This window comes from Novosphingobium sp. (assembly GCF_036820275.1).
GTDB lineage: Bacteria > Pseudomonadota > Alphaproteobacteria > Sphingomonadales > Sphingomonadaceae > Novosphingobium.
In genome coordinates this window covers 113680-171350 of record NZ_DAISLT010000005.1, presented here as the reverse complement: position 1 = coordinate 171350, position 57671 = coordinate 113680, and the positions used below count along the sequence as shown (strand labels likewise).

At 61.9% G+C, this 57671-nt stretch carries 55 protein-coding genes and 2 pseudogenes (2 of these 57 only partly in view); 44 read left to right on the top strand and 13 right to left on the bottom strand.

All coding sequences use genetic code 11. From position 1 onward, the window contains the following. The 12 genes from V7066_RS06215 to V7066_RS06160 form a co-directional block, all read left to right on the top strand. Positions 1-857, top strand: partial view of a copper resistance protein B gene (locus V7066_RS06215; protein ID WP_017502279.1) — the 3' portion only. 409 nt of this gene lie to the left of the window's left edge; 857 of the gene's 1266 nt are visible here — the last part of the coding sequence; its start codon lies beyond the left edge, outside the window; it ends in the stop codon at positions 855-857. Next, positions 848-1573 (top strand): PepSY domain-containing protein, encoded by a 726-nt coding sequence (locus V7066_RS06210; RefSeq protein WP_031290469.1) that lies wholly within the window; start codon positions 848-850, stop codon positions 1571-1573. The genes V7066_RS06215 and V7066_RS06210 overlap by 10 nt, the downstream gene beginning before the upstream one ends. 42 nt (positions 1574-1615) lie before the next feature. Continuing rightward, complete coding sequence (locus V7066_RS06205; RefSeq protein ID WP_017502281.1) at positions 1616-2062, top strand: DUF305 domain-containing protein; 447 nt, start codon at positions 1616-1618, stop codon at positions 2060-2062. A 71-nt stretch (positions 2063-2133) separates the two neighbouring features. Further along, the gene (locus V7066_RS06200) at positions 2134-2529 is read left to right on the top strand and encodes a DUF305 domain-containing protein (RefSeq protein ID WP_017502282.1); all 396 of its coding nucleotides are present in this window, start codon (positions 2134-2136) and stop codon (positions 2527-2529) included. 46 nt (positions 2530-2575) lie between these two features. Further along, positions 2576-3019 (top strand): DUF411 domain-containing protein, encoded by a 444-nt coding sequence (locus V7066_RS06195; protein ID WP_021243446.1) that lies wholly within the window; start codon positions 2576-2578, stop codon positions 3017-3019. A gap of 193 nt (positions 3020-3212) precedes the next feature. Continuing rightward, positions 3213-3440, top strand: a complete 228-nt coding sequence (locus V7066_RS06190) for a hypothetical protein (protein ID WP_231635644.1) — start codon at positions 3213-3215, stop codon at positions 3438-3440. Between the two features lie 103 nt (positions 3441-3543). Then, positions 3544-3828, top strand: coding sequence for a hypothetical protein (locus V7066_RS06185; RefSeq protein WP_021243444.1), 285 nt, complete (start codon positions 3544-3546; stop codon positions 3826-3828). A 135-nt stretch (positions 3829-3963) separates the two neighbouring features. Beyond that, positions 3964-5193, top strand: coding sequence for a TolC family protein (locus tag V7066_RS06180; protein WP_017502287.1), 1230 nt, complete (start codon positions 3964-3966; stop codon positions 5191-5193). Beyond that, positions 5190-6683, top strand: coding sequence for an efflux RND transporter periplasmic adaptor subunit (locus V7066_RS06175; RefSeq protein WP_017502288.1), 1494 nt, complete (start codon positions 5190-5192; stop codon positions 6681-6683). Before V7066_RS06180 ends, V7066_RS06175 begins: the two co-directional genes overlap by 4 nt. Next, a complete protein-coding gene (locus V7066_RS06170) occupies positions 6680-9823 on the top strand; it encodes an efflux RND transporter permease subunit (RefSeq protein WP_132470093.1) in 3144 nt (1047 codons plus the stop codon). Before V7066_RS06175 ends, V7066_RS06170 begins: the two co-directional genes overlap by 4 nt. An 11-nt stretch (positions 9824-9834) precedes the next feature. Further along, a complete protein-coding gene (locus V7066_RS06165) occupies positions 9835-10227 on the top strand; it encodes a copper-binding protein (protein ID WP_017502290.1) in 393 nt (130 codons plus the stop codon). A 125-nt stretch (positions 10228-10352) separates the two neighbouring features. After that, the gene (locus V7066_RS06160; RefSeq protein WP_082370183.1) at positions 10353-10886 is read left to right on the top strand and encodes a YgjV family protein; all 534 of its coding nucleotides are present in this window, start codon (positions 10353-10355) and stop codon (positions 10884-10886) included. A 239-nt stretch (positions 10887-11125) separates the two neighbouring features. Here V7066_RS06160 and V7066_RS06155 read toward each other — a convergent pair whose 3' ends face one another. The 3 genes from V7066_RS06155 to V7066_RS06145 form a co-directional block, all read right to left on the bottom strand. Next, on the bottom strand, positions 11126-12361 hold the full coding sequence (locus V7066_RS06155; protein ID WP_231635645.1) for an aspartyl protease family protein: 1236 nt from the start codon (positions 12359-12361) through the stop codon (positions 11126-11128). 96 nt (positions 12362-12457) lie between these two features. Continuing rightward, positions 12458-13330, bottom strand: a complete 873-nt coding sequence (locus tag V7066_RS06150) for an undecaprenyl-diphosphate phosphatase (RefSeq protein WP_054435805.1) — start codon at positions 13328-13330, stop codon at positions 12458-12460. A 66-nt stretch (positions 13331-13396) separates the two neighbouring features. Continuing rightward, the gene (locus V7066_RS06145; RefSeq protein WP_334182258.1) at positions 13397-15919 is read right to left on the bottom strand and encodes a heavy metal translocating P-type ATPase; all 2523 of its coding nucleotides are present in this window, start codon (positions 15917-15919) and stop codon (positions 13397-13399) included. A gap of 67 nt (positions 15920-15986) precedes the next feature. On the opposite strand from V7066_RS06145, the gene V7066_RS06140 reads away from it, so the two are divergent. From V7066_RS06140 to V7066_RS06035, 22 genes and pseudogenes are all read left to right on the top strand, one after another. Then, positions 15987-16406 (top strand): MerR family transcriptional regulator, encoded by a 420-nt coding sequence (locus V7066_RS06140; RefSeq protein ID WP_054435807.1) that lies wholly within the window; start codon positions 15987-15989, stop codon positions 16404-16406. A gap of 107 nt (positions 16407-16513) precedes the next feature. Beyond that, positions 16514-18505 (top strand): cytochrome c/FTR1 family iron permease, encoded by a 1992-nt coding sequence (locus tag V7066_RS06135; protein ID WP_369818185.1) that lies wholly within the window; start codon positions 16514-16516, stop codon positions 18503-18505. A gap of 349 nt (positions 18506-18854) precedes the next feature. Further along, positions 18855-19088 carry a hypothetical protein gene (locus V7066_RS06130; protein WP_054435809.1) on the top strand — a complete coding sequence of 78 codons (234 nt, stop codon included), beginning with the start codon at positions 18855-18857 and terminating at the stop codon, positions 19086-19088. Between the two features lie 65 nt (positions 19089-19153). After that, positions 19154-20512 carry a TolC family protein gene (locus V7066_RS06125; RefSeq protein ID WP_031290466.1) on the top strand — a complete coding sequence of 453 codons (1359 nt, stop codon included), beginning with the start codon at positions 19154-19156 and terminating at the stop codon, positions 20510-20512. Continuing rightward, complete coding sequence (locus tag V7066_RS06120) at positions 20512-21675, top strand: efflux RND transporter periplasmic adaptor subunit (RefSeq protein WP_021243425.1); 1164 nt, start codon at positions 20512-20514, stop codon at positions 21673-21675. Before V7066_RS06125 ends, V7066_RS06120 begins: the two co-directional genes overlap by 1 nt. A 3-nt stretch (positions 21676-21678) precedes the next feature. Next, positions 21679-24933, top strand: coding sequence for an efflux RND transporter permease subunit (locus tag V7066_RS06115; RefSeq protein ID WP_008828957.1), 3255 nt, complete (start codon positions 21679-21681; stop codon positions 24931-24933). Continuing rightward, the gene (locus tag V7066_RS06110) at positions 24933-25280 is read left to right on the top strand and encodes a DUF190 domain-containing protein (RefSeq protein WP_054435813.1); all 348 of its coding nucleotides are present in this window, start codon (positions 24933-24935) and stop codon (positions 25278-25280) included. The genes V7066_RS06115 and V7066_RS06110 overlap by 1 nt, the downstream gene beginning before the upstream one ends. Before the next feature lie 147 nt (positions 25281-25427). Next, entirely contained in the window at positions 25428-25928 is a 501-nt protein-coding gene (locus V7066_RS06105) for an SRPBCC family protein (RefSeq protein WP_008828955.1), read from the top strand. A gap of 31 nt (positions 25929-25959) precedes the next feature. Next, entirely contained in the window at positions 25960-26262 is a 303-nt protein-coding gene (locus tag V7066_RS06100) for a TFIIB-type zinc ribbon-containing protein (protein WP_082370184.1), read from the top strand. 5 nt (positions 26263-26267) lie between these two features. After that, positions 26268-26819, top strand: coding sequence for a hypothetical protein (locus V7066_RS06095; protein ID WP_291552501.1), 552 nt, complete (start codon positions 26268-26270; stop codon positions 26817-26819). Then, entirely contained in the window at positions 26819-27274 is a 456-nt protein-coding gene (locus V7066_RS06090) for an MgtC/SapB family protein (protein WP_132470109.1), read from the top strand. The genes V7066_RS06095 and V7066_RS06090 overlap by 1 nt, the downstream gene beginning before the upstream one ends. Next, a complete protein-coding gene (locus V7066_RS06085) occupies positions 27271-27756 on the top strand; it encodes a hypothetical protein (RefSeq protein ID WP_334182257.1) in 486 nt (161 codons plus the stop codon). The genes V7066_RS06090 and V7066_RS06085 overlap by 4 nt, the downstream gene beginning before the upstream one ends. Positions 27757-27779: 23 nt before the next feature. Further along, positions 27780-28154 carry a hypothetical protein gene (locus V7066_RS06080; protein WP_037518299.1) on the top strand — a complete coding sequence of 125 codons (375 nt, stop codon included), beginning with the start codon at positions 27780-27782 and terminating at the stop codon, positions 28152-28154. Positions 28155-28185: 31 nt separating this feature from the next. Then, positions 28186-28869: a ZIP family metal transporter gene (locus tag V7066_RS06075; protein WP_008828949.1), complete on the top strand. Its 684-nt coding sequence runs from the start codon at positions 28186-28188 to the stop codon at positions 28867-28869. After that, positions 28866-29471, top strand: coding sequence for a cation transporter (locus V7066_RS06070; RefSeq protein ID WP_008828948.1), 606 nt, complete (start codon positions 28866-28868; stop codon positions 29469-29471). The genes V7066_RS06075 and V7066_RS06070 overlap by 4 nt, the downstream gene beginning before the upstream one ends. After that, the gene (locus tag V7066_RS06065; RefSeq protein ID WP_334182256.1) at positions 29471-32011 is read left to right on the top strand and encodes a heavy metal translocating P-type ATPase; all 2541 of its coding nucleotides are present in this window, start codon (positions 29471-29473) and stop codon (positions 32009-32011) included. The genes V7066_RS06070 and V7066_RS06065 overlap by 1 nt, the downstream gene beginning before the upstream one ends. A 534-nt stretch (positions 32012-32545) precedes the next feature. Then, on the top strand, positions 32546-32947 hold the full coding sequence (locus tag V7066_RS06060) for a hypothetical protein (RefSeq protein WP_334182255.1): 402 nt from the start codon (positions 32546-32548) through the stop codon (positions 32945-32947). A gap of 87 nt (positions 32948-33034) precedes the next feature. Continuing rightward, entirely contained in the window at positions 33035-33307 is a 273-nt protein-coding gene (locus tag V7066_RS06055) for a hypothetical protein (protein WP_334182254.1), read from the top strand. Between the two features lie 132 nt (positions 33308-33439). After that, positions 33440-34669: a TolC family protein gene (locus V7066_RS06050; protein WP_334182253.1), complete on the top strand. Its 1230-nt coding sequence runs from the start codon at positions 33440-33442 to the stop codon at positions 34667-34669. Beyond that, positions 34666-36159, top strand: coding sequence for an efflux RND transporter periplasmic adaptor subunit (locus tag V7066_RS06045; RefSeq protein WP_334182252.1), 1494 nt, complete (start codon positions 34666-34668; stop codon positions 36157-36159). Before V7066_RS06050 ends, V7066_RS06045 begins: the two co-directional genes overlap by 4 nt. Then, positions 36156-39316: pseudogene (locus tag V7066_RS06040) on the top strand (efflux RND transporter permease subunit). The gene V7066_RS06045 and the pseudogene V7066_RS06040 overlap by 4 nt, the downstream one beginning before the upstream one ends. Before the next feature lie 2 nt (positions 39317-39318). After that, positions 39319-39654 carry a copper-binding protein gene (locus tag V7066_RS06035; RefSeq protein WP_334182251.1) on the top strand — a complete coding sequence of 112 codons (336 nt, stop codon included), beginning with the start codon at positions 39319-39321 and terminating at the stop codon, positions 39652-39654. Between the two features lie 69 nt (positions 39655-39723). On the opposite strand, the gene V7066_RS06030 is transcribed toward V7066_RS06035, so the two are convergent. Continuing rightward, entirely contained in the window at positions 39724-40128 is a 405-nt protein-coding gene (locus V7066_RS06030) for a MerR family transcriptional regulator (RefSeq protein WP_334182250.1), read from the bottom strand. Positions 40129-40193: 65 nt separating this feature from the next. Between V7066_RS06030 and V7066_RS06025 the strand changes: the two genes are divergently transcribed. Further along, entirely contained in the window at positions 40194-40853 is a 660-nt protein-coding gene (locus V7066_RS06025) for a cation transporter (protein ID WP_334182249.1), read from the top strand. Here V7066_RS06025 and V7066_RS06020 read toward each other — a convergent pair. The 5 genes from V7066_RS06020 to V7066_RS06000 all read right to left on the bottom strand — a co-directional run bounded on the left by V7066_RS06020 (position 40816) and on the right by V7066_RS06000 (position 45920). Next, positions 40816-42735, bottom strand: coding sequence for a TonB-dependent receptor plug domain-containing protein (locus V7066_RS06020; RefSeq protein ID WP_334182248.1), 1920 nt, complete (start codon positions 42733-42735; stop codon positions 40816-40818). The genes V7066_RS06025 and V7066_RS06020 overlap by 38 nt on opposite strands. 168 nt (positions 42736-42903) lie before the next feature. Next, positions 42904-43650, bottom strand: a complete 747-nt coding sequence (gene arsH, locus V7066_RS06015; protein WP_334182247.1) for an arsenical resistance protein ArsH — start codon at positions 43648-43650, stop codon at positions 42904-42906. A 167-nt stretch (positions 43651-43817) separates the two neighbouring features. Then, positions 43818-44354: a GNAT family N-acetyltransferase gene (locus tag V7066_RS06010; RefSeq protein WP_334182246.1), complete on the bottom strand. Its 537-nt coding sequence runs from the start codon at positions 44352-44354 to the stop codon at positions 43818-43820. Positions 44355-44459: 105 nt separating this feature from the next. Beyond that, positions 44460-44789, bottom strand: a complete 330-nt coding sequence (locus tag V7066_RS06005) for an ArsR/SmtB family transcription factor (RefSeq protein ID WP_334182245.1) — start codon at positions 44787-44789, stop codon at positions 44460-44462. 75 nt (positions 44790-44864) lie between these two features. Beyond that, on the bottom strand, positions 44865-45920 hold the full coding sequence (locus tag V7066_RS06000) for an ArsO family NAD(P)H-dependent flavin-containing monooxygenase (protein ID WP_334182244.1): 1056 nt from the start codon (positions 45918-45920) through the stop codon (positions 44865-44867). A gap of 210 nt (positions 45921-46130) precedes the next feature. On the opposite strand from V7066_RS06000, the gene V7066_RS05995 reads away from it, so the two are divergent. From V7066_RS05995 to V7066_RS05975, 5 genes and pseudogenes are all read left to right on the top strand, one after another. Next, the gene (locus tag V7066_RS05995) at positions 46131-46481 is read left to right on the top strand and encodes an ArsR/SmtB family transcription factor (protein ID WP_334182243.1); all 351 of its coding nucleotides are present in this window, start codon (positions 46131-46133) and stop codon (positions 46479-46481) included. 9 nt (positions 46482-46490) lie between these two features. Next, positions 46491-46997: pseudogene (locus V7066_RS05990) on the top strand (arsenate reductase ArsC); the annotation flags it as partial. Positions 46998-47009: 12 nt separating this feature from the next. After that, positions 47010-47441 (top strand): arsenate reductase (glutaredoxin), encoded by a 432-nt coding sequence (gene arsC, locus V7066_RS05985; protein ID WP_334182261.1) that lies wholly within the window; start codon positions 47010-47012, stop codon positions 47439-47441. 13 nt (positions 47442-47454) lie between these two features. After that, positions 47455-48522 carry an ACR3 family arsenite efflux transporter gene (arsB, locus tag V7066_RS05980; RefSeq protein WP_334182242.1) on the top strand — a complete coding sequence of 356 codons (1068 nt, stop codon included), beginning with the start codon at positions 47455-47457 and terminating at the stop codon, positions 48520-48522. Positions 48523-48710: 188 nt separating this feature from the next. Beyond that, a complete protein-coding gene (locus V7066_RS05975) occupies positions 48711-49523 on the top strand; it encodes a sulfite exporter TauE/SafE family protein (RefSeq protein ID WP_334182241.1) in 813 nt (270 codons plus the stop codon). 211 nt (positions 49524-49734) lie between these two features. Here the strand turns inward: V7066_RS05975 and V7066_RS05970 are convergent, their stop codons facing one another. Further along, positions 49735-50943 carry a tyrosine-type recombinase/integrase gene (locus V7066_RS05970; RefSeq protein ID WP_442947308.1) on the bottom strand — a complete coding sequence of 403 codons (1209 nt, stop codon included), beginning with the start codon at positions 50941-50943 and terminating at the stop codon, positions 49735-49737. Positions 50944-51279: 336 nt separating this feature from the next. On the opposite strand from V7066_RS05970, the gene V7066_RS05965 reads away from it, so the two are divergent. Next, complete coding sequence (locus V7066_RS05965; protein ID WP_054434180.1) at positions 51280-51525, top strand: AbrB/MazE/SpoVT family DNA-binding domain-containing protein; 246 nt, start codon at positions 51280-51282, stop codon at positions 51523-51525. Then, entirely contained in the window at positions 51522-51911 is a 390-nt protein-coding gene (locus tag V7066_RS05960; RefSeq protein WP_054434182.1) for a type II toxin-antitoxin system VapC family toxin, read from the top strand. The genes V7066_RS05965 and V7066_RS05960 overlap by 4 nt, the downstream gene beginning before the upstream one ends. A 37-nt stretch (positions 51912-51948) precedes the next feature. Here the strand turns inward: V7066_RS05960 and V7066_RS05955 are convergent, their stop codons facing one another. The 3 genes from V7066_RS05955 to V7066_RS05945 are packed head-to-tail and all read right to left on the bottom strand — an operon-like array spanning position 51949 to position 55725. Beyond that, on the bottom strand, positions 51949-53121 hold the full coding sequence (locus tag V7066_RS05955; protein ID WP_334182240.1) for a TniQ family protein: 1173 nt from the start codon (positions 53119-53121) through the stop codon (positions 51949-51951). Next, positions 53099-54055 carry a TniB family NTP-binding protein gene (locus V7066_RS05950; protein ID WP_054434185.1) on the bottom strand — a complete coding sequence of 319 codons (957 nt, stop codon included), beginning with the start codon at positions 54053-54055 and terminating at the stop codon, positions 53099-53101. The genes V7066_RS05955 and V7066_RS05950 overlap by 23 nt, the downstream gene beginning before the upstream one ends. Next, the gene (locus V7066_RS05945) at positions 54052-55725 is read right to left on the bottom strand and encodes a Mu transposase C-terminal domain-containing protein (RefSeq protein WP_334182239.1); all 1674 of its coding nucleotides are present in this window, start codon (positions 55723-55725) and stop codon (positions 54052-54054) included. Before V7066_RS05945 ends, V7066_RS05950 begins: the two co-directional genes overlap by 4 nt. 353 nt (positions 55726-56078) lie before the next feature. Here V7066_RS05945 and V7066_RS05940 point away from each other — a divergent pair, with 353 nt between their 5' ends. Next, positions 56079-57629, top strand: coding sequence for an esterase/lipase family protein (locus V7066_RS05940; protein WP_165913348.1), 1551 nt, complete (start codon positions 56079-56081; stop codon positions 57627-57629). Beyond that, positions 57626-57671: the start of an AAA-like domain-containing protein gene (locus V7066_RS05935; protein ID WP_334182238.1), read on the top strand. Its footprint extends 2552 nt past the window's final position; only the first 46 of its 2598 coding nucleotides appear in the window; its start codon is at positions 57626-57628; its stop codon lies off the right edge, out of view. The genes V7066_RS05940 and V7066_RS05935 overlap by 4 nt, the downstream gene beginning before the upstream one ends.

Sequence of the window (57671 nt, the reverse complement as noted above, 5' to 3'; positions counted from 1 at the left end):
CGGCACCCGGCGGTCAGCCGATGCAGCACGATATGTCGTCGATGCCCGGCATGGCGATGGATGGGCCGATGGCAGCCCATGGCGCTGGTGGCACCAGTCTCATGCCCGGCAACGCCCCTGCACCCCAACCTCCTACCGACAACTATGCCGACCGCGTCTACAAAAACGGCGAGATGGCGGCTTCGCGTACCATGCTGCATAAGGAACATGGCGGCTCATCCAGCTCGATGATCCTGTTCAATCTGGCGGAATATCAGGTCCGTAACGGCCGCGACGGCTATCGGTGGGACGGGGAGGCATGGTTCGGCAAGGATCTCGATCGGCTGGTGGTCAAGACAGAGGGTGAGGGCGTTCTTGCTGGCAGAAGCGGCACCTACATGGAGACCGCAGAAGTTCAGGCGCTCTACAGTCGTGCACTCGACCCTTATTGGAACCTCCAGGCGGGTGTCCGTTACGATTTCAAACCCAACCCATCCCGTACTTATGCGACGATCGGTATTGAGGGGGTGGCGCCTTACTGGTTTGAGACCGAGGCTGCCCTGTTTCTGTCGAACAAAGGCGAGGTGTTGGGGCGGATCGAGGGCTATTATGATCAGCGTATCACGCAACGCCTCATTCTCCAGCCGCGCCTGGAAGTGAACCTTTCAGCACAAAATGTCCCGGAGACGCGGATTGGAGCGGGCATCACGAACGCCGAATTGGGACTGCGTTTGCGTTACGAACTGCGCCGCGAATTTGCCCCCTACATCGGCGTTTCTTACGACCGAAAGTTCGGGCGGACGGCGGACTATGCACGCTCAGACGGAGGGGACGTGAAGGCGGCCAGCTTTGTAATCGGTGTTCGGACCTGGTTCTGAGAAGCGCCAAACTCCGCTTCCACATCGGGGCTAGCCGCGTTCATCGCTGGTTAGCCCTGGTTATCGGCGTCCAGCTGCTGCTTTGGTTTGCGAGCGGTCTTGTCATGAGCCTGTTGCCGATCGAGCGAGTCCGCGGTGAACATCTCGTCGAGCGATCGTCGCCGGCGATATTGGAACAGTCGAGATCGCGCGCGCCGTTGGACCTAGTGTTGCGCGCGGCGACCAGACCCGTGCGTGAAGTCCGATATCGCGCGCTGCTCGGCCGCGAGATTGCGGAGGTCGAGTCTATCGATGGGACGATCTCACTCCACGATGCAGAAACAGGTCGTCGACTTGGTCCCGTGAACGCTGCGATGGCTCGCGCGGTGGCGATACAGGCCTACCGTGGTACGTCGGAGCCGCCGAGCGTGCGCCTGGTTGTGGCGTCGACCCCAGAATTCAAGGGCGTCCTGCCGGCCTGGCGGGTGGACTTCCCTGACCGCGAAGCGACCCGCGTCTATGTTGCCCAGAATAGTGGTCGGATCGTCGCTGTGAGAAATGGAACGTGGCGCCTGTACGATTTCTTCTGGGCGCTCCACATCATGGATTGGAAAAACCACGAAAATTTCAACACGCCGTGGTTGATGGCGTTTGCCGCAGGTGGTCTCGCATTGGCGATCGCGGGTTCGGCACTTTTGTATCTTCGGTGGCCGCGAAAGCGACGCCGCACGGGTTGAATAGTCAAGCAGGATCGGGGCGGGGGCCAAAGGAGACGACCAATGATGAAAAATGCCTATGCGAGCCTCGCCCTGCAGACCTTGGTTGGCGGCGTCATCATGTATCTGGTGATGTTCGTCATGATCGACAGCTTGGGGAGCTTCTACAACAACCTGAATATGCTCTACATGACGCTAATGATGGTGGCGCCCATGGTGGTGCTGATGGTCCTCGCGATGGGCCATATGTTCCCGTCGAAAAAGGCAAACGCGGCCCTTATATTAGGGTCAGTTGCGATATTCGCCGGATCATTTGCCCTCATCCGCACGCAAACAACGATCGGCGATACAGCATTCCTCCGATCGATGATCCCGCATCATTCGGGCGCGATCCTGATGTGCCGCGAGGCCTCCTTGAAGGATCCGGAAATCGTTCGTCTGTGCAGCGGCATCGAGGAATCTCAGCGCCGCGAAATCGATGAAATGAAGGCTATTCTAGCCCGCAAGTAGGCTTCGCGCTCCCGTTCCCGTAAATTTTGTGCCGCCTCACGAGGGAAATGGCGCGCCCATGCGTATTATCAATGCGGGGCGCTGAGGAGAGAATTGTGAAGAAAATAGTCCCCATCATCATCGCTGGATTGGTGGCCGCGCCGGCGATCGCCCAAATGCAGGGCATGGACCATAGCAAGATGGACATGCGCCAGACCATGAACCCCACGCCAGCCAATCCTTACCCGCCTGCAGAAATGGAGATGCATCAGAAGATGATGTCCGCCACGGGCAGCGATGCAACGGAGACCTGGGTGCGCAAGATGATCGAGCATCATCGCGGTGCGATTGCGATGTCACGCATCGTTTTGCGCGACACCAAGGACGCGCAGGTCCGAATGATGGCGAACAAGTCAATCACCGAGCAAACGCGAGAAGTGGGCGAGCTTCAAGGCTGGCTGAGAGCCCACAACAAGCGCGCCCAATAGACCTTTCCTCCCCCGCCCAGGGGCGGGGGAACCAATAAGGGATCGTATGACACTCAAATTTGCCCTCGCTGCGTTCATAGCAGCCTTCTCCGTCGCCAGCGCCGAAGCTGCCCCGATCATCATGCATCGTGACCCTGGTTGCGGTTGCTGCGAACAGTGGGCGGCCCAGGTGCGCAGACAATTTGGACAAAGCGTCAATATCGTCGACGACCAGCAACGCGGCCGCTTTCAACGCGCTCAAGGCGTGCCCGCTGCGCTGGCATCATGCCATACTGCAATTGTCGATGGCATAGTTTTCGAGGGCCACGTTCCCATTGCCGACATGAAGCGCGCGATCGCGAAGCGCCCGAAGGGCGTAAAGGGATTGGCCGTAGCGGGCATGCCGCTGGGTTCTCCGGGGATGGAAGTCCCCGGCCAAAAACCACAACCCTACTCTGTCATCGCCTTCGGATCGGCGGGTCAGACGGTATTTGCCCGACACGGCGGGTGACCATCTCGTTGATCTTTGATGCTACGAGGCGTAATAAATAACGGCTGTGAAACGCGTTTTGCAACTTCTTCTCCTTCTGGGAGCCATGGTTGGCTTGATTGGCCAAGCGGCGGCCTTTGCGTCCGCTCCGCCTGCGATGTCCGCCCCAATGGCCACGTCTGTGCAGGCCGTGGCTGGGATGTCGGAAGACTGCATGAAGATAATGGCACAGCAGCAACAACCTGCTCAGAAGCCTTGCAAGGGCATAACCCTGGAATGCATCGCGGCCATGGGCTGCGTCGTTCCGCTGGCCGTTCGTAATGACGCGCCTATGCTGGAAGCACGCGAAGCCAGTCCAGCTCTGCCCTTCTGGGCAACCATCACTGTCCTGCACGGCAGTGACCTCACTCCCGAACCGGAACCACCGACTCTCCTTGGCTGATCGACACCGGCTGCCAGGCTGACAGGATTCTTGCGTCTATCGCGCATCTGAAAATCCTGTCTGACCCGCGGCTACCACGATATTTTGCCCAAGGATTACAGTCATGAAGAACCGTGTTTTCTATGCCCTGCTGGGCATTGCGCTTGCCGCTCCCGTTGCCGCTTTCGCCGGCGAACCCAACACAAACTCGCAGTCTGGCCATTATGAATGGCGTCAATCGCCAAACTATGGCCCGCGTGCGCCATCTATGAGCCCCCGTCGCGTCTGGGTGCCCGATGCTCCGCAGATGGCGAACTGCAACTGCGACATGATGAAGATGAGCGCGGCGGACTGCATGAAGGAGATGCATAGCATGGCATCGCCTTCGTCGGCTCCCTCGGCCGGCTAGGCACAGCCTCTGGCCGTGTAAGGTCGCATAGACGGCCAGGCCAGCAGTGGCGGCGGGATTGCCCCCATCCCGCCGCCACTGACATGCCTGCCAGAGTGCGCGACGCCGGCCTGATCCTCCGATCAGGAGTTTTCCATGCGATTGTTTGTTTGTCTGCCGCTGCTCGCGGCAATCCCCGGCGTTGCATTCGCTGGTCCCCTCACTTTCGACGCTGCGCTCCAGCGCGCGCGGCAGGAAGCGCCGTCGATCAAGGCCAAGGCGCTCGCCGCCGAGGCCGCTCGTTCCGCTCGTGGCGGCGCCGGATCGCTACCTGATCCGACTCTGGCCGTTGGGCTCGACAGTTTCCCGATCTCGGGGCCATTGGCGTTTGCTCCCGGGCAGGACAATTTCACGATGGCGCGGGTGGGCGTGTCCCAGGATATTCCCAACCTCGCCAAGCGCCGTGCGCAACGCGCCCGCGCTGACAGCGATATCAAGGCTGCAGATGCCGACACCGCATTTGAGGCGCGTTCGGTTGAGGTCGGCACTGCGCTTGCCTGGATCAACCTTGCCTATGCCGAGCGCCGGCTGACCGCGCTTGATGATCTTCTAGCCCGTCTGGAGCGCGTGGTGCGGACAACGCCCAGTGCCGTCGCGTCGGGCAATGCCCGGCCTGCGCAGACTCTTGCCGGCCGACAGGCTATCGCCTCATTAGAAGATCGTCGCAGCGAACTGGTCTCAAACATAGCGCGGGCACGGGCTGCTCTGACGCGATGGACGGGTGACCCGGCGCCTGAAATTGCCGGATCTATTCCCGACTTCCCTGTCGATGGGGCCGAACTGCGCGCTGGCCTGGATCGCCTTCCCACCATGGCAATGATCGACGCCCAGTCCGGTCAGGCAATGGCCGATGTGCGTATGGCCGATGCCAACCGCCGTTCCGACTTCGGGGTGAACCTTGCCTATCAACGCCGCGACCCTCGTTTTGGAGATTATGTGTCAGCCGGTGTGACGGTCAGTCTGCCCTTCTTTACCCGCAGTCGACAGAATGCGGGCATTGCGGCGGCCCAGGAGAATGCCGGACGCATCCTGGCCGAACGCGACGCGGCCCTGCGGGCGCTGGCCGCTGATCTCGAAACCGATCTTGCGGACCATATCATGCATCATGAACAGTGGCTGCGCGCGCGGGACACATTGCTGCCACTCGCCGAGCAGCGGGTGACGTTGGAGACGGCAAGCTACGGGGCAGGTCGCGCCAATCTTGTCGATATCGCGGATGCCTATGCGGCCCTTGCCGACGTCACCCTCAACACTCTCGACCGTGAAGCCCTTGTCGCTGCTGACGGTGTTCGACTGAACCTTACGTATCGGAGCGAATCGCAATGAGCCATTTCACAATCCCTCGGGGCGGCCTTTTCGGTGCCGCGGCGCTGCTCGCGGTCGCCGCTGGCGGGGTCGGTTTCACCATCTCTGAATGGAGAGGAGGATCACCCGACGCTACGGCCGCCAAACCGCCGGCACGCAAGATCCTCTATTGGTATGACCCGATGATCCCCGCTGAGCATCATGACGGTCCAGGCCTGTCGTCGATGGGAATGCAAACAATCCCGCGCTATGCGGATGAGGTGGGGGCAAGCGCGGCACAGCCGGGAATATCGATCGACCCGTCCGCCTCCCAGGCGCTCGGGATGCGAACGGTGGCTGTGCGGCGCGGCGAATTGGCGAGCAGTCTCACCGCCACCGGCACGATCGACTTCAACCAGCGCGACGTTGCGATCGTTCAGGCGCGTGCAGGCGGCTTCGTTTCCCGTGTCTATGGCCGCGCACCTGGTGATGTGATCGGTGCAGGCGCGCCGCTTGCCGATGTTCTGGTGCCGGAATGGGGCGGCGCACAGACCGAGTTTCTGGCGGTCCGCCGCACCGGCAACGCCGCTCTGATCCAGGCCGCGCGTCAACGGCTCATGCTGCTCGGCATGCCCTCCGGCACGATCGCATCGGTCGAGCAAACCGGACGACCGCATAATGTGATCACCATCTCCACGCCCACGGGCGGCGTGATCAAGACGTTGAACGTGCGGGGCGGCATGACCTTGATGGCAGGCCAGACGCTTGCCGAGGTCAACGGGCTCGGCACGGTCTGGTTGAATGCCGCCGTGCCGGAAGCGGTCGCCGGTCCCTTGAAGCCTGGACAAGCGGTGCGAGCCGCGCTTGCAGCCTTCCCCGGCGAAACCATCTCCGGGCGCGTTTCGGCGATCCTCCCCGAGACACAGGCCGACAGCCGCACACTCACCGTTCGGATCGAGCTGCCCAATCGCGGCGGGCGACTGCGTCCCGGCATGTTTGCGACCGTCTCGTTTGGCGGGAGCGCGCAGCCGGCGTTGCTGGTGCCGTCCGAAGCCCTGATCCGCACTGGCAAGCGCACGTTGGTCATGCTCGCGCTCGACAAGGGGCGCTACCGCCCTGCCGAGGTGCAAACTGGGAGGGAAGCTGGCGATGATACGGAGATTCTGGCGGGCCTGAGCGAAGGCGAAAAGATCGTCGCTTCGGGTCAGTTCCTGATCGATTCCGAAGCAAGCCTCTCGGGCGTGGAAGCACGGCCGATCGGTGCTGACATGCCAAAGAGTCCTGCCAAACCTATGCCGACCGGCGCAGTCTATGAGACCGTCGGTACGATCGAAAAGATCACCGCCCAGTCGGTGACGCTGAGCCATCAAGCCGTGCCAGCCATTGGCTGGCCAGCGATGACGATGACGTTTCAGCTCACAGACCCGAAAGTCGCGCGCGGCTTAAAGACGGGCGACCGGGTCCGGTTCGGGTTCGATCAACCACCGAGTGGACCAACCGTGCGACGCATGGCGAAGGTAATGGGCCAGTGATCGCCCATCTCATCCGCTGGTCAGTCAGAAACCGCTTCTTCGTCATGATTGGGGTGCTGACGCTGATCGGCGTGGGCGTCTGGGCGGTGCGATCGACCGCGATCGATGCGTTGCCCGATCTCTCGGACACGCAGGTGATCATCCGCACCTCCTATCCCGGGCAGGCGCCGCAGATCGTCGAGAACCAAGTCACTTATCCGCTCACCACCACAATGCTCTCTGTGCCCGGCGCAAAGACCGTCCGCGGCTATTCCTTCTTCGGCGACAGCTTTGTCTATGTGATCTTCGAGGACGGCACCGATCTCTATTGGGCGCGCAGCCGCGTGCTCGAATATCTCAACCAGGTACAAGGCCGGCTGCCGGCCAGCGCCCGCAGCGCGCTGGGGCCGGATGCGACCGGGGTGGGCTGGGTCTATGAATATGCGCTGGTCGATCGCACTGGCCGCCACGATCTCTCGCAGCTTCGCGGGCTTCAGGACTGGTTCCTGCGCTACGAGCTGAAAACGGTAACGGGGGTCGCAGAGGTCGCCAGCATTGGCGGCATGGTGAAGCAATATCAGGTGCTGCTCGATCCGGTGAAGCTCGCCGCCTACGGCGTGACCCACGCCCAGACGGTCGATGCCATTCAGAAGGCCAATCAGGAGAGCGGCGGCTCGGTACTGGAGATGGCCGAGGCCGAATATATGGTCCGTGTCTCCGGCTATCTGAAGACGCTCGACGATTTCCGCGCCATTCCCTTAAGGACCGCAGCCGGCGGTGTGCCGGTGCGACTGGGCGACGTTGCCACGATCCAGGCCGGCCCCGAGATGCGGCGCGGGATTGCCGAACTGAACGGTGAGGGCGAGGTCGCGGGCGGCGTTGTGATCCTGCGCTCGGGCAAGAATGCGCGCGAGACAATCGCGGCGGTCAAGGACAAGCTCGCAGAGCTCAAGAAGGGCCTGCCACCCGGCGTCGATGTGGTTACGGTCTATGATCGCTCGCAGCTCATCGACCGCGCCGTTGAGAATCTGACCCACAAGCTGGTCGAGGAATTCATAGTCGTTGCGATCGTCTGCGGGCTCTTCCTTTGGCATGTCCGTTCGGCGCTCGTTGCAATTCTCACGCTTCCGCTTGGTGTGCTGGCAGCCTTCGTCGTCATGCGTTTCCAGGGGGTCAATGCCAACATCATGTCGTTGGGCGGCATCGCGATCGCCATCGGCGCGATGGTCGATGCCGCGGTCGTCATGATCGAGAATGCCCATAAGAAAATCGAGCGATGGGAGGAGGATCACCCGGACGAACATCTCGAGGGGGATACCCGATGGACCGTCATCACCGAAGCGGCAGCCGAAGTTGGGCCAGCGCTGTTCTTCAGCCTTCTGATCATCACCCTGTCGTTCATTCCGGTGTTCACGCTGGAAGGACAGGAAGGGCGGCTGTTCGCACCGCTCGCTTTCACCAAGACCTATGCGATGGCGTCGGCGGCGATCCTTTCGGTGACCCTGGTGCCGGTGCTCATGGGTTTGCTGATCCGGGGCAAGATTCCGCCCGAGCAGTCCAACCCGGTCAATCGCTGGCTGACGAACATCTACCGGCCCGCGCTCGACTGGACGATGCGGCGGCCAAGGACCGTACTGCTGATCGCGGCGCTCGCTTTTGCAACAACCGCCTGGCCGCTCACCCAGCTTGGCGGCGAGTTCATGCCGAAGATGGAGGAGGGTGATCTGCTCTACATGCCCTCGGCGCTGCCGGGTCTCTCGGCGGCGAAGGCGTCGGACCTGCTCCAGCAGACCGACCGCCTGATCAAGACCGTGCCCGAGGTCGAGAGCGTGTTCGGCAAGGCCGGCCGCGCCGAGACTGCCACCGATCCTGCGCCGCTTGAGATGTTCGAGACGACGATCCAGTTCAAACCTCGCGACCAATGGCGACCGGGCATGACTCCGGACAAGCTGGTCGAGGAGCTTGATCGAACGGTAAAACTGCCCGGCCTCGCCAATGTGTGGGTGCCGCCCATTCGCAACCGGATCGACATGCTGGCGACCGGCATCAAGAGCCCGATCGGGGTCAAGGTGTCGGGTGCTGACCTCGCTGAGCTCGACCGCATCGCGCACGATCTCGAGACAGTTGCGAAAACCGTGCCTGGGGTCAGTTCGGCGCTCGCAGAGCGCTTGACGGGCGGGCGCTATGTCGATGTCGATGTCGATCGGGCCGCTGCCGCCCGATTTGGGCTCAATATTACGGACGTGCAGCGGATCGTCTCTGGCGCGATCGGCGGCGAGACGATCGGCGAGACGGTCGAGGGGCTGGCACGGTATCCGATCAGCGTCCGCTATCCGCGGGAGCTACGCGACAGTCTTGACGGAATACGGATGCTGCCGGTCCTGACCCCGTCCGGACAGCAGATCACGCTCGGCACCATTGCGCGCGTCTCGATCGCTGAGGGGCCCCCGATGCTCAAGACCGAAAACGCCCGCCCATCGACCTGGGTCTATGTCGACGTGCGCGGACGCGACCTTGCGTCGGTCGTGAGTGACCTGCAGCATGCGATCGCAAGACAGGTGACGCTCTCGCCAGGGGTTAGCGTCGCCTATTCGGGACAGTTCGAATATCTCCAGCGTGCCGTTGCCAAATTGAAGCTCGTCGTGCCAGCGACGCTGCTGATCATCTTCGTGCTGCTCTACATGATCTTCGGGCGGTTCGATGAAGCAGCTTTGATCATGGGCACTTTGCCGTTCGCACTGACGGGCGGCTTCTGGATCCTCTATCTTCTAGGTTTCAACCAGTCGGTCGCGACCGGCGTCGGGTTCATCGCCTTGGCGGGCGTCTCCGCCGAATTCGGCGTCGTGATGCTGATCTACCTTAAGAATGCGCTTGAGGAGCGGGGCGGGGCTCCCGACGCCGATCAGGTGAAAACTGCCGTGCGCGAAGGGGCGCTTTTGCGGGTCCGGCCCAAGGCGATGACGGTCGCCGTGATCCTCGCTGCCCTCTTGCCGATCCTGCTGGGATCGGGCGCCGGATCCGAAGTCATGAGCCGGATCGCCGCGCCGATGATAGGCGGCATGCTGACCGCGCCGCTGTTGACGATGTTCGTCCTGCCTGCCGCCTATCTGCTGCTTCGGCGGCCGAAGATGAAGCCCAATGACCAACACGTTTCATTATAAAGGAGAAGACCATGAACTACGGACGACTGACCTTTGCCCTCGGCCTCGCGGCACTGACCGTCGCTTGCGGGAAAAAAGCCGAACCGCCCGTTGCGGTCGAGACCAACAAGGCAGAACCCGCCGCCGCTATGAGCGGCAACATGGCAAATATGGCGATGGAGCCGTCGGCTGCCACTGCAATCAAGGTGAAGGGACACGGCACGGTCACCGCGATCGACAAGTCTGCGGGCACGATCACACTCGATCATGGCGCCATCCCCGAAGCCAAATGGCCGGCAATGACAATGGCGTTCAAGGCTGCCCCGGCGATCACAGATGCAGTGAAGGTTGGCGATAAGGTCGATTTTGACCTTATGTTGACGGGCAACGCCGGCGAGGTAACGGCGATCCAAAAGCAGCCGTAAATCCGCGCTACTACGGGCGTTCTTAAATCGTAATTAACCTTGTTCGTTCACGCTTGCACTATGAAGAAAGATAGAGCTGGGCGCGAAACGCAGGTCTTGAGCGAAACAACCGGGTGGCGGCAATCATGATTGCCACCGCGTTCGGCTGCGTCGCGCTTTTGTGCGTCATTAGCTGGCCGTTTTTCGACGACTATCGAACCGCGGTGAAAATCCAGAGCGCGGGTGCTGCCGCCTTCGCGCTCTATTTTTTGATGCTCGGCTCACCCACTGCGGCGATAGCGTGCCTCATTTCATGCTCGCAGCTCGTCATCTCCGCGTCAGTGCGCGATCGCTACGTGGTTAAGAGACTTTATGGAGCGACCCTCATTTTGTTGGCCTTCCTCTCGGTTGTGACTTGGCACGGCATCCCGTCGGCTTTGGCATTTGCCGGCAGTTCGTTGGGCAGTCTCGCAAGACTTCAGACCTCAACGACGCGGATGAAAGGCATTTTCCTGGCAGGCGCACCGTTTTGGCTCGCCCACAATTTGATGGTCGGAGCTTTGTTCGCATTGGGCACGGATCTGGTCTCGTTAGCTTCTAACTTGGCGAACTTGGTAAAGTTCCTCGTGCGACGGGGCGTTTCAGCGCGCGCCTCAACATTAATCGCGTCGATTACCTAGCCCGTCGCGATCTTAGCTTGATTTGGATATCTAACAACGATCGCCGTCTAACTACGGTCGATGTACAGTGATCTCAGACGAAAAATCCTGTGGGATGGGCCTCCGGAGCATAGGTTGCTACTCAACATGATTCATATCCGGTGACATTCATCATCGGCATCGGCATTGCGCTTAGCAGGCGCGGCATCGGTCGCGACGTCGTTGTTTGGTTCTTTGGCAACCTCATTCTGGTGGTCGTTTTAATAATAATCGGCCAGACAAAGGTCGCGCGTCCGCCCTAAGTGATCCTTCAACGCCACGATCGTACCGGGCTTCATGAAGCGCCACCGCCAATGATGGTCGAAAGTATATGATGAATCGATATCGCGACCATTGATTGCGAGAATGCCATCTCCAACGCCCCAGCCGCTTTGGGCAGCGGGGCTGTTTTTCGCTACATGAACAACGTGGAGTTCGTCTTTGGTAAGCGCCAATCCAAAGCCGCTGTGATCCTCTAGCATTGGTAAGCCCCGCTGGGCCGGCCTGAGCCAAAGCTGGCCGGCTGAAACGTCAAGCACCACATCGAACTGTGCGATTAAAGGTAGTCCTATGCTTCCGACGGCACTGGTGGAAAGCCAAGTTGTGGGGGAAAGCGTCGGGGCGGCCCGGATCGGAACTTTACCTAATTTAACTCGATCGGTAATGAACGTGGTGGCACTCGTTATGCCGTCGATGCCTCCGATCGCAGCTGTGGACTGACGAACTCCTTGAAGGAGTCGGTGATCACTTACATAAGACGGGGCCAGCATTAACGCCGTTGAACTCCCCAAATCGAAGACCATAGGCATATTTGCGAGGTCCATCACAGAGGCGTCCACAAGGAGTTCGCGGTTCGACCCGTGTATAAGCGAAACGCGCTCCCAGCCTTTTTCGCCCGCAAATCCGCCTGTGGCGCCAACTGAAAGGCGCCGGTTGGCAAAGTCGAAAGCGACACAACGCTCCGCCAGCATGTCTTCGCCAAGCACCATCTCGACGGGGCGGCCTAGCGCAGACGAAACGGCTTTCAGGTCGGCTATGAAGACAGAGGGCAAGCGTCGCCGTTCACCTCCAAACTTTATCTCGATATTGCGTGCCAACAGAGCACTTGCTCGCCCGCTGACACCTCGAACTGTTCGCTTCTCAGTAGGTGAGAGCCCTAATTTTGTCGCTAGCGAAGAACTAATGATCGATGCTGCGCTACCACTGTCAATAATCGCGCCAACGCTAAGACCCGCCACGTCGATCGAGAGAATTATCGTATCGCCTGTTACAAGGCTGAACGGTTGCCATAGAGGGGAGGTAGAAAACCCCGTCCATTCCTGGCGCGCGGTCACCTCGCGCGCCTGGGTAAGCTTGAAATGAGCTTCAGCTACGAAAGCGCCGGCGTAAATGAGCCCCCTCATCATGTGACGCCGAGTAACCGGAACACCTTCCCAAATCATCTTGGTGTCTTTCACTTTAGTCGGGCCATAAAGGTTTAGGTGCCCAGTCGCCCAGCGATTAGCCTCGCCGTTGTGCGTGACGCTCGCACTCGTTTATGTGGCGCTCCAAAGTCAAATCAGCCACGCGTTCGAGGTCGCAACGAGCAGAAGCACGCCAAGTGTCCCACGATAGATGACGAACGGCCAAGCGGAGAACCGCTCAAGGACGCGCATCAGCGCCCAGATCGCGGCGAATGCCGAAACGGACGCGACAACCAGACCGAGCGCCAAAACGGACCAGCCATGCATATCGAGATGAGTCTTATGCAGCTCCCATATTTCCTTTGATCCCGCGAGAGCGATCGCTGGAATGCCCAACAGGAACGAGAAACGGGCTGCTTCCTCGCGTTTGAATCCGAGCGCGAGCGCGGCAGTGAGCGTTGATCCAGAGCGCGATGCGCCTGGAATGAGGGCACCGACCTGCGCAAGCCCGACGAGCAATGTGTCAACTAGCGATGCCTTCTCAACGCTGCGGCTGTGGCGCGCCAGAAGCTCGGTGAGACCCATCAGCACCGCCATCGCGATGCAGGCCCAGCCAATCACGGGAAAGGCGCGAAAGGGGGAGTTGCATGTATTGAGGCTGTTGGACAGCAGAGCACCCGCCAGCACGATCGGGACTGTCGCAAGAGCGATCCCGATCGCCAGACGGAGATCGGGATCGGCGAACTGTCGATGGCCGATGGCCGACACGGAACCGACCACCAAGCGGCGAACGTCCTGCCAGAAATAGCTGATCACGGCGGCGAGCGCGGCGAGCTGCATCGTGGCCGAAAAAGCCGAGCCGGGATCTCGCCATCCCAACAGGGCGGGCACGACGCGCATATGGGCGGTCGACGAAATCGGCAGAAGTTCGGTGATACCTTGCACAACGCCCAATATGGCGACCTTGGCATACCCCAGTGTCACGAAGCCCGTGTCGACGCCCGCGGCACATTGTCCGGTCATGTCAGTGCAGTCCTATTGGGTGGTGGGTGAGCCTAAATTGTTGCTTCGCTGCCCGGGGTAACCGGATTATTGAACCCGCTCGCCACGACCGACAAGACGCATGCCATTGAGCACGACCAGGAGGGATGCGCCCACATCCGCTGCAATCGCGCCCCAGAGCGACGCCATGCCAAGCAGCGTCAGGCCTGCGAAAACGAGCTTTATCGCCAGCGAGAAGCCGATGTTCTGCCGGATGACGGCGAGCGTCGCCCTCGAATGCCGAATGAGCCACGGCAGGCGAGAGAGATCGTCCTGCATCAGCGCGATATCTGCTGTTTCGATCGCCGCGTCGCTGCCAATCGCGCCCATTGCGATACCGAGGCCCGAGCGCGCCATCGCCGGAGCGTCATTGACGCCGTCGCCGACCATGGCGACGAGGCCGTGCTGTGCTACCAGCCTTTCTATCGCCTCGACCTTTTGTTCCGGAAGCAGCTCGGCGTGAACTTCATCAATGCCGGTGTCGCGCCCGATGGCCTGGGCAGGCGCGCGACTGTCTCCGGTCAGCATGACGATCTGCGCGATGCCAAGTTCATGCAGCTGCGCGATGACCTGCCTTGCCTCGGGACGCACGGCGTCACCGACCGCAATCAATCCGACGACTGACGCCGCTTCACCGACAATGATCCCGGTCAGTCCAGCTACGGCTATCCGATGCAATTGGAGGGTGAGCGCATCATCGCGAGCGCCCCCAAGACGCTCTCCAAGATAGCCCGGCGATCCGACCCAGGCCTCTCGACCGCCGATCGTGCCAACGACGCCTTTGCCGGGCAACGCCGTCACGGCTTTTGCAGGGACCACGTCAACGCCGCGTCCTGCTGCGGCGTCGAGGATCGCACGCGCAATAGGGTGCTCGCTTCGCGCTTCGATGGCCGCGGCAATCGCCAAGAGTTCTAGCTCGTCCCGGCCGCCAAGCGGGACCAGCTCGACAACCTTGGGACGTCCAAGCGTGAGCGTGCCCGTCTTGTCCATCGCGATCGCGGTGATGCGGGCAGGCATTTCTAGATGGATGCCTCCCTTGACCAGCACGCCCTGCTTGGCCGCGCCGGTCAGTCCCGCGACGATGCTGACGGGGGTCGAGATGACCAAGGCGCAAGGGCAGGCTATGACGAGCAGAACCAGCGCCTGATAAAACCAGGCAGCCCAACTGCCCCCGAGCAGAAGCGGCGGCACAAGGAATACTGCCAGCGCGAGCAGCATCACAACCGGCGTGTAGATCCGCGCGAAGCGCTCCACCCACTGTTCGGTCGGCGCACGCTTGCTCTGCGCTTCACCGACCATGCGCACGATACGGGCGAGCGTTGTGTCCGAGGCCGGCCGCGTCGTTACGATCTCGATCGCGCCCATGCCGTTGATGGTCCCGGCAAAGACCGTTGCGCCATGCGTGACGGTGACGGGGACGCTCTCGCCCGTAATCGGCGCCTGATCGACCGCGCTCGTTCCCGCAACCACACGCCCGTCGAGCGGAATCTTGCCGCCGGGCGGAACGATCACCTGCGTACCGACCGCGACGTCAGCGACCGGCACATCCTTCTCGACGCCTGCGGCATCCCGTATCCGGGCGGTGTCGGGCGCGATGTCCATGAGTGCGGCGACGGCGCGGCGGGCACGTCCGAGGCTCCACGCTTCGAGAGCGAGAGCGAGGGCGAAGAAGAATGCGACCGTCGCCGCTTCGAACCATTGCCCGATGCCCAAGGCGCCTGCCACCGCGACGATCATGAGCAGGTTCATGTCTGGCCGGAGCCGTCGCGCGGCAAGGATCGCCTTTGGGGCGACGTACCGAACCGCCGAGAGGATCGCCAGCGAATAGGCGAGCATGGCGAGGAGCGGGGGATGGGTCTCACGCGCCAGACTCTCGTGGAGCACCGCAGCGAGGCCGCTCGCGCGGACATGGATCGCAAAGCCCGTCGCGACCAACACGCCGCTCCCGATCGTCAGCGCGGCCTGGATGCGGCGCCGACGCTGCTCGCCTTGCGCACCGGCACTGTTCTTGCCGTCTTTCCAGAGTTCGGCGCGCATGCCGGCGCGCTCGACCGCCTTCAATATTCCGGCATGATGTACAGCGTCCGAAGTACCCACGACGGACATGCGGCCATTGATAAGATCAAACGACAGGTTTCCCAACCCAACGACCGGCCCGACTTCGCGCTTGAGAACTGCGACTTCGTCACCGCAGTCCATGCCGTGGATTTTGAAGATGACACTATCCGGACGGTCGGGAAGCGTCTGTTGGGCAGGCACCGGTTCGCCCGAGCAGCTGCTGCAACTGTCGGCCTCTGCTTTATCCTCGGTGAACGCATCCGCGGTGATCAATTCGGCTATCATCCCGGTGGTTGATACGGCCTCAATCACTGCCTCCACCCCGATGCCTGAGTCGACGTCGACATCAAGGAAACCGTGCTTTGGCTGGAACGACAGACGCTGCTCGTCTCCGATAAGGGGTACGAGAACCTCCTTGATGAGTCGAACCTCATTCTGGCAGTCGAGCCCGCGGACCTTGAAGCGCCACCAGCGGTCCATCGCTAAAGCGCGTGCGTCGGTTTGCTCGATCATATCGTCACCTCGACTCTTCGAAATGACATCCTCTATAAAGCCTGAAGTCACTAGAGGGTCAAACGATATGTCCGTCGAGCTACTCAGCATCGGAAAGCTCGCCACCGCGACCGGAACGAAGGTAGAGACAATTCGCTACTATGAGAGTGTGGGCTTGCTTGCCCCGCCGGGTCGGACCAAGGGCAATTATCGGGCCTACTCTGCGCAGCATCTCGCACGGCTCAGCTTCATCCGCCGCGCCCGCGCGCTGGGTTTCTCAATCGGCCAGGTCCAGGAGCTTCTCAAGCTCGCTGACCAGAAGGGCATCTCGTGCAAGGCTGTGGACACGATCGCCCGCGATCATCTTGCCGAGATCGACCGAAAGCTTCGGGATCTGAATACGCTACGCTCGGAATTGAGCAGCGTGATCGTCCAGTGTGGGCACGGCACCATTTCGGAATGCCGCATCATTGAAACCCTGGCGCCGGATTCTGCCGCGGGCGGTTAGGAGGGGGCGGCAGGCTCAGATTTGCTTTTGCGGTTAGCTGCGTTAATGCAAACAAGTCGCAAAAAACTGCTTGACCCTCTAGCTGCTAGAGGGTCTAAAAGAAGCGGATGTTTACGTCCTCGAGCAGCCTCTGCCTTTTGTCGATCTGCGGGCGAGCACCCTCACTCCACCGATGGGTGTTCCGCGTATTGACGGTGCTTGCTGCTGCGTCCTGCGCATTGGGCGCAAGCGCCATCGCCCAAGCCGAAACAGTTGACGTCCAGACCGCATGGCGGCTGCTCGACTACATGGCAGTCGATTACGGTGGCGCGGTCTCCGGCGGAAAGGTCAAGAGCGCGTCCGAATATAGCGAAATGACCGAGTTTGCAGCGTCGGTCTCCGCGCGTCTCGCGACGCTGCCGCCAACACCCGAGCGCAGCAGGCTCATCGATCGTGCGGTACGGCTTCAGGCGGTTGTTGCCGCCAAGGGCTCACCGAACCAGGTTGCCGACCTTGCCCATGGTCTCGCCGCCGATCTGCTCAAGGCCTATCCGGTCCCGCTTGCTCCAGCCAAGGCGCCCGATTTCGCTCGTGGTGCGACGCTCTTCGCCCAGAATTGCGCGAGCTGCCACGGTGCGGCCGGCGACGGTCGCGGCCCGAACGCCGCCAAGCTCGCCACCCCGCCAATCGCGTTCACCGACGTTGCTCGCGCCCGCCAGCGCAGCCCCTTCGCGCTCTATCAGGTGATTGACCAGGGCATCGACGGCACCGCGATGCAAAGCTTCTCATCGCTGCCATCCGATGATCGCTGGGCGCTTGCCTTCTATGCTGGACATTTCGCCTTTTCCGATGCCGCCGCTAAGGAAGGCGAACGGCTCTGGAAAGCCGATCCTAGCCTTCGCCAGCGGATTCCCGATCTGACCGCGTTGGCCGGGATGACTCCGGCGATCCTCGCCAAAGACGTGGGAGCAGACAAGGCCGATACGGTCATTGCTTATTTGCGCCGCCACCCGGAAGTGGTCGTTCAGCAGGCATCCGGCTCCCTTGATGTGGCACGCGCGAAGCTTGGACAGAGCCTTGCGGCCTATCGCGCGGGCGACCGCCACAGTGCGCAGGAGCTGGCTCTATCGGCCTATCTCGACGGATTCGAACCGCTCGAACCGATGCTGACCGCGCGTGACGCAACGCTCATGGGGCATATCGAAAGCGCCATGGGCGAATTTCGGGCCTCGCTCCAGCAAGGTCGACCAGCCGACGAGATAGCGAGCCGTGTTCAGGTGCTCGATGGCTTGTTCGACGACGCCGATGCAGCCTTGTCCCCGGACGCGGCGAGCAGCGCTTCGACCTTTCTGGGCGCGTTCACCATCCTGCTGCGCGAGGGGCTCGAAGCTCTGCTGATCGTCGTTGCGATGATCGCCTTCCTTCGCAAGGCCGAGCGACCCGAGGTGCTGCCCTATGTTCATGGCGGTTGGATCGGCGCGCTGGCGGCGGGCGGCCTGACCTGGGCGGTAGCAACCTATGCGATCGGGATCAGTGGCGCGAGCCGGGAGTTGACCGAAGGCTTTGGATCGCTGTTCGCGGGCATCGTCCTGCTCTCCGTGGGTATCTGGATGCACGGCAAGGCGCAGGCGGACCAATGGCAGCGCTACATCCGCGAAAAAATGTCGCACGCACTGTCACGGCAATCGGCTTGGTTCCTGTTCGGCCTGGCCTTCATTGTCGTCTATCGCGAGGTGTTCGAGACCATCCTGTTTTATGCCGCGCTCTGGACCCAGGGTAATGGCGGGGTCATGCTGGCTGGCGCTGGCTCGGCGGTCCTGCTGCTCGGCTTCATTGCCTGGGGGATGCTGCGCTACAGTCGCGACCTGCCGATCGCGAAGTTCTTCGCCTACAGCGCGTGGCTGATGGCGCTTCTCACGATCGTACTCGCCGGCAAGGGTGTGTCGGCGCTGCAGGAAGCCGGCATAATCGACATTGCGCCGCTCGCGGGCGGAATTCGGGTCTCGGTGCTCGGCATCTTCCCGACCGTGCAGTCGATGGGTGCCCAGTTGCTAATGCTCGTCGCGGTGGCTGGCGGGTTCGCTCTCAACCGGCGCCGTGCCGTCGTTGCAACCACCTGATGAAGATCGGACCAGGACCCGATATTCGTCTTGACCCTCTAGTGGCTAGAGGGTGCATAAGGCTTCTCATGATGCTTGCACGCGTGGATAATCATGGTCTGTAGTAGCTGCCAGTCGGATGCGCCGGCGGCGCCCGATCCGCGATGGCACCGGGTGCTGCGGATCGCTCTCGCGATCAATCTTGTGATGTCGGGTCTATCCCGTTGTCGTCTTTCCTGTTAGTTCGTTCTCCGTGCGACGCCTACTTAACATCCTTGCATATTTGACGATCGCCCTCTCCTTGGGGACGACGGCGACGGCACATGTGCTGGAACGGCCGGATATAAGCGTTTCATCGCAAGAAATAGGCGTGAGCGAAGTTGCCATGGGCCATGCGCCCGGCGATGCCGATCAGGTGCCCTCCGACGGTGACAAAGGGTATCCTCACCATCATGGCGGCTGCCACGGCGATCACGTTGCAGCGCCGATCAAGATCTCCAATGCCGCACTCATGCACGACCTTCGGCTCGCGCCCATCTTCGCAAGCCCCTCCATGCGGCCGCTTTCAACTGCCGATCCCGCGCTAAGGCCGCCCCAAGCCTGACAATCCGCTGACCCCGCCAGCCATTGCTGCGCGGGGCGAACTCGGTTCGTCAGGAGTCACCATCTATGTATCGTACAATCGCGGCCTTCATGGTCGCGGCGACCTTGGCCAGTACGGCCGGGGCGCAGACAGCACCGTCGCTCGGCATTCCAGCGACGCCCTCTTCATCACAAGCGGCAGATGCGTTCTCGCTCGAGAACGCTCTGGCTGCGGGCGGTATGCCATCAGTCCCATCGGCCGTCGTCAGCAACGGTTTGGCATCGGGGGCGGGGGGTAACGGTCCTGCGCCCCTGCCATCGGTCGCGGCGGCTACGGCCGGCGTCGATGCCGCGACCGCAGCCCGGCGCGTTGCCGGGCTACGCCCCAACCCCGAGTTTCAGGCTCAGGTCGAGAACGTGGCCGGCACTGGCGTTTATAAAGGCCTGCGAAGTTCCGAAACGACAGTGGGTGTGGCGCTCCCGCTGGAGTTGGGCGGCAAGCGGCCGGCGCGTGTCGCGCTCGCAACGGCGCGGCTCACCCGTGCTCAAGTTCAGGCTGAAATCGCGCGAGCGGATCTCCGGCTGCGGATTACGCAGCTCTATATCGAGGCCGCCGCCGCGGAGCGCCGCGCCGAAGTGCTGAGCGAACAGGCCGGGATTGCCAACAATGCTTTCCGGGTCTCAAGCGAGCGTGTGAAGGCTGGCGACGTCGGCCCGATCGAACAACAGCGTGCCGACGTGCTTCGCATCAATGCGCAGGTCGCGGCCGACAGCGCCGCCCGCCAGGCACAGGCGGCGCGGGCCAACCTTGAGACATTGTTGTCGGCACCGGTGACGGGGCCGCTCGATCGCGCGTGGTTCGAGAGGATCGATGGCTACGGACCGCCACGGCCGATCGAGGTCGAAGGGACGTTGGCCCTGGCGGCGGCGGAGGCCGACGTGCGTACCGCCGATGCTCAAGTGCGCGTCGCGAGGTCGCTGCGCGTGCCCGACCTGACCGTCAGCACCTTCGCCCGCCGATTGGAGGCGAGCAATGACACCGCCGCGATGGTGGGTATCTCTTTCCCGATCCCAGTGTTCAACAACGGCAGCGCGTTCGTGGCGCAGTCGCGATCGGAGCAGACGCAGGCGATCGCGCTGCGCAACCTTGCTGTGATCGATACCCGCCAGCAAATCGCCAGCGCGCAAACCGAAGTGGCGAACGCCGCTGCGACCGCGCGGGCGGCAGGTGGACCGGGGCTGGCGGCGGCACAGGAAGCCGCCCGCATCGCGCGGATCGGCTGGACGCAGGGCAAGTTCGACCAGATCGCGCTCCTCGATGCCGAGCGCACGCTCTCACAGACCCGCCAGACCTACGTCGATGCGCTCGCCGCGTACCACGACGCGCAGGCTCGGCTTGACCGGCTCACGACGCCGGCCCCCATGATTTCCGGAGAAGATCGATGATGAACGATAAGCGCCTCCTGGGCGGTGCGGCGGCTGTCGCGATCGTTGCCGCACTTGGCGGCTTCGGGATCGCACGCTGGACCGCGAGCGAACCTGCCGCGACCGAAGCGGCAAGCAGCAACGCCGCTGCCCCGGCAGAAGAGGAAAAGACCCCCGACACGGTGGCGATGACCGAGCAGGCGGTCCAGCAGGCCGGCATCGCCACAGAGACAATCAATCCCGGCGGGCTCGGCGCGGAAATCGTCGCGCAGGCGATGGTCAGCGCATCGCTGCAAGGCGAGGCGATCGTGACCGCCCGCGCAGCCGGCGCGGTGACGCGGCTGATGAAGCGCCTCGGTGATCCGGTGCGCGCCGGTGAGACGTTGGCTATCGTCGAGAGCCGGGACGCGGCACAGTTTGCCGCCGATCGCACTGCTGCCGCTGCCAAATCGACCTTGGCGCAAAAGGCGCTCGCCCGAGAGCAGTACCTATACCGCCAGAAGGTCTCGGCACGAGTCGAGCTGGAACAGGCGGAGGCGGAAGCCGCTTCGGCCGCGGCCGAAGCGCGCCGCGCGAGTGTCGCGGCAGGCGCGGCGCGCGTGACCTCGGATGGTCGCGGTGTGGCGGTCTCGAGCCCGATTTCAGGCCGTGTCACCTCGGAGAATGTCAGTCTAGGCGCGTTCGTCCAGCCTGAAACCGAGCTGATGCGCGTCGCTGATGCGTCGAAGATTCAGATCGAGGCGGCGGTCGGTCCTACGGACGCACAGCGGCTCACTCCAGGCGATCGGGCTATCATCGAGCTGCCCGACGGGCGAACGGCGGAGGCGCGAGTACGCGCCGTCACGCCGGGACTCGCCAACGACACGCGCTCGGCGACCGCCGTTCTCGACGTGTCGGGCAGTCTTCAGCCCGGCCTCGCGGTGCGGGTGAGGCTGCTGCCGAGCCGTGGCAGCACGTCCAACGCGATCGTGGTGCCGGAGGATGCGGTGCAGACGCTCGAAGGGCGCGACATCGTGTTCGTGCGGACCGCGAAGGGCTTCCGCGCGCAGACCGTCACGATCGGTCAGCGCAGCAATGGTCGCGTCGAGATCTTGAAGGGCCTCGTTGGCGGCGCCCAAGTCGCGACCAAGAACGCATTTCTGCTCAAGGCCGAACTCGGCAAGGGCGCGGGCGAGGAAGAATAGACCATGATAGCCAACCTTATGGCGCTCTCCGTCCGCGCCCGCTGGACGGTCCTTGCCTTGTTCCTCGTCATCGCCGGGCTCGGCGTGTGGCAGCTCTCCAAGCTGCCGATTGACGCGGTGCCCGACATCACCACGAAGCAGGTTCAGATCAACACGGTCGACCCGCGGCTCTCGCCGGTCGAGATCGAGAAACTCGTAACCTACCCGGTTGAAATCGCGCTCGCCGGCATTCCCGGACTCGAGACGACGCGCTCGATCTCGCGAAACGGCTTCAGCCAGGTGAGTGCGATCTTCACCGACGATACCGACCTCTATTTCGCGCGTCAGCAGGTCGGTGAACGGCTGCGCCAGGCGACAGAAAACCTGCCGGACGGCGTGCAGCCGCAGGTCGGACCGGTGTCGACCGGACTTGGCGAGATTGTCATGTACACGGTTGGCTATGCCAACCCGGACGGCAAGGGCGCAAAAAAAGTCGCCGGCCAACCCGGCTGGCAGCCTGATGGCAGCTATCTGACACCCGAGGGCGAGCGGCTAACTGATGCAGTGGCCAAAGCAAGCTACCTGCGCACCGTTCAGGATTGGATTATCGGCCCTCAACTTCGATCGGTTAAAGGCATTGCCGGGGTCGATTCGATTGGCGGTTATGCCAAGACCTTCGTGGTCGAGCCGGATCCGACGAAGCTCGCCAGTTTCGGTGTCTCGTACAGCGAGCTTGGCCAGGCTCTCGAAAACGCCAATCTCGCGGTCGGCGCGAATTACTATAATCGCGGGGGCGAAGCCTATCTCGTGCGCGTCGACTCACGCGTGCGGACTGTTGATGAAATCCGCAATGCTGTCGCGGCGACGCGAGGCGGAACGCCAATTACCATCGGCCAGATCGCGAACGTTCGCGTTGGTGGCGATTTGCGGACGGGTGCCGGAAGCATGAACGGCCGGGAGGCGGTCATCGGCACTGTGCTGATGTTGATCGGCCAGAACAGCCGCGTCGTGGCTGAATCGGCGACTGCCAAGCTCGACCAGGTAGCAAAGACGCTGCCACCGGGTATCGAGGTGAAGGTGGTGCTGAACCGCGCCGCGTTGGTCGGGGCCACGGTGGCGACGGTTCAGCGCAACCTGACGGAAGGCGCAATCCTCGTTGCAGCATCGTTGTTTCTGCTGCTCGGCAACTGGCGCGCGGCGGTGATCGCGACGCTAGTGATTCCGTTCTCGTTTCTGATGATGGCGATGGGGATGAACGCCTTCAAAGTCCCTGGCAACCTGATGAGCCTCGGCGCGCTCGACTTCGGTCTGATTGTCGACGGCGCGGTCATCATCATCGAAAACTGCCTCGCCAGATTGGCGCATCGACAGGAACATGAAGGCCGACTGCTCTCCCTGCGCGAACGGCTCGAGGAGACGATGCGGGCCGCGCAGGAGATGATTAAGCCGACCGTCTTCGGTCAGGCGATCATCCTGCTCGCCTTCGCGCCACTGCTCACCTTCACCGGCACCGAAGGCAAGACGTTCTCGCCGATGGCGATTACGATCATGCTCGCTCTGGTGGCGGCATTCGTCCTGGCGATTACGCTGGTGCCGGCGCTGGTGGCGATCATGATACGTGGCAAAGTCGCGGAAAAGGACGTTTGGCTGATCCGGAAGTCCAAGGACCGCTACCTGCCGTTGCTGGACAAAGCGATCGCGCGCCCGTGGCCGTTCATCCTCGGCGGGCTTGCCTTTTTCCTGGCGGCAATTCCCGCATTTGGCCTGCTGGGCTCCGAGTTTATTCCCCAGCTCGACGAGAAAAATCTCGCCTTCGCATCAACGCGCGTGCCCTCGGTCAGCCTCGATCAGTCGCTGGCGATGGAACGCAAGGTCGAGGAGGCGGTGATAAAGGTTCCGGAAGTCGCCTTGATGTTTTCCAAGACCGGCACAGCGGAAGTGGCCAGCGACCCAATGCCGCCGAACGTATCCGACGGCTTTGTGATTCTGAAGGAAAAGGAAGAGTGGGCCGCCGGCACAAGCAAAGCTGACGTGGTCGCGAAGATTGAGAAAGCGACCGGAGGGCTGCTCGGGAATCTTTACGAGGTCAGCCAGCCTATCCAGCTTCGCTTCAACGAATTGATCGCCGGTGTCCGCGGCGATGTCGCGATCAAGCTCTACGGTGACGATCTCGACAAGATGGCGCTGACCGCCAACGAAATGGTGCGGGTGCTTCAGACCATACCCGGTGCGGCCAGCGTCAAGGCCGAGCAGGTTGGTGGTGCGCCAGCGCTGGATGTAAGGCTCGACCGCGCCGCCATAGCGCGGCTAGGTCTTACAGTGCGCGACGTTGCGGACACGGTTGCGGCAGGGCTCGGCGGCCGTGAGTCGGGGCTCGTGTACGAGGGCGATCGGCGGTTCGATGTCACCGTGCGCGTACCTGAAGCGACGCGCGCAAACCTTGACGACATCCGGACGCTGCCGGTGCTGCTGCCAGAAGTCGAAGGACGGCCGCGTGCCCAGGTGCCGCTTGCGCAAGTGGCGCAAATCCGGCTGACGGAAGGCCTGAATCAGATCAGCCGGGAAAACGGCAAGCGTCGTGTGGTCGTCCAGGTCAATCTCGGTGGCCGCGATGCGGGTTCATTCGTCCAGGAAGCGCAAGCGAAGATCGCACAGGTCAAGTTGCCTGCCGGTTACTACCTCGAATGGGGCGGTCAGTTCGAGAACTTGGCCGCGGCATCGAAGCGCCTGTCGATCGTCGTGCCGCTGTGCTTCCTGGTCATATTCGGGTTGCTATACATGGCGCTCGGCGGGTTCGGCAGAGCAGCGTCAGTGTTTTTGGCGGTGCCGCTGGGGCTGGCGGGCGGTGTGTTCACGTTGCTGCTGACCGGCATCAACTTTTCGGTGTCGGCGGCGGTCGGGTTCATCTGCCTTGCCGGCGTGGCGGTGCTGAACGGTCTTGTAGTTATGTCCGCGATCCGGGAACGCATCGAAGCTGGGCTGCCGGTAGCGGAGGCAATCCGCCACGGTATGGCTGAGAAGATGCGGGCGGTCATCATGACCGGGTTCGTTCCAGCGATCGGCTTCGTGCCGATGGCGCTCGCCCACGGCACCGGCGCGGAGGTGCAGAAGCCGCTCGCCGTCACCGTGATCGGCGGTCTCGTCGCCGCCACCATCCTGACACTGCTGGTGCTGCCGGCGATCGCGAAAGTGATCCTCGGGCGGACCGATCGTCAAAATGAGCAAGAGGCGAACACGCCGCATGGCGAGGAACCCGCCCCGCTGAAAGGAGAAGCATGATGGGAGAACCGGTTCGGAAACTGCTGCGCATCTATACGGATGAAGCGGCCTATATCGGCGATCGCAAGGTCTTCGAATATGTGGCCTCGTTGGCGCGCGATCAAAAGATGGCAGGCCTGACGGTGCTTGAGGCGCTGATAGGCTTCGGGGCATCGGCGCACGTTCACCGACGCCATGTGCTTGAGAGTGATCGGGCAGTGGTGATCGAAATCGTCGATTTCGAGGACGCTTTGCGCGCGTTCGTCGCCGGTCTGAGTGACGTGCCCGACATTGGTCTAATGACGCTCGAAGCCGTCGAGGTCATCGGCGGCAAGGCAAGCCAGGCCCTGGAAAGCCCGAGCCGATGAACTTCGGTCCGGCAAGCGCGGGGGTCGGCGGCGTGCGATCCCCTGAAGGCTCGCCATCTCCCCTCAATCGCCCGTTTGGTCGGGAAGGAGGCCGCTTTTGCGCGGCCTCCGGCTTGGCCGCGCCTTGGTCGGACAGGACAGGCTACCATGAAGGAAGAAACCACATTCGATTTCAATATGTCAGCGCTGCGGGTCTGGTCGTTGCTGTCCGATTTGAAAGGCTATGCGCGCTGGCACCCGATCTATCGCATCGCGGGCGAGGCGGAGCGGGGTGCCGAAATGGACATTACCTGGCTGCTCTTCAAAGGCGATCGCAAGATGACGACGCAGATGATCATCAACAGGCTAATAAAGCCCGAACTGATTGGATGGCAGATGGGCGTGCGGGGGTTTCTGACCTTCGACGAACGTTACGAGATCGAGCCAATCGCGAACGGCGTCTGCGTGCGCCATTCGGTCGAGTGTCGCGGCGTCATCGGCGGCCTGTTCGGCCGCATGATGCGCAAAGGTCTGCGCCGGACCATGCGGCAACAGGACGCGGCGTTTCTCAATCTTCTGCGGCGGCAATCGCGACTGCCAGGGCGGTCCAATCGCCACAGTCGGCGCCCTATCAAGCCACCGCCTCCTCGCGGCGCTGCGAACGACTGACCGGCCAACATCCCGAAGAAAGGTATCCATCATGGTAGATAGTCGTCCCTCCCAAGGGCTGCTGTGCCCGACGTGCCGCGTCGATCTCGTCATGAGCGAACGGCAGGGCATTGAAATCGACTATTGCCCGCAATGTCGCGGCGTCTGGCTCGATCGCGGCGAACTCGACAAGATCATCGAGCGCAGCGCCGGGGATGAAGGAGTACGGCCGTTGAGCGGCGCTCGTCTCGGAATATCCGACGATCGCGGCCATGGCGATCATGGCGGAAAGCACGGCTACGAGCGGGGCCATAAGGGCCGCCGCAAGGGCTTTCTGAGCGAATTGTTCGACTGACTGCTATGAATCGGCCGCCACACAACGAGTCCTTCGAGTGTCCGTGTGAGAACGGCCCGCGCCATGGGCGTGCCCCCTGTAGCGCCCATGGCGATAGATCGTGGAAAGACGGGGAAATAGCGGCTCGGCGCCTTCGGAGCGGCCCAGTTCGGGGGATCATCCTCGCGACCGGGCTTGCTCTGGCGCCGGGTCTGGTCGGCTGCTCGCCAGCCACCAACAAGAGCGAGGCCGAAGCGTCGCGTGATCGCGAGCTGCCCAACTTCATCGGCGAGCATTTCTACGCCTGTCCTGATGGGTCGCGCCTCGATGTCGACTTCCTCGGCGATGGCCTGACCCTAGACATAAAGACTCGACCGAACGCCGCTCCGGAACGGGTGACATCGCCGGCAAGCGGGCGGACCTATGTCGGCCGGAACCTCAATGTGTCGATCTCAGGCGGCGACCGGATCACGCTCAAGCGCCCCGGCGCGCCTGCCTTGGCCTGCAACAGGGTGCTGGCCTATCAGGATGCACCGGAAGGGGTAGCGAGCGGCCAGGCTGAAGGTTCGGCCGCATGATGACGATCTCGTCATGGGAGGAGTCGCTTTCCCATATCGTCAGTCTCGCGCTGGCCTATGCGTTGGCGCTTCCGGTTGGCTGGAACCGGGAGAAGGATGAACGCAGCGCCGGCATCCGGACCTTTCCGCTGGTCGCCATCGCCAGTTGCAGGTTCGTACTCGTAGGTATCGCCATTCTCGGACGCACGTCTCCTGCCCAAGCTCGCCTGCTTGAAGGATTGATTACCGGCGTCGGCTTCATTGGCGGCGGCGCCATATTGAAGCACGCCGGAAAAGCGTCCGGAACCGCGACCGCTGCGAGCCTCTGGGCGACGGGGGCACTGGGCGCCGCGGTCGGCTATGGTCTTTACGACATCGCTGTGATCCTCAGCCTGACCACCTTCCTGACGCTGCACTTCTCTCATCCACTGAAGCGCGCCTCCCAGGATCGCGCCGAGCCGGCTGATCGACAATGAGGCACAATCGTCCCTCCGAAACGCGCGCGACGCGGCGGGTGCCCAAGAGTGGCGGGCAATTCGGGCCGGTGTCGCCGCGCCCAAGCGACGACCGTCGTTCGCGTTTGGAGCGGTGGGCGTCTCTGCTCGAACGCGATCCGCACCGGCTTATCGCGCTGCTGCGTCCGTCATGGGCAGCGGGCGACGACATCGCCCCGATGGCGGCGAGCCCAAGTGCCGTCGATCTGGCCTGGGTCGATCCGGTGTTTCGCGTGACGGGTCTTGCGGGACGCTCTCGGGCCGACGTGAAAGCGTTTTTCCAGCTTTCGGATGCCGAGTTGGACCGGATCGCGGCGGGGTCCCGGCGCGTCCCGCTGCGGCCTGCCTGGCAGGTCGCGGCGCGCATCCGCAACGTCGCCGATCCGCGCCCTGAAAAACTGATCCTGATCGGCGTCATGCTCATGATCGTCAGTGTCGTCGGAGCTGCCCAATGGCTTGGATGAATAGGCTCTTCCCGGAAGCGGCTGTGACGCCGGTTTGGTTTGGGTTCGCCGGCATAGCCCTCGTGCTGGCGTCGTCGGGCTGTTCGGAACAGCCTCGCAAGGCGAAACCCACCGAACAGGAAATCCACGCCGGGGACAGCGGGGATGCCAGCGGCATCCCTGGTCGCCACCCCTATCGGTGCGACGACGATCGCCCGCTCCTCGTCGACTTCAAGAATGAGGGCCTGACGCTCGAGCTGCGCCGCGACGGGAACGCTGCGCCGGTTGTCCTGACCGCGCCTGCGGCCGGGCTTCAATATGTCGGCGACACGATGAGCGCGATGTTCTCGGGCAACGAACTCAAGATCGAGGAAGGGGACAAGCCCCCCGTCTTGTGCAGGAAGGATACGAGCTTGTGACCAATCCACCCGGCACAGAGGGGCGCTAACGATGGCGGCGCTCAAATTTTCCCTGATCCCGATGATCGCGATCATGATCGGCGCGCTGATCGCCGGATGGCGCACCCCCGGCGAGAAGCTGGTGGCGGCGATGCAGCATCTCGCGGCCGGCGTGGTGTTCGCCGCTGCTGCGACGGAGATCCTGCCGCTGGTGATGCACGGCGGTTCTCCGACCGCGACGCTGATCGGTGGGGCGCTGGGCGTCGCCGTAATGCTCGGGCTCAAGGCGGCGGAAAGCCGATGGGAAGGGCCGGTGGCACTTCTCGCCGCAATCGGACTCGATCTGGCGATAGACGGCTTGGTTCTCGGCCTCGCTTTCATTGCCGGCGAGAAGGCGGGCACGCTGCTGGCCGTCGCGCTGACCCTCGAAGTGCTGTTCCTGGCCCTGACCCTCACCAACGATCTGGCGGGCCGGTATCGCAAGGCGAAGGCGATCGGACTGACCTGCGCGCTGGCAGTGCTGGTGCCGATCGGCGCTCTGGTCGCGCAGCCGGTAGCGCTGCTGTCGCCGATATGGATCACCGGCTTCCTGAGCTTCGGCCTGATGGCGCTGCTTTATCTCGTTACCGAAGAGCTGCTGGTCGAGGCGCACGAGAAGCCGGACTCGCCGCTTATCAGCGCGATGTTCTTCGTCGGCTTCCTCATCCTCCTGCTGATCGAGGAAATCATGGCATGACGGCTTCACCAGACGCAAAGGTCTCAGCTGAGCGGCGCACACTCTGGATCGTGCTGCTGCTCAACGCGGCGATCGCCGCGGGCTTCTTCATGACGGGCCTGATCGGCGATTCCAGCGCACTCATCGCCAACGGCGTCGACAACCTGTCGGACACCGCGGTCTATGCGCTGAGCCTTATTGCGCTCAGCCACGGGCCGACGTGGAAGACGCGGGCCGCAACCGTGTCGGGCGTCATGCTGCTGATCTTCGCCGTCGGCATCCTGATCGACGTCGGCCGCCGCTATGTCCAGGGCAGCGATCCGATCGGCCCGACGATGATGGTGATGTCGGCCATCGCCGGCGTCGTGAACTATGTTTGCCTGCGCCTGCTCCAGAAGCTCAAGCAGCCCGATGTGAACCTGCGTGCCGCAACCACGTTCAGTTTCAACGACTTCATCTCCAACGGCGGCATCCTGATCGCGGGCGCGCTGGTGCTTTGGCTTGGGACGAATTGGCCCGATCTGCTGGTGGGCCTGGCTACTGCTCTTATCGCGATCAAGGGCGGCATCGAAATCCTGCGTGATGCGCAGGCAGAAACCAAGACCAACGCGGAGACGGCGTGATGACCGAAAAGCTCGAACTCGATATCCCCGTCCTGCTGCCGGAGGTTCCCGATGTGGCCGATGCTTGTGTCGGGCGTCTCGTCTCGACGCTGAGCGCCAAGCCCGGCGTCGAGCGCGCGCATGTCCTGCCTGCCGATGGCGAGACGCCGGCGAAGCTCTGCATTCATTTCGACGGGACGGCGCTTCCGCTGCCGCGTGTGCGCGAGATGGTGCGGGCGGCGGGCGCCGATATCAGCGGGCGATACGGCCATGCGACATGGCAAGTCGAGGGGATCGGGCACGAGCGCCGCGCCCGCACCGTCGGCGAGACTCTGTGCCAGGTGCCCGGCGTGCTGCAGGCGGACGCCAGCGCCTCGGGCAGCGTGCGGGTCGAATATGACAAGGAGCGCGTCGACGAGGCGACGATCGTCGCGGCGCTGGGCAAGCTCAAGGTCAAGCCGGGCAAGCGGACTGGCTCCGATCATGCCGGCGATCATGCTGGAGACGATCACGGCGCGGGCGACCATGCCGGGCACGATCACGGGCCTGGCGGTCATGCCGAAGGCGCAGAAAAGCACGGACCGGGCGATGGCCACGATCACGCCCACGCCAATTTCCTCGGCCCAAATACCGAGCTGATCTTCGCGCTCGCCTGCGGCGCGCTGCTAGCGATCGGCTTCGCGATCGAGAAGCTGGTTGCGGGCGCCGCCGACTGGCTGCCGACCGCCTTCTATGTCGGCGCCTATATGTTCGGCGGCTTCTTCACGCTGCGCGAGGCGATCGACAATCTAAAGCTCAAGAAATTCGAGATCGATACGCTGATGCTCGTCGCGGCCGCCGGCGCCGCGGCGCTCGGTGCCTGGGCAGAAGGCGCGCTGCTGCTGTTCCTGTTCAGCCTCGGCCATGCGCTTGAGCATTATGCGATGGGTCGCGCGAAGCGCGCGATCGAGGCGCTGGCCGAACTCGCGCCCGACAAGGCGACGGTGCGCCGTGACGGGCAGACGAGGGAGATTCCCGTCGAGGAGCTGGTGGTCGGCGACATCGTGGTCGTGCGCCCGAATGAACGCCTGCCCGCCGACGGCTTCGTCATCAAGGGGTCGAGCGCGATCAACCAGGCCCCCGTCACCGGCGAGAGCATTCCGGTCGACAAGGAGCCGGTCGCCGATGTCGAGGCGGCGCGCGCGAAGCCCGATGCGGTCGAGGCGACGTCGCGGGTGTTCGCCGGCACGATCAATGGCGGCGCGGCGATCGAGATCGAGGTGACGCGACGTTCCAACGAAAGCGCGCTCGCCAAGGTCGTGAAGATGGTGAGCGAAGCGGAGACGCAGAAGTCGCCGACGCAGCGCTTCACCGATCGGTTTGAGCGTGTCTTCGTGCCGGCGGTGCTGGCCCTGTCGTTCATCCTGCTGTTCGCGTGGGTCGTCGTCGACGAGCCGTTTCGCGACAGCTTCTATCGCGCGATGGCGGTGCTGGTTGCGGCCAGCCCCTGCGCGCTGGCGATCGCTACCCCCAGCGCGGTGCTGTCCGGCGTCGCGCGCGCGGCACGCGCCGGCGTGCTGGTTAAGGGTGGTGCCCCACTGGAAAACCTCGGCTCGCTCAAGGCGATTGCGTTCGACAAGACGGGGACGTTGACCGAAGGGCGGCCCCGCATCACCGATGTCGTGCCCGTCGATGGCGCGAGCGAAGAGGATTTGTTGGCGCTCGCTATCGCGGTCGAGGGATTGAGCGATCACCCGCTGGCGCAGGCGATCGTGAAGGATGGACGCGAGCGCTTGGGTGACCGCGAGCTGCCGACCGCGACCGATCTCAAGAGCCTGACTGGACGCGGCGTTACCGCGACCGTCGATGGCGAGACGGTGTGGATCGGCAAGGCCGAGATGTTCGGCAAGGAGGGTATCCCTACACTGAACGCGGCCGCGACCGACGCCATCGCAACACTGCGCGAGGGCGGGCGCACGACGATGGTAGTGCGCAAGGGCGACAAGGACATCGGCGCCATCGGGCTGATGGATACGCCACGCGAAGCGGCCAAGGTTGCGCTCAAGCGGCTCCGCGAGATGGGCATCACCCGGATGATCATGATCTCGGGCGACCATCAGAAGGTGGCCAACGCCATCGCCAAGGACGTTGGCCTCGACGAGGCTTGGGGAGACCTGATGCCGGAGGATAAGGTTGCCTCGATCAAGAAGCTCGCCGGCGAAGACAAGGTTGCGATGGTCGGGGATGGCGTCAACGATGCGCCGGCGATGGCGAGCGCTACGGTCGGCATCGCGATGGGCGCCGCCGGCTCAGACGTGGCGCTGGAGACGGCGGACGTCGCGCTGATGGCCGACGATCTCGCACACCTGCCGTTCGCGGTTGGCCTAAGCCGCCACACCCGCGGCATCATCCGGCAGAATGTGTTCGTCAGCCTCGGCGTCGTCGCGTTCCTCGTGCCTGCGACGATCTTGGGGCTGGGCATCGGCCCGGCGGTCGCGATGCACGAAGGCTCGACGCTGCTGGTCGTGTTCAATGCGCTGCGGCTGCTCGCCTACCGCGATCCGGCGAAGCAAACGGCATAGCGCCAAGTTGCTACTATGCTTGGATCGTCAGCGACGGAACGGCGGCTCATGGCAGCGATGATGCTCCAATGGGCTCCTGAGCTTGCAAAGCATATTGCAATGCCACCCGGGTTGGCCACGGACCTACATAGACTAAAACATTTAGACCGATAATAATAGTTATGTTAAATTTGGCCAATTCCGGGGCAATTAGAACGTGTCGGTTTTCCTCAAACACTGGACTAAGAAATGGCGAATATTTCATACCTTAAATGCCGGACTGATTATCTCAGCGCCGATCATTGAGGTACGATAGAACGAGCCTATCGGCAGGTGTCGACTACCTGAAACCGTTCCGCGGCACGCAGCTAAACGACCATTCCTGCCGGAACGCGTCATCCCCTTTCTTTTGAGCTGGCGGGCGGCAGTGAGCCCATCTCGGCATTCAAGCCAGATGCATCCGTGCCCAAAACCAGCCGTTCGTTGAAAAAGGTTCGGTTCGTTCGCGAAGCGGCTTTCGTAACCGAATCGGCACGGAACAAGAACTAAACTTCGTTGACATTTCCATTGCTAGAGCTGCAATCAACAATCATGGTTCGCCGAGTCCTTTCCCTGCTGCTCACGCTGGCGCTGTTCGTAGTGACAGAGCAAAGTGCAGCCTTTGCCCAGCGGGGACCGGAGCCGATGCAGAGCGAGCAGATGGCTATGGCCGACTGCATGCAGATGATGGATCAAGCTTCGGCGATCGAAGGCGGTCAACCGGAAAGGCACAAGAACTGCACACCGACCGATTGCCTCAACTACATGATCGCGTGCGCAGGGATTTCAGCTGCCCTCCCGAGTAGCGCAACACCTGAATTGCTTGCGTACTATCGGCAAGCGACACAGCGCCCAGGGCTCGAAAACCCAATGTTTGGGCGTTCGCCTCCCCCGGATATCCAGCCCCCTATCGCCTGATCTGACTTCTTCGAGCCAGCCACCCCGCACGGGACCTCCCCGCGCGCGTCACGGCTGCTCATTTCATTCAGATTTGGAGATAGTTTCATGAAGTTCACGACTTCGACGGTGGCATTCGCCGCTGCCCTCCTGCTTGCCGGCAATGCCCAGGCAGCCCCTACCAATGCCTCTTCTGGCCACTACGAATGGCGTCAGGCTGCGAGTTTCGGTTCGCGTAGCTCTCTCGCCCCGTTGCGACGCGTGTGGCTGTCCGATGCCTCCAGAAATTCTGATTGCGACTGCCACGCCATGAAAATGAGCATGAGCGACTGCGGCGCCAAAATGCGCGGCGCTGGGCTGTCCCCTCAAGCTGCGGGCTAAGCAAGGCTAAGGCCGCATTTGGTCGCATAGACGGCTAGGCCATCGGTGGCATTAGGGCGTGACCGCCCGCCGCCACCGATGTGCTCGCCTCCTCGGTCAACGCCGGCCTGATCCTGCGATCAGGAGATTTCCATGCCATGGATTTTGTCCCTGCCGCTGTTCGCGGCAATTCCTGCGGCTGCGTCCGCAACCCCTATGACATTTCAGGAGGCGCTGCGGCAGGCGGCAGCTGAGGCTCCCACGGTTCGTGCAAAAGAGCATGGCACGGATGCTGCGCGCTCCGCGCGCGGCGGTGCCGGCTCACTTCCCGATCCAGTCCTCGGCGTGAGCATCGAGAGTTATCCGATTTCAGGGCCATTAGCTTTTGAGCCACAGCACGACGACTTCACGATGGTCCGTATTGGTGCAAGCCAGGATATCCCCAACTTGGCCAAACGGCACGCACAGCAAGCGCGCGCGGACAGCGACATTGAAGCGGCGAAAGCCGCTACCGCACTTGAGGCCCGCTCCGTCGAGATCGATGCCGCGCTTGCCTGGATCAACCTCGCCTACGCTGAGCGCAAACTCGACCTCCTCGCAGACCTACTCTCAAATCTTGAACGGGTCGTGGGGACTACGCGAGGTGCTGTCGCCTCGGGAAGTGCGCGGCCGGCGCAAACTCTTGCGGGGCAGCAGGCCATCGTGGGCCTACAGGATCGCCGTAGCGAACTGGTAGCTAGCGTAGTCCGGGCCAAGGTGATGCTTACCAGACTAACGGGCACGCCCTCTCCAGAGATCGACGGTTCCGTTCCCGAATTCACGATCGATGCCGAGATGCTCCATGAAGCGCTTGGCGACACGCCGGCGCTTCGACTGGTCAATGCTCAGAGCGGCCAGGCAGACGCCGATCTGCGCCTCGCGGATGCCGGTAGGCGATCGGACTTTGGAGTCAATCTGGCCTATCAGCGCCGCGATCCGCGATTTGGCGACTATGTTTCCGCTGGGGTCTCCGTCAGCCTGCCATTCTTCACGCGCGGGCGCCAAAATGCCCAGATCGCCGAAGCCCAGAACAATGCGGCTCAGATCGCGGCGCAGCGAGAAGCGGTCGAACGCGAACTGGCTGGCGGTCTTGAGGCCGATCTTGCCGATCACCGCATGCATCATGAGCAGTGGATGAGGGCCCAAGATACACTGCTGCCACTCGCCGAACAGCGCGTGAAACTGGAGACGGCAAGCTACGCCGCCGGGCGAGCCAGTCTCGTCGACATCGCCGACGCTTATACCGCGCTCGCCGACGCGAGACTCACGGTCCTTGATCGGGAAGCGCTTGCCGTCAGTGACGGCGCCCGAATTTCCCTTACCTATCGGAGCGTTGGACAATGAAAGACTTCGCAGCGTCGAAGGCGCGCATAGGGTTCGCTGCCGCCGCCATCGCACTGGTTGCCGGTTCCAGCGGGTACGCAATCGCGCACCTCACCACAGAACCAAGCGGCATCGCCGCATCCGGGGAAGGTAAGAGGGATCCGCGCAAGCCGCTCTACTGGTTTGACCCCATGGTTCCCGACCAGCACTTCGACCACCCGGGCAAGTCGCCCTTCATGGATATGCTGCTCGTCCCCAAATATGCCGACGCGGCTGATGATGATGCGCAAGGGGTTAGGATCGATCCTGCCGCCACTCAAAATCTCGGGCTGCGCACGGTCAGTGTGCGGCGCGGCGAACTCGCGAATGCGTTCACGGCGACGGGCACACTCGATTTCAATCAGCGAGACGTGGCGATTGTCCAAGCGCGATCCGGAGGCTTCGTACAGCGGGTCTATGGCCGCGCTCCCGGCGATGTAATTGGCGCGAACGCGCCGATTGCCGATATCCTCATTCCCGAATGGGCCGGTGCGCAGGCCGAGTATCTGGCGGTACGACGAACAGGAAACTCCGCCTTGACCCTCGCCGCCCGCCAGCGGCTCATGCTCCTCGGAATGCCTTCCGGTTTGATCGCTTCGATTGATCGGAACGGCAAGCCGCGCACGGTTATCACGGTGTCTACTCCGACCGCCGGAGTGATCAAAACGCTTGGCGTACGGGCTGGCATGACGCTGGCCTCCGGGCAAACGCTGGCGGAGATCAATGGCCTCGGCACAGTCTGGTTGAATGCCGCAGTTCCCGAAGCACTTGCCGGTCGTTTGCGTCCCGGCCAACTCCTCTCCGCTACGCTGCCAGCTTATCCCGGGGAGACGTTCTCTGGCAAAATTGCCGCGGTTCTTCCCGATGTTCAGACCGACAGCCGGACGCTCACGGTCCGCGCCGAACTGTCCAATCCCAGCGGGCGGCTCAAGCCTGGAATGTTCGCGTCTGTAACGATCGACGGCGAGAACGCGCCGAGCTTACTGGTGCCAAGTGAGGCGGTGATCCGGACCGGCAAGCGCACGCTGGTCGTTCTGGCGCTTGCCAATGGACGCTACCGGCCTGCCGAGGTGCAACCTGGCAGAGACAATGGCGGAGTAACGGAAATCCTGGCGGGCCTGTCGGAAGGTGAAAAGATTGTCGCTTCGGGTCAGTTCCTGATCGACTCCGAAGCGAATCTGTCCGGAATTGCCGCCCGCCCGGTGAGCGAGCCTCACCCGCCGGCAACGCTATCCCCAAGCAAGTCGCTCTTCGAGACCACAGGCAAAATCGAGCAGATCACAAGCGCTTCAATCACCCTGAGCCATGATCCCGTGCCCGCCCTTGGATGGCCGGCAATGACCATGACGTTTGCATTGCCGAACCCGGCGGTCGCGCGCGGGTTTAGCGTTGGCGACCACATCCGTTTCGGCTTCGACCGGCCACCGGCCGGGCCCGCCGTGCGTCAGCTGATTAAGGTCGCCGGCCGATGATTGCCTCCATCATTCGCGGTTCGGTCAAGAACCGGTATTTCGTCATCCTTGCGGTATTGATCATGGCTGGGGCGGGCGCCTGGGCGGCCCGATCGACTGCGATCGACGCACTCCCGGACCTTTCCGACACGCAGGTCATCATCCGCACCACCTGGCCCGGACAGGCGCCGCAAATCGTCGAGAACCAGGTCACCTACCCCCTGACGACCACGATGCTTTCCGTACCAGGCGCCAAGACGGTGCGCGGCTACAGTTTCTTCGGCGACAGTTTCGTCTACGTAATCTTCGAGGACGGTACCGACCTCTATTGGGCACGAAGTCGGGTGCTCGAGTATCTTAACCAGGTGCAAGGGCGCCTTCCGGCGGGCGCCCGAAGTGGGCTGGGGCCCGATGCCACCGGGGTCGGATGGGTCTATGAATATGCCCTGGTGGATCGCACGGGCCGCCACGATATTGCCCAGGTACGCAGCTTGCAAGACTGGTTCCTGCGCTACGAACTGAAGACAATCCCCGGCGTCGCCGAAGTGGCGAGCATCGGCGGCATGGTCAAACAATACCAGGTGCAGCTCGATCCGCTGAAACTTGCGGCATACGGCCTCAAGCATGCTCAGGCCGTAGATGCCATCCAGAAGGCAAATCAGGAAGCGGGCGGCTCCGTTCTGGAGCTGGCTGAAGCGGAGTACATGGTACGCGCTTCGGGCTACCTGAAATCGCTCGACGATTTTCGCGCCATTCCGCTCCGCACGGGCACGGGCGGTGTTCCGGTTGCGCTCGGCGATGTCGCCACGTGCAGATCGGCCCGGAAATGCGGCGCGGGGTCGCCGAACTCGACGGTCAGGGCGAGGTCGCTGGCGGCGTGGTCATCCTGCGGTCGGGCAAGAACGCCCGCGAGGTGATCGCAGCCGTCAAGGATCGCCTTGCCGTTCTCAAAAAGAGCCTTCCGCCGGGTGTCGAGATCGTCCCCACATATGATCGCTCTCAGCTCATCGATCGCGCGGTCGACAACCTCACTCACAAATTGATCGAGGAATTCATCGTTGTCGCGTTCGTGTGCGCACTGTTCCTATGGCACGTGCGATCGGCTCTGGTCGCGATCATCACACTGCCCTTGGGCGTGCTCGCAGCGCTCGTCGTCATGCACGGACAAGGCGTCAACGCCAACATCATGTCGCTTGGGGGGATTGCCATTGCGGTCGGCGCGATGGTGGATGCAGCCGTCGTCATGATCGAAAATGCACACAAGGCGATTGAGCGCTGGGAGCGGGATCACCCCGGCGAGAGTCTGCAGAGTGAGGCGCGATGGAGCGTTATTACCGATGCTGCGGCCGAGGTCGGACCGGCCCTCTTCTTCAGCCTCCTGATCATTACCTTTTCCTTCATTCCGGTCTTCACACTCGAAGCGCAGGAAGGCCGGCTGTTCGCTCCGCTGGCGTTCACGAAGACCTATTCGATGGCCGCAGCGGCTATCCTTTCGGTGACCGTGGTGCCGATTTTGATGGGCTGGCTGATACGGGGCAGAATTCCGCCCGAGCACGCCAATCCCGTCAATCGTGGGCTCACCGGCATCTATCGACCGGCAATCGATTGGGCTCTGGAGCGGCCGAAGACCGTACTGATGATCGCAGCTCTCGTCTTTGCCACGGCCGCCTGGCCGCTGACCCGACTGGGCGGCGAGTTCATGCCGAACCTTGATGAAGGGGATTTGCTCTACATGCCGTCCGCTCTTCCGGGTCTTTCGGCAGCCAAGGCCAGCGAACTCCTCCAACAGACCGATCGTCTGATCAAAACGGTACCGGAAGTGCAAAGCGTATTCGGCAAGGCTGGACGGGCAGAGACGGCAACCGATCCGGCGCCGCTCGAAATGTTTGAAACCACCATCCAGTTCAAGCCGCGCGACCAGTGGCGACCAGGGATGACCCCCGAGAAGCTGGTCGACGAACTCGATCGGACCGTCAAACTCCCGGGTCTCGCTAATGTCTGGGTACCGCCCATTCGCAATCGCATCGACATGCTCGCAACAGGCATCAAGAGCCCGATCGGGATCAAGGTGTCCGGGCCGGATCTCGCCGAGCTCGACCGGATCGCGCACGATGCCGAAAAAGTCGCCAAATCCGTGCCTGGGGTCAGTTCGGCATTGGCTGAGCGCCTGACCGGCGGACGCTATGTCGATGTCGATATCGACCGGGCCGCCGCCGCCAGATACGGCCTCAACATCGCGGACGTGCAGGCTATCGTGTCGGGGGCGATCGGGGGAGAAACGATCGGTGAAACCGTGGAAGGGTTGGCTCGCTACCCGATCACAGTTCGCTACCCGCGTGAGCTTCGGGATAGCCTTGAAGGCCTGAGATCCCTGCCGGTCCTCACGCCGTCCGGGCAGCAGATAACCTTGAGCAGTGTAGCTGCCATCGCGGTTGCCGATGGCCCTCCCATGCTGAAGACCGAGAATGCGCGGCCGTCGACCTGGGTCTATGTCGATGTGCGCGGCCGTGATCTGGCCTCGGTGGTAGCGGATCTTCGCCGAACCATCGGCCGAGATGTGAAACTGTCGCCGGGCGTTAGCGTGGCCTACTCCGGACAGTTCGAATACCTTCAGCGCGCGCTGGACAGGCTTGAGCTGGTCGTGCCGGCAACCCTGCTGATCATCTTTTTTCTGCTTTACCTGACCTTCGGCAGGTTCGACGAAGCGGCGCTGATCATGGGCACACTCCCCTTGGCCCTGACGGGCGGCATCTGGGCTCTATACCTTCTTGGTTTCAACCAATCGGTCGCAACCGGCGTCGGCTTCATCGCGCTCGCGGGCGTCTCCGCAGAGTTTGGTGTGGTGATGCTCATCTATCTGAAGAATGCGCTCGAACAGCAGGGGCTCGGCGGCAGCTCCGATCCTGCCGATGTTCGGTCAGCTGTACGCGAAGGTACACTTCTCCGCGTCCGCCCCAAGGCGATGACAGTTGCGGTAATCCTCGCAGGCTTGCTTCCGATCCTGTTCGGTACTGGCACCGGCTCTGAAGTGATGAGCCGGATCGCGGCCCCCATGGTCGGGGGCATGCTGACGGCACCGCTGCTTTCAATGTTCGTGCTTCCGGCCGCTTACCTGTTGCTACGCCAGCGTGCGCCTCATTCCCCTCAAATTACCCCAGCCTCTCAGAAAAGGAGTTGATCATGAGAGCACTATACTCCCTACTGCTTCCCATTGCCGTCGTTGCGGCAGGTCCTGTCCTCGCGCAATCGATGGCCAATATGCCGGGCATGAAGCACGCTGCGGCCCCTGCGAAATCAGGGCATGGCAGCGGCGTGATCACTGCGATCGATGCAAAGGCAGGCAAGTTGACCATCAAACATGGCCCCATCGCCGCGATAGGTTGGCCGGCAATGACTATGCCATTCAAGGCCAATCCGCCCGCATTGCTGCATGGCCTGCGCGTTGGCCAGAAGATTGACTTCGACGTCAAGGTCATCGGCTCGGCCGCTGAGGTGACTGCGATCCGGCAGCAGTAAGGCGCAAACGGGGCGAGATGGACGATGCTATCTCGCCCCTGGCCTTCCGGTTTGTAAGGCAAACGCCCCTTAGGCGATCGGTTCCGGTGCCAGTGCCTCGATAATTCGGCAATCGGCAACGACGCCACCATCGCAGGAATCGATGACCGACTTCAGCTCCCGGCGCATTGCCGTGAGATCGGCCAGCTTGCGATCCACCTCAAGCAGATGCTCGCGCGCGATACGGTCGATTCCCGCGCAGTCACAGCTGCGGTCGTCGGAAAGGCGGAGCAGCGCCCGGACCTGATCCAGCGAAAAGCCAAGATCACGCGAACGCCGGATGAAGGACAGTCGCCCAAGCTCTCCGTCGCCGTAAGCACGATAGTTTCCGCTCGTGCGAGCCGGCTTCGGCAGCAATCCGATGCGCTCGTAGTAGCGGATCGTCTCGACCTTGGTGTTCGTGGCTTTGCTCAGTTCGCCGATACTCAGCGCCATGCTCTTGACCCTGTAGTTGGTACAGGCCCCATATAGGCGGCCGGTAACGAAACATGGAGGCCGAGATGGCCGGTGGCTGCTGTGATTGCGCGGATACGGCTCGCAAGATCGAGGATCGTGCCTGGCGGCGCGTGCTCTGGATTGCGCTTTTCATCAATGCCGGCATGTTCGGCGTGGAAATCGTCGCGGGCGTTACAGCGGGTTCCGCCGCGCTGAAGGCCGACGCGCTCGACTTCCTGGGGGATTCCGCGAACTACGCGATTAGTCTGGGTGTCGCGGGTCTCGCGCTCAAATGGCGAGCACGCGCAGCGCTCGCTAAAGGCGCGTCCCTGTTCCTGCTCGGTCTTTGGGTGATCGGCAGCACAATCTGGATGGCGACGGCCGGCACTTTGCCCAGGGCCGAGACCATGGGCGCAATCGGTGTTCTGGCACTGGCCGCCAACTTGCTCTGCGCGCTGCTGCTCTGGCGTCACCGGGAGGGCGACGCCAATCGGCGCTCGGTCTGGATCTGCTCGCGTAACGATGCCATCGGCAACGTCGCAGTTGTAGTCGCGGCGCTGGGCGTTTTGGGAACCGAAACCGCTTGGCCGGACATCACCGTTGCGGCCGTTCTGGCCCTGCTCGGCGTATCCGGGGGATGGCAAATCATCCGGCAAGCCTGGTCGGAACTCAAAGAGGTTCATTTCCCTACTTCGCCCCAAACCGAAACCGTACCCCAGCGTTGAGGACAAATCCGTCGGTCGGCGCCCAGGCATCGACCGTCCACGCTCCTGTCGGCGCTCGGGTCGGCAGAAGCAGTGGATCGTAGCGGGTCTGGCGGACATTGAGGATGTTTTCCGCGTTGGCGAACAGGCTGACGCGGCCTAAAATGAGTTCGCCCATCGCGCCAAGCTGCACGTAGGGCTTGCCGCGCGTACGGTACGGATTGTCATCGAGGGACTGACGGCCGGTGTAGTAGGCCTCAAGGCCCACTCGGCCACGTCCCTCCTTTTCCCACATGCCGACAATGCCCGCGCTGTCTCGCGGCGTCAGTGGGACGGTTCGCCGGCCGGAAGCATCAGGGTCAGGTTCGCTCGCGGCAACATGGACATAACTGCCGGTCAAGGTCACCGCGTTCCAGCGGTACTTCAACAAGACCTCGGCGCCGCGCGTTCTCGTGATCCCATCGGCATTCGCCAACGTGATCCGGTCAGCGGCGATGGTCCGAACCTGTACGGCGTGATCGATGTTCGAACCAAAAAAGCTCACCGTCGCTTCGAACGGTCCCTTGGCGTAACCCAAATCGAGCGACGCGGTATCGGCCAGTTCCGCTCTCAGCTTCCCATAAGGTTCGACGTGGGAGAGTCCGTTCGCTTCGACCTCTTCAACGAATGGTGTCGGCGCGTAGAAGCCATGTCCCAACGATGCCCGAACCGTCCACGGTCCAGGACGATACAATGCCGAAAGTCGCGGACTTATGCGTGAGCCGTATTCGCTGTGATCGTCCCAGCGAGCGCTGCCCGACAACGTGAGGTCGTTTGCCACTCGCTGCTCGATCTGGGCGAACAGAGCCGGCACGGTGTAGCGATAGTCGAAAGTACCGAACTGGCGCGAGCGATAGTCATCCATCTGAAAGGCCGCGCCAGCGAGCCAACTCGTCGAGCCGGCCTCGCCGGACAGGGAGGCCTCGGCAAAGGCTGTGCGGTGCCGGTCGTTCTCGATCGTCTCCCCGAACTGATGATCGTGAAGCTGCGTCACGCCCGCCGCGCGCAAATGCAGCGTGCCGATCCCGTCCAGCGGCGTCTCTGCCGTGAAACCCAGGTCGAAGCGGCGGCTGTGCTGGGCCTGCACGAATGGAGCGCCGTCCGGTGCGGTGACCCCAGGCAAGGTGCCGCCGTCGCGCTGCTCGGTCATGGCGCCGAAAGTCAGCAAGGCGTTCGAGCCTTCTCCATTATTCCAGAACAGGCGCGGACGAACAGTCCATCGACTGTACCCGGCCATGTCCGCCCAGCCATCGTCATTAAGGTCCTTACGGTCCTGCCTGTCGAAGCCTGCCGTGACAGAAGCGCCCAGCGTGCCGCTGATGGGAGCCGACGAATAGGCGGTGACGTCCTGGCCGCCGCGACTGGTTGCGTTCACAAGCAGTTCGCTCTGCGGTTCGGACGCTGGCCGGCGCGAAACGAGATTGATCACCCCGCCCAGCGCCGAGGGTCCGTAGAGCGCCGAAGCCGCACCCTTGATGATCTCGACCTGTCCGAGGTCGGTGGGCGGGATCTGGAGCAGACCGATCGATGGGGTTTGTCCGCCATAAAGCGGCAGGCCATCGGCCAGGATCTGGGTGTAGCGCCCCTTTAGCCCCTGGATGCGGATATTTGCCGCTCCTAGCGAAGGCGAGGTCGTCTGCACACGTACGCCCGGGGTTTCGCTGACCAACATGGCAATATTGCCCGGGCGCATGAGGACCTTTTCCTCAATCTCCTCCCGGTCGAGGACGTCGACCCGTATTGGCTCGTCCTGGACGTGGCGGCCGCTGCGGGTTGCCTGGACGACAATTTCTGTGTTCTCACCGGGCGTATCGCCGTCATCCTGATCTTGCGCATGTGCGGGCATAGTGATCGACGATGCCACTGCTAATGCTACGACAGCGCCTCGCTGCGAACCGATTATACCCTTGAATTTCAAAGCTTGCCCCTGCCTCAGTGTGGCCGCGCACCCACACGGCGCGTCAGTGAGGCAGGCCCTTACGGCCTGTAGCTACTACAGGGTCAAGCGATTAAGCGATTACCTGATCAAGGATCAGCTTTGCGGGGCGATAGCGATCGCCGAATGGTCCGTGGCGGCATCGACTGGAACACCCGCCTCCTTTCGTTCGGAATAGCGGTCGACGAGTTGCACGGCATGCGGCCGCATCAGCACGGTGAAGCGGACCAGCTCCTCCATGACGTCGACGATCCGATCGTAATAGCTCGACGCCCGCATCCGGCCGTCTTCGGCGAACTCCTTGTACGCCATCGCTACCGACGACTGGTTGGGGATCGTGAACATCCGCATCCACCGACCCAACAGGCGCAGTGAGTTGACGGCATTGAAGGATTGCGAGCCGCCGGACACCTGCATGACGGCAAGTGTCCGTCCTTGCGTCGGGCGCATCCCGCGCATCTGAAGCGGGAGGTGGTCGATCTGCATCTTCATGATGCCGCTGATCTGGCCGTGTCGCTCCGGGCTGCACCAGACCATGCCTTCGGACCAGAGCGCGTGCTCGCGCAGTTCATGCACGGCCGGGTGGTCGTCTCCGGCCACCTGATCGGGCAGCGGCAGGTCGCTGGGATCGAAGATCCGCGTCTCGGCGCCGAAGAACTGCAACAGGCGAGCAGCCTCCTCCACGGCGAGGCGCGAGAAGGAACGTTCCCTGAGCGAGCCATAAAGCAGCAGAATGCGGGGCGGAGGCTGGTCTGAGCCGAGGCCGGTGGCTGGACGCTCGAATGCGAACGCCTTGTCCAACGCCGGCAAATGGTCGGGGGCTGCGAGTTCACGCAATCTCATTCTCGAATACCTTTCTCAAGTCGGCTGCATGCCGCTTCATTTCGGCGGCAAAATGTCTGTTCGAACCTCGCCCGGCACGACTGCGGTCCACTTCTTCGCGGGACGATCGCAGGGCATCGCGGTCGAGGAACCGGGCGGCACTGACCGACCGCGCAGGTATTTGGGCTCTAGGCCGGTCGATCCGCTGTCGGCGCAGAAGCCGTGCCGCCGCCAAGCGCGATCTGCATGTAGACGGTGTCGAGCCATCGGCCTGCCTTCCAGCCCATGCCTTCCAGTCGGCCTACGTGTTCGAAGGCGCAGGATCCGTGCAGCGCAACGGAAGCAGGTTCGCCCCCGCCGATCACAGCGACCATTTGCCGGAAGCCGTGAGTCTCTGCAGCGTCGAGCAAGGCCGTGAGAAGTCTCTTGCCGATTCCGGAGCCTCGTCGATCATGCGCGACGTAGATGCTGTTCTCGCAGGCAAAAGCGTAGGCAGGACGATCCCGAAACTGCGTCGCGTAGGCATAGCCGACAACTTCCGCCCCCTCGCAGGCGACGAGGAAGGGCCAACTCCGGTCGGTGATGGTCTCAATCTTGACGGTGGTCTCGGCAACCGTGGGCGGAACGATCTCATAGGTCGCCGTGCCGCGGAGTACGTGATGGGCGTAGATGGCAGCGATGGCTTCCGCGTCATCGACAGTCACGCTTCGAACAGAGATCGTCACTGGCGTACTCCAAGTGGGCTTTTAAGGTTCAGCATGGCAGGCAAACGCTGGCCGGTTCGCTGCACTGCGAGCGTAATTACAGGAACGGGATTCACTCGCTTCCCGTCAGATGCAGGTCAGCTCAGCAAGCAGCGGCTCGAAGAGTTCGGCTCGACCCTGGCAGCAATCCTTGGCGAGATAGACCATCACGCCGCGCAAAGAATCCAGGTTGGCGCGCTGAATCTGCTGGCGCCCGCGCTTTTCGGCGATGACGAGACCCGCTTTCACCATGACGGCGAGGTGCGTCGAAAATGTGCTCTGGCTGAGCCCAGATGCCTCGACCAATTCACCCGTGGAAAGCCCATCGGGCTCATGCCGGATCAACAGCCTGAAGGCCTCCAGTCGCGTAGGGTGCGCAAGCGCTGAAAGCAGAGCGAGGGCTTCTTCGGTGTTCATCCATCGTAATTTACCGATTGGATTACGGTCGTCAATGTTGAATCGGAAATTCCCGATAAAAAATCGCCGGGTGCCTCAACTGTCGGCAGCCTCCGCCAGCGCCGAAGTGAGCAGCGCGGACACATCGCGTGCGGTTCGTGCGGCGCCCATCAGGGTCGCGGAGCCAGGCCCCGTCCAATCGCCGTATCCGGCCATCCAGAGGCGTTCTTCCTTGATCGAGCGATAGTTCTCGATGCGGACCCTGCCATCGACCTCCACCACGTTCAGCGATTGCAGGTGGTCGAGCGCCGGCTTGAATCCGGTGCACCAGATCACCGCATCCACGGCTGTTTCCGATCCATCGGGCCAAATCACGCCTGTTGCCGTCATTCGGGTGAATGGCCGCACCGAGGAGAGATCGCCGCGATCGCGCGCCGCTTTGACAGGAGGAACCATCACGATGTCGCCGACACCGCCGACAGGCTCACCATCTGGCGGCCCCTTCATGCGGGCCACGGCCCTTTCGAAGAGTACCCGCCCGTCGACATCATCGGGAAGAAATAGCGGATCATGCGTTGTAACCCAGGTCGCGCTGGCAATTGGAGCAATCTCCGCCATGATTTGCGCGCCGCTGTTGCCACCCCCGACAACCAGCACCGCTTGCCCGGCATAGGCCTCCGGGAGGTTGTACTGCGCGGAGTGGACTTGCGTCCCCTTAAACAGTTCGCGGCCGGGATACTCAGGCACATCGGGGTGGAACCAAGTACCGGTCGCGCTGACAACGAAGCGGGCAAAATAGGGCCCATCCTCCGTCACTACCTCCAGATGGGCGCCGGACCGGCGGATGGTCTCAACGCGCACGGGCCGTTGGATAGGCAGCTTGTAGCGTTCCTCGTAGCATCTCAGGTAATCGAGCACATCATCGCGGGTCGGATACCCCCTGTGTGAAGGCGGGGGCATCAACCAACCGGGCAATGAACTGTACCCCGCTGGAGAAAACAGCCGCAGCGAATCCCAGCCATGCCGCCACGCGCCGCCAGGACCGGTTTCTGAATCGAGGATCACGAAATCTGCCCCGGAGCGGCGCAGATAATAGCCCAGCGACAGCCCCATTTGCCCGCCGCCAACTATGACGATGTCGTGCGTTTTCATTTGGTCGCTCCCATTCCGAGGATCGAGGCAGTGCTGGAGAAAGCATTGGCGCCGCAGCAGCTTGCTAAACCTCGCATAACTTTGAACGATGTGCATTCCTCTAAGGACCGAAATAGCACGGCGAATCCATATTTCCACGGTTTTGGAAATATCGATTGACGAGCGTTCGGTGCGCCCATATTTCGATAATCCTAGAAGGATCGACGAATCATGAATGACCTCAACTCCCAGGTGTGGGCAGTCGATGCATTGAACGCTTTGGCGCATGAAACGCGCTTGTCCGTGTTCCGCATGCTGATCCAGGCAGGGCCGGAAGGCTATGTCGCGGGCGCAATCGCCGAGCGCGCGGGCGTGCCGCAGTCGACGATGTCCCACCACTTGAGCACGCTTGAGCGCGCAGGGCTCGTTCAATCCGAACGAGAAAGCCGTCTCATTCGCTACCGCGCCAATTACGCGGGCATGCAGCGTCTGCTCACGTTCCTCATGCAGGATTGCTGCCAGGGGGCGCCGGAGATGTGCTCGGACCTGATCGCCAAGATTCGCTGCGATACATCAGCTTGAGGGTGCTCCATGTCCGACAGAACCTACAACGTCCTGTTCCTATGTACCGGTAACAGCGCGCGCTCCATCCTGGGCGAGGCGCTCATGAATCAGCTCGGTGGTGATCGCTTCGTGGCGTACAGTGCCGGGAGCCACCCCAAAGGCAAGGTTCACCCGATGGCGCTTGCGGTTCTCGATGAACTGGGGATCGACAGGCAAGGCATGTATTCCAAGAGCTGGGACGAGTTTGCGAAGCCCGGCGCTCCTAAGTTCGATTTTATCTTCACCGTCTGTGACAACGCCGCCGGTGAGACATGCCCGGTGTGGATCGGACATCCGATCACCGCGCATTGGGGGATTGAGGACCCGGCTGCAGTTGAAGGTGAAGGCCAGCGCGAAGCGTTCCTGAAGGCGCTACGCTACCTCCACAACCGCCTTTCGCTGTTCCTCACCCTCCCGCACGACAGCATCGACAAGATGGCGATGCAGCAAAAACTTCTCGAAATCGGCCAAAGCGAAGGTGCAAGCCTCAAAGCTGGAGCAAACAGTATGACGACCGACATCATCATCTACCACAACCCCGAGTGCGGCACGTCGCGCAATGCCCTCGCGATGATCCGCAATGCCGGCATCGAGCCGCATGTCATTGAGTATCTGAAGACGCCGCCCTCGCGCGCTCTGTTGGAAAGCCTCATCTCGCGTGCGGCAATGACCCCTCGGGAGCTCCTTCGCGAGAAGGGAACGCCCTTTGCCGAACTGGGTCTTGGCAATCCCGACTTGACCAATGCCGAGTTGATCGATGCGATGATGGAGCATCCGATCCTTATCAACCGGCCGCTGGTCGTCTCGCCGCTCGGCGTGAAGCTCTGCCGTCCGTCAGAAGAAGTGCTCGATCTCATTCCCGCTGCGCAGCAAGGCGCTTTCGCGAAGGAAGACGGCGAACAGGTGGTCGATGCAGCCGGCAATCGCGTAGCCGGTTGAGCGAGCAGAGATCATGACCACTGAGCCCAAGCCGGAACGTCTCTCGTTCCTTGATCGCTATCTGACCCTCTGGATATTCCTGGCCATGGCGCTGGGCGTAGGCTTGGGCTCCGTGTTCCCCGGCCTACCAAAGACAATCGACAGCCTGTCTTGGGGGTCGACAAACATCCCCATCGCAATCGGCCTGATCCTCATGATGTACCCGCCGCTTGCGCGGGTACGGTATGAGGAACTGCCCCATATCCTCGACGACAAGCGGATTCTGGTGATCTCGCTGATCCAGAACTGGCTTATCGGGCCGGTCCTGATGTTCGCCCTCGCGGTTCTGTTCCTGCGCGACAAGCCGGAATACATGACCGGCCTGATCCTGATCGGTCTGGCGCGCTGCATCGCCATGGTTATCGTCTGGAACCAACTTGCGAAGGGCAACAACCAGTACGTTGCAGCGCTGGTCGCGTTCAACTCGATCTTTCAGATCCTGTTCTTCAGCGTCTACGCCTGGTTCTTCCTGGCTTTCCTGCCGCCGATGTTCGGATTGGAAGGCAGCGTGATCGACGTGAGCTTCTGGACGATCGCCCAAGCAGTCCTGATCTACCTTGGCATTCCGTTCCTCGCCGGCTTCATGACCCGAAAGGCGCTGACGAAGGCCAAGGGCAACGAGTGGTATGAGCACACATTCCTGCCGAAGATTGGCCCCGTGACGCTGGTCGCGCTGCTCTTCACGATTGTTGCGATGTTCAGCCTCAAGGGTAGCGAAATTCTTGCGCTGCCTGGTGATGCCCTGCGCGTGGCGGTCCCTTTGACGATCTATTTCGTCGTCCAGTTCACGATCGCGTTCTTCATGGGCAAGCTTGTCGAGAGCGATTACCCGCGCACAACCGCCGTTGCCTTCACGGCAGCCGGCAACAACTTTGAACTCGCCATTGCGGTTGCCATTGCAGCTTTCGGGCTTTCGTCGCCGGTGGCATTCGCAGCCGTCATCGGCCCGCTTGTCGAAGTGCCGGTGCTGATCCTGCTGGTCAACGTCGCCTTCTGGTTCGGGCGGCGTTGGTTCGTGGACACCGTACCGCAACGGGCCTAGGCCAACTCCTAACCTCAATCGTCAGCCCCGCAGCGCCGGTTTCGAGATCCGTTCTCGGCACCGTTGCTGCAGGACTGATCGTGTCTGGATTGCCTACCGCTCGCCGCTATCCTGCGTCAAAGAATACCTTACGGTAATACGAAATGCGGAACAGCATTGGGTGGAGGGCATCGGGATGGGGTTGGCCAATGTCGAAGACTGACACGCGCGCAGTGCGCAAACCTGTCATCACGTTCGGTGCAGGCGGCGCAATTGGAACGCTTGGCGGATTGATCGGTCTCGGCGGCGCTGAATTCCGTTTACCGCTTCTCGTGGGGCTGTTCGGCTTTCCTGCACTTGAAGCCGTCATCCTCAACAAGGCCATGAGCTTGATCGTCGTGGCTACAGCGCTCCCATTCCGGATGGGCACCGTTCCCGTCGCCGAGATCGCGGCGCACTGGCCGATCATATTCAACTTGCTAACAGGAAGTCTGACCGGCGCCTGGCTCGGCGCCGCTTGGGCTACCCGGTTGCGCGCGGAAACACTGCACCGACTGATTGGCATTCTGCTGGTGATGATCGCGCTCGTCCTGATATTCGGTCATGGCTTGCGAGGCGGCGAGGCATTGATCGCCGATGGATGGTTGCGGATTGCCACGGGCATCCTCGCGGGTTTTGCGATCGGCATCGTTGCCGCTCTGCTCGGGGTTGCAGGAGGCGAGTTGCTCATCCCGACCTTGATTCTGCTATTTGGTGTCGATGTGAAGTTAGCGGGGAGTCTATCGCTCGCGATCAGCCTCCCGACAATGATAGCCGGCTTTGCGCGATATAGCCGGGACAGCAGTTTCGCCGTGATCGGACAGCATCGCAGTTTCGTGACGACGATGGCGGTAGGCTCGATCGTTGGCAGTTTCCTCGGCGGCAGGTTGCTGGGAATCGTGCCGGAATCGCTGTTGCTGCCGATGCTGGCCGGGATCTTGATCCTCTCCGCAGGCAAGATGCTTACCCATCGAAAGCGCTGAAACATCGCAGATGCTCGCTGGGATTGATCCGGCCATCGACAATGGCAGCTTTCTCAGATTTCCAGCCAAAACCGGTCGGACTGCAAACGGCCAGGGCTGCTCATGCCGGGACCTTTTGCAGCGGAACGTTGAACGGCCGCTAGGACCGAAACCTGCCACTCCCCAGCATGATTGCGAATTGCGAGTTTGTCACACTTCTGGGCATCACCCACTACGACCGCACCCGCGACAAAACCCGTGCGGCCACCCCGCTTTGTACCTGAAGCTGCCGCCCATAGCGCAGCGCCGTGGAAGGCGAAGACCATCGTAAGGTAAGGGCGATACCAGAACCGTCCTCGCCGGCCGCGAACAGATCCTGGGTCAGCCCGACGCGCAGACTGTGGGTCGACAGCGCAGCGATAGCTGCGTCCAGGTCGGCGGTGGGCACATCAACCAGCCCCTCACGCGCGGCTGCGAGTGCTATCCGCCGGTAGATCCCGGTGACACCCTGCCGGGTGAGGGGCGCATCGCCGACCGTGAATGTGACCAGCAGGGCCGCGCCGTCTGCATCCTCGTCCCCCCAGCGGGCATCAGCCGCCTCCTTGGCGCGCTGGCGCCGGCGATCGACCCCGACCCTTCTGAACAAGATCCCTTCGTTGATCCCGCTTTCCGAGCGCCAGCGCGCAATTCGGCGCATGGTGTCGGCCGAGAGCCAGGCCCAGGCGCCGAGGCCATCCTGATCGGTCTTGGAGCGGGGCAGGTGGAGCAAGCCGGTGCCATCGCCCTGCGGCCGCAGATCCTTGATTTCGACGGCAGTGAGTTCGCTGACGCGCAGCCCGGCATCGTAGCCGAGCGACAGCAGCGCGGCATCGCGCACGCCTTGCACGTCGTGGCTGCAGGCGTCCAGCAGCCCGGTGATAGTGAACCCGCGGACTTCGGCGAGATCACCGCCAAAGCGCAAGGGTGCGGCCTGGCGCTGCGCGGCGCCCTGGCGGCGACGCTGGGCGCGCAGCGCATTGCGCACCATCGGCGCCGCGGTTGGCGGCGTGTCACCGCCGACTTCGAGCATGCGGTGCACGGTGGCGAGACTGGCGATCCGCCGGGCCAGCGTTGCCGGTTTCTTGCCATCGGCTTCGAGCGTGCGCAGGTAGCGCACCAGGTCCTCCGGATCGGCCGGCAGCGCATGACGATGCTCGTGCGCACACCAGTCGAGCCAGCAGTCGAGATCGGCGGCGATGGCCAGCTTGGAGGCTGGCGCCATCGCCTCGAGCGCGGTTTCGAGACCGAGCGCGCTCACCGGCGTCAACTCATCCGAAACCGCGCGGCCGAGCGTCGCCACGAGGCGCTCATCGGGCGTGACAGCCTGGGCGCGCCGCGCATGGCGGCGTGGTAGCGGCCCGGCGCCGCGGACCAGGATGACGGTCGTGGGCGCCGTTGGCACCGGGCGAGCCCGAGATGACGGTAGCGAACCCTGATCGAGCGAGACTGCATCAGGCGAAGCGAATGGGTTCAATGTTGAAAACGTGCCCTCATTGGTCGGAAGTGTCTCATCATCGTCCTGGTGACTCACGCCCTGCCCCGCCGTTCTGTTATCCACAATAATCAGCCTGTTATTACCATAATGTCCGATTATGGAAAGTGGCTTTTAAGGCGGTGGCACGGGTGAGGGGATGTGCCACCTGATCCATTTAGGTGTCACACATTGTATCTCGTTGCTCTCGATTATCATTGGATATATATTGATGACCTCGAAAACTCTTACACAATTGAGCGTCACATGACCGTCCAGATCAACATTACGCCAAAAGGTCGCATGAGTCTGCCCGCAGACATTCGCAAGCGCTTGGGCCTTACGGATGGCGGTGCGATCTATCTTGATGAAACCGACGATGGCGTCGTCCTGCGCACCGCCGCACAGGCGGTGGCGCGCGCGCAGGCCTTGGCCAAGCGCTATACCGGCGATAATCCCGACAGCTCGGTCGAAGCCTTCCTGGCCGGTCGCCGGGAGGATAGCGGCGAATGACCGACATCGTGCTCGATGCCTCCGCGCTGCTCGCGATGCTCAAGGGTGAGCGCGGCGCCGCCAAGGTGGCGACCGCCATCGCCGGCGCGCGGATCAGCGCTGTCAATTACGCCGAAGTCATCAGTCACTTCGTGCATGCCGGGATGCCGGAGCACGAAGTGGACGCGATGCTCGATCCGCTGCCTTTAACCGTTGTGCCGGTCGACAAGGCTTTGGCCCAACTCGCCGGCCGTCTGCGCGCGGTGACCTCAAGTGCCGGTCTGTCGCTTGGCGATCGCTGCTGCCTCGCCCTCGCCCAGCGCGACGGCCTTCCTGCCTGGACCAGCGACCTCGCTTGGAAGACCGTCGCAGATGTTGTCCAAGTGAAGATCGTCGCCATTCGCTAAATCGGAAGGCGGCTTTCGACCGAACAGCGTTTGGGCATTATGCCCACGGCATATACGGCATCGCTTGCTCCCGCGCACAGCGGGCGTCCAGTTTTGCAAGCTCCGCGGCGACATCAATATGGCGCAGTTCCGGATGGCCTGCCATTCTCGCTACCCGTTCTCGTAAACGGCGCGGCCATCGGGCGCTGCGGGAAATCAGCATGGCCTGCAAGGTCGGGAAGGCCCACAGCAGCAACCACTCCAGATCCCGGGGCTGGTTGCCGGCCTCCTCGCGAACCGAACTCCGGCCAGCTGGCGGCCGCGGCGCAAGCAAAGTTTGCACGGCACTCAAAACCCAGGCCCGATAGACCGGCGACAGCTCACAATAGAAGGATGGCGAAAAGGTACATGGGCGGTGATCGCGCACCCAGTGACGATGTGGGCGACTGAATGAATTTATCAGACTTCCCGTACCGATTTGCGGAGCAAGCAAGGCCCATGTCAGATCACCAACCACATCCAGCATCTGCCGAGACGTGACCGGACCCGCCCCTGTAAGATAAGCGTTCTGCCCCAGGATCGCCCGACGCAATTGACGTTCAAAAGCCATCAGCCGCGCAAAGCGCACGCCGTCCGGCTGCCAGGTCTCGCTCGCCGCATACCTGGGAGCAAACTTACCGGGATTTCTAGGAGCATGGCCGCAATCTGCACAGACAAACTCAACAGGATCGGCGTAGACAAAGCGCGGCTCGTGCCGAGGATCGCAATTATCGCAAAAATCGTGACGCCATGAGCAATGGCGATGGCAGAAATTGAGCGGGAGCGCGGTTTCACGGTCAAGGTAGGCGCCGCCGGACCGATGCGCTTCGTCGAGGCATTGACGGCACCAGTTGAGGTCCAGGTTTCCCCTCATACGCCCGCCGCGACCGGGCGCCGGCAACCAATTCACGACGAGCCGAGGCCATACCTCAGCAAGCTGAAGCCCTCGGATATCGGCGGGTTCAGCGCGGCACGCCGTTATCACTTGCGCGGCTTCATCCTCCTGCCAGGTAACGTCCGGCCGGTTTCGCGGCATAGCCCCGTTCGGCGCCAGCCAATCCAGGAGTTGCGGAGTTTCCAGGTCGTATTGGGCTGCGGTTCGCCCAAGCCACGACGAGACCAACTCGCAAGGTCGGGGTCGAGGCGCGACCGGCAACACTGTTTTCGCTTCAATGCGCCGTGCGGCTCCCATAGCTCGCGTTCCTTTCGCCCCGCCGACGGACCAGGCTTTTCATGCTGACGGAAGGCAAAACCAAATCTTCCGCATCCAGGTCGCTGGCCGTTATGCGCTCAGCGCCGGTTTCGATCGCTCTGACCGCCAGCGATTCTACCAGGCGAAAGATCCGTCCAGTATTCCCGTCACTGAGATCCAGAATGCCGAGACGACAACGATCGCCCGTCAGCTCGGACGGCTGACGGAGCGGCAAAATGGCCCCCATGGTCTGGAGCAAGTCGCGGAACGCCTCATCGTCTCGCCAACGCGTGAGTTCCACAGCGTCGAACCGTTCGGCCAAGGCGGCGTCGGTCAGCAGCGCGGCTCGGGCCTCGTGATTGCCCGTACATACGATGGGAATTTTCAGGTCATTCGCGAAATAGCGCAGCGTGTTGAGAAAAATCCGCTGCTGACGCGGCGTACAGGCGAGCATGTGGTTGATCTCGTCGAGGATCAGCATGCGCGCGCGGACCTGGGTCATAACCCGGCGGGCAAGATGGCGCGCGCGGCTGATTTCAGTGCGGCCTTCCGACCAGGCAACCTTGCCAGCGTAACCGGCGCCCAAAGCTTCGAGCAGCTCCCCGTAAAACTCCCCTTCGGTCGGCTGTGGTGGCAGTTGCACCGCGACCACCGGGATGGTGGCGACGCCAATCCTGTCATCGAAGCTGCGGGGGTTTTCCATCTCGAACCGCTCGACGATGCGGGTCTTCCCCATTCCGGTCTGTCCGAAGATCAACAGACACGGCATGCGGGTTCGGGCCGGATAGGTGAACATCGCCTCGAGGGTTGCCCGCACCGCCTCCGCCTTCGGAAAGCCGAGCCAGCGATCCTGCCGGATCCAGGCAATGCGCTCTGAATCGGGGCGTCGTGCCCGTTGCCGATAGCCTTCGGCGAGATGTGTCGCAGATATCATCGCCGCATCTCCTCGACGACGAAAGGAAGCCGCGCCGGCTCTTGCAAAGTGACCTTGTCTTCCAACAAAGGCTCCTGCGGCTTCTTCTCGGTGGAGACGGGGAAAACGGATTCACGCGCACGATGCGCGTCGGAGAGCGCTTTTCGGGTGCGCTGCAACGCAAGCCGCGCGGCCTTGGTTTTATGCGCGGCTTCAGAAATGATCGCACGCTGCGTTTCCACTGCAGCGAATATCAGAGCCTCATTGCGCGCGTCCAAACCCTTGGCTCGGATGGCCTGCACCGCCTGCCTCTGTTCCCAGCGCGTGATCGCCGGGCGCCGCAGGTCGCGATAGGGCACTTCCAAATGATCGCCGTCAGGCAGTTCCAGCCACACACGCGACAAATCGCGCGGGTCCCAGCGGACCGCCATGCGCTGTCCGTGCCGAGTGTACCAACATGGGAGGGCATCGTCCCAGTAATGCGTGTTGAAAAGCTCTATTCCATTGGGCGTCACGGCGCGGCTCGCGCATGGCAGGAAGTCGAAAAGGAAACAACCAGGATCGAGCGGCAGGCGCATGAGTTCTGGCCGCCGGGCTATCGCCTCATCCCACGCCAATGAGGGCGGGATGCCGAGGCTGCGGTGACGTTCCGCGTGATAGGGGCCGATGATCTGGGCCGTCAGCCAGGCTTCCAGCTCAGCCATGGTCATGCAGGCCCGCCCATCCGCGTCATACTCCCCTTTCTCCAGCACATTCGAAAAGGTCGTCCCTGGTAACAGGTGCACCGCCCCCATCATCGTGCCGATCAGCCGCTCGATATGCCCGCCAAAGTGCGGCCGCTTGATTGGCCGGTACTCTAGCTCGATGGAATAGGTGCGGCAGCCGCGCCTGAGAGCTTCGCTATGATGCTCTCGCGCATTATCGAGATGGAGTCGGTCCATCAGGCCATAGTTCGGCCAAGGCGCAGCCAAACCGCGTTCAGCGAGCCAATCATCCTTGGGCAGCACTGCGTGGCGCATGCACATGCCCACCGACACGGCGGAGGGCGCCAACAGGTCCAGATGGAATCCCGGTATCGTCCGGCTCGCAATGTCGATCATCACGGTCAGCCATGGGCGACCGATGGGCTTGCGATACAGATCATCGACGACGATCACATCAACGAGTGTGTGATCCGATTGGACCACTTCGAGTGCGAAGCCCGCTTCCATCGCAGCGCGATTGGGCTCCCATCGATCATTGGCTGCCTTAGCACCGAGGCGTCGTCGAGCCGTCGAAACGGGAGGCAAGGCCTGTACACGTGCGGTGATTGCCTTGGTGCTCGGCGGCCGAATTCCGGACTTCCTGCACTCGTGGTCCAACCAACGTCGCAGAGCTTGGACGCTTGGCTTTTCGCGGGTCAGGTAATGTTCTTCGATCCCTCGGCTGATCAATTGCTCGACATCGGCTGACAGATTTCGACTCCCGCATGTCCGGCCACGCTTGCCCGGTAACAACGAGGCGGCACAGGGCGCAGCGCGATATCGCTGAAGGAGTTCGTGAAAGCGGGATCTTTGAAGCCCCAGCTTTGACATGGCCTCAGTCGCGACTTCGGCGGAGATGCGCGGGCAATTTGCCAGCGGACGGATTACCATCTCGCGGCGACGTGCCTCTTCCCAATCTGCGTCCGATGCGGTTTTTGCCACCTGCATAGCCAATCAGCCTTGCTGGAAAGCCAGCAGTGAGTTTCTGCCTTTTGCAACGCGGAGTCCAGAGTGGGCTGCACTCCTCGCTCTCCGTTTTAACTTTCGCTTGTCCGATATTTGAGGAGTTCATCCGGCATTTGAAAGTGAGGTTGCCCGCCATTCTTGGGTCCGGCGAATTAGGAAAACCGACAAGCGTTCAAGAGGCTCAGGAAGCTATTCTGAATTGCCGATGCAATCGCTTGCAACTATCAAAACAGGTGAAGTTGGGGAAATCCCTCGATCTAGCGCCGTAAAACTTGCTTCTACCAACAGCCTTAGCCAAAAGCGGCAGCTTGCGCCAGGATTGGGACAGGCTGTCTGTGAAAACCGAAATTGCAACGCGATACACGATAAGTCCCGACGCAAAAGATGACGGCGAAGCGATTGTGTTCATCCATGGCCTATCCGGTTCGCCAGGATCTACCTGGGGAAAGATGGCAGAGTGCATTGATAGCGATCCCGATTTCGCCGGGGTTACAGTCGACTATTATGCTTACCCAACCCGCCTAGTCCGCTTGCCATTTACACCTCCATTACCTGGCCTCAGAGATCTTGCGGACGGCCTTAGAACGTTCTTGGAAGAGCGCCACGGTCGAAGAGCCACAATTTCGATTGTCGCGCACAGTTTGGGCGGACTGATTGCGCGTCATCTGGTTACTTCAAATATCCGACTCGGAAGCTCTCTAAATATTCGCCGCATTGCGCTCCTCGCGGTGCCGAGCACAGGATCGACGCTTGCTAACGTAGGATCTTTAATTTCGTTCCCACATCGGCAATTGAAAGCCCTTAGTCGCGATGAGGGCGGTCTAACTACATTGAATATCGACTGGGAACATCTCAAGGTCGAAGATCTCATAAATGTTCGTTACATACTAGGTGGTTCTGATCGAACAGTTCCGTCCGATAGCGCCGTTCCCTATATAGGACGAAACAACAAATCCGTTATTATTGACGCGGATCACAGATCGATTGTTGCACCTAATGGGCGAGATGACCTTCGCTACAAGACTCTCAAACGCTTTTTGAAAGCAGATGAGCCGATGCTCGAGCATAAGTCGGCAGCGCAGAAGGTCGTTCCATTCGAACGACCGGCCGATCCACTGTTCGATGTTTACACTCCTATAAATGAGACATTTTACTTAAAACGCTCATTTGACAGTGTAGTTCTGGATGTAATGTCTCGTGGTCACATGTGGTTGACCGGAGATTCGGGAATTGGCAAGTCCGCTGCCGCTCGGCGCGCGATCTATTCTAGCGGCTGGCGTTTATTCCACATCAATCTCTCTGCCCATGATATTGCAGGACCTGAACGTCTTTTGGCATCACTCTGCGCGGAACTGGCCTCGATATCGGAAATGCCGCTTTTAGAGACCCATGACGCAACGTTCAATGACCAGGCAGCATTCGGGAAACGCCTGCTTATGGACCTAAGATCAGATAGTGTAACAACTATTCTCGTTGAAGAGATGCCGCTAAATGCGCAATCCCTTGGAATTGCGACGCAAACAATTTCCAAATTTCTTGAAATTTTAGATTCCGACGACCGGCTATACGGGCAAATTCGGTTTGTATTTTCATCAAGAATTGCAGTTTCGTCAATTGGGGTAGATTTGAGTAGTAAAGTGCGGGAAAAGATACAGTTCCTACCTGTCGACTTGTGGAGCGAGCAGGATATCACTCGTTTAATCCAGCTTCTAACCCCTGCGGTAAAGTCAGATCTCTCTGCCCAACACCAGAGTTCAATTGCTCAAGCTTCGAAGGGATCACCTAGGTTCGTGAAGATGGTCTTTAGGCATTGGCGAAATCGAACGGCGGGTAACTCCTCGGTTGAGGAACTCTGCGCTCAAGTCGGACAGGAGCTCGTGCTTTGACCTATCGCAAAGCCCTTCGGCCGCGAACCATCATCCCTGACA

Coding starts and splice junctions, on each gene's coding strand:
- V7066_RS06205 (WP_017502281.1), top strand. CDS start 1,616: ATGATGAAAAATGCCTATGCGAGCCTCGCCCTGCAGACCTTGGTTGGC.
- V7066_RS06200 (WP_017502282.1), top strand. CDS start 2,134: ATGCGGGGCGCTGAGGAGAGAATTGTGAAGAAAATAGTCCCCATCATC.
- V7066_RS06195 (WP_021243446.1), top strand. CDS start 2,576: ATGACACTCAAATTTGCCCTCGCTGCGTTCATAGCAGCCTTCTCCGTC.
- V7066_RS06190 (WP_231635644.1), top strand. CDS start 3,213: ATGAAGATAATGGCACAGCAGCAACAACCTGCTCAGAAGCCTTGCAAG.
- V7066_RS06185 (WP_021243444.1), top strand. CDS start 3,544: ATGAAGAACCGTGTTTTCTATGCCCTGCTGGGCATTGCGCTTGCCGCT.
- V7066_RS06180 (WP_017502287.1), top strand. CDS start 3,964: ATGCGATTGTTTGTTTGTCTGCCGCTGCTCGCGGCAATCCCCGGCGTT.
- V7066_RS06175 (WP_017502288.1), top strand. CDS start 5,190: ATGAGCCATTTCACAATCCCTCGGGGCGGCCTTTTCGGTGCCGCGGCG.
- V7066_RS06165 (WP_017502290.1), top strand. CDS start 9,835: ATGAACTACGGACGACTGACCTTTGCCCTCGGCCTCGCGGCACTGACC.
- V7066_RS06160 (WP_082370183.1), top strand. CDS start 10,353: ATGATTGCCACCGCGTTCGGCTGCGTCGCGCTTTTGTGCGTCATTAGC.
- V7066_RS06150 (WP_054435805.1), bottom strand. CDS start 13,330: ATGACCGGACAATGTGCCGCGGGCGTCGACACGGGCTTCGTGACACTG.
- V7066_RS06145 (WP_334182258.1), bottom strand. CDS start 15,919: ATGATCGAGCAAACCGACGCACGCGCTTTAGCGATGGACCGCTGGTGG.
- V7066_RS06140 (WP_054435807.1), top strand. CDS start 15,987: ATGTCCGTCGAGCTACTCAGCATCGGAAAGCTCGCCACCGCGACCGGA.
- V7066_RS06135 (WP_369818185.1), top strand. CDS start 16,514: ATGTTTACGTCCTCGAGCAGCCTCTGCCTTTTGTCGATCTGCGGGCGA.
- V7066_RS06125 (WP_031290466.1), top strand. CDS start 19,154: ATGTATCGTACAATCGCGGCCTTCATGGTCGCGGCGACCTTGGCCAGT.
- V7066_RS06120 (WP_021243425.1), top strand. CDS start 20,512: ATGAACGATAAGCGCCTCCTGGGCGGTGCGGCGGCTGTCGCGATCGTT.
- V7066_RS06115 (WP_008828957.1), top strand. CDS start 21,679: ATGATAGCCAACCTTATGGCGCTCTCCGTCCGCGCCCGCTGGACGGTC.
- V7066_RS06110 (WP_054435813.1), top strand. CDS start 24,933: ATGGGAGAACCGGTTCGGAAACTGCTGCGCATCTATACGGATGAAGCG.
- V7066_RS06105 (WP_008828955.1), top strand. CDS start 25,428: ATGAAGGAAGAAACCACATTCGATTTCAATATGTCAGCGCTGCGGGTC.
- V7066_RS06100 (WP_082370184.1), top strand. CDS start 25,960: ATGGTAGATAGTCGTCCCTCCCAAGGGCTGCTGTGCCCGACGTGCCGC.
- V7066_RS06095 (WP_291552501.1), top strand. CDS start 26,268: ATGAATCGGCCGCCACACAACGAGTCCTTCGAGTGTCCGTGTGAGAAC.
- V7066_RS06090 (WP_132470109.1), top strand. CDS start 26,819: ATGACGATCTCGTCATGGGAGGAGTCGCTTTCCCATATCGTCAGTCTC.
- V7066_RS06085 (WP_334182257.1), top strand. CDS start 27,271: ATGAGGCACAATCGTCCCTCCGAAACGCGCGCGACGCGGCGGGTGCCC.
- V7066_RS06075 (WP_008828949.1), top strand. CDS start 28,186: ATGGCGGCGCTCAAATTTTCCCTGATCCCGATGATCGCGATCATGATC.
- V7066_RS06070 (WP_008828948.1), top strand. CDS start 28,866: ATGACGGCTTCACCAGACGCAAAGGTCTCAGCTGAGCGGCGCACACTC.
- V7066_RS06065 (WP_334182256.1), top strand. CDS start 29,471: ATGACCGAAAAGCTCGAACTCGATATCCCCGTCCTGCTGCCGGAGGTT.
- V7066_RS06055 (WP_334182254.1), top strand. CDS start 33,035: ATGAAGTTCACGACTTCGACGGTGGCATTCGCCGCTGCCCTCCTGCTT.
- V7066_RS06050 (WP_334182253.1), top strand. CDS start 33,440: ATGCCATGGATTTTGTCCCTGCCGCTGTTCGCGGCAATTCCTGCGGCT.
- V7066_RS06045 (WP_334182252.1), top strand. CDS start 34,666: ATGAAAGACTTCGCAGCGTCGAAGGCGCGCATAGGGTTCGCTGCCGCC.
- V7066_RS06035 (WP_334182251.1), top strand. CDS start 39,319: ATGAGAGCACTATACTCCCTACTGCTTCCCATTGCCGTCGTTGCGGCA.
- V7066_RS06030 (WP_334182250.1), bottom strand. CDS start 40,128: ATGGCGCTGAGTATCGGCGAACTGAGCAAAGCCACGAACACCAAGGTC.
- V7066_RS06025 (WP_334182249.1), top strand. CDS start 40,194: ATGGCCGGTGGCTGCTGTGATTGCGCGGATACGGCTCGCAAGATCGAG.
- arsH (WP_334182247.1), bottom strand. CDS start 43,650: ATGAGATTGCGTGAACTCGCAGCCCCCGACCATTTGCCGGCGTTGGAC.
- V7066_RS06005 (WP_334182245.1), bottom strand. CDS start 44,789: ATGAACACCGAAGAAGCCCTCGCTCTGCTTTCAGCGCTTGCGCACCCT.
- V7066_RS06000 (WP_334182244.1), bottom strand. CDS start 45,920: ATGAAAACGCACGACATCGTCATAGTTGGCGGCGGGCAAATGGGGCTG.
- V7066_RS05995 (WP_334182243.1), top strand. CDS start 46,131: ATGAATGACCTCAACTCCCAGGTGTGGGCAGTCGATGCATTGAACGCT.
- arsC (WP_334182261.1), top strand. CDS start 47,010: ATGACGACCGACATCATCATCTACCACAACCCCGAGTGCGGCACGTCG.
- arsB (WP_334182242.1), top strand. CDS start 47,455: ATGACCACTGAGCCCAAGCCGGAACGTCTCTCGTTCCTTGATCGCTAT.
- V7066_RS05975 (WP_334182241.1), top strand. CDS start 48,711: ATGTCGAAGACTGACACGCGCGCAGTGCGCAAACCTGTCATCACGTTC.
- V7066_RS05965 (WP_054434180.1), top strand. CDS start 51,280: ATGACCGTCCAGATCAACATTACGCCAAAAGGTCGCATGAGTCTGCCC.
- V7066_RS05960 (WP_054434182.1), top strand. CDS start 51,522: ATGACCGACATCGTGCTCGATGCCTCCGCGCTGCTCGCGATGCTCAAG.
- V7066_RS05955 (WP_334182240.1), bottom strand. CDS start 53,121: ATGGGAGCCGCACGGCGCATTGAAGCGAAAACAGTGTTGCCGGTCGCG.
- V7066_RS05950 (WP_054434185.1), bottom strand. CDS start 54,055: ATGATATCTGCGACACATCTCGCCGAAGGCTATCGGCAACGGGCACGA.
- V7066_RS05945 (WP_334182239.1), bottom strand. CDS start 55,725: ATGCAGGTGGCAAAAACCGCATCGGACGCAGATTGGGAAGAGGCACGT.